This is a genomic window from Stenotrophomonas sp. a6 (assembly GCF_030913325.1).
Taxonomy (GTDB): Bacteria; Pseudomonadota; Gammaproteobacteria; order Xanthomonadales; family Xanthomonadaceae; genus Stenotrophomonas; species Stenotrophomonas maltophilia.
In genome coordinates this window covers 3,231,076-3,287,683 of record NZ_CP133161.1, presented here as the reverse complement: position 1 = coordinate 3,287,683, position 56,608 = coordinate 3,231,076, and the positions used below count along the sequence as shown (strand labels likewise).

Below are 56,608 nucleotides of genomic sequence, written 5' to 3'. Positions count from 1 at the left end.
CGGCGGCTGGGCCTGCGCGCCCGCAAGGACGTGATCGGGCGTACCGCGGCGGAGATCTACCCGACCGGGCTGAGCGCGGACTACGTGGACCAGGACGCCCGCGTGCTGGCCGGTGAGGTGATCGAGAACCTGATGGAGCTGCACCTGTTCGCCAACCGCGAACCGGGCTGGTGCCTGACCTGCAAGCGCCCGCTGGTGGTCGATGGGGCCATCGAGGGCCTGATCGGCATTTCCCGCGACCTTGGCCAGAAGGACAGCCTGGGTACCCAGTACGAGCAGCTGCGGCTGGCGCTGGCCCACCTCAACGCGCACTACGCCGAGAACGTGCGCATGCAGACCCTGCTGGACATCACCGGCTTCTCGCTGTCCAAGCTGGAGCGCAGCTTCCGCAAGGTGTTCCAGATGACCCCGCAGCAGGTGCTGACCCGGCTGCGGATCCAGATGGCCATGCACCTGCTGCACGGTGACGAGAGCATCGCCAGCATCGGCCAGGCCTGCGGTTTCAGCGACCAGAGCGCCTTTACCCGCAAGTTCAAGGCTGAAACCGGTTTCTCGCCGCGTGCCTACCGCGCCCGTATTGGTGGCAGTGTCGGAGAGCCGGCACTGGCCTGAGCCGCCTGCTGCGCTGTGCCTATCCCCGCGGGCATGGGACAGGGTAAGGTGTCGCCCCTGTAGCCCGCCGCCAGCCCTGCCGATGCCCAACTCGATTCCGACCGCTTCGCCGTCCCGCCTCGGACATTCGCTCAAGCCCCGACAGCTGATCATGATGGGCCTGGGCAGCGCCATCGGCGCCGGCCTGTTCCTCGGCTCGGGCGTGGGTGTGCAGGCGGCCGGTCCGGCGGTCCTGGTGTCGTATCTGGTCGCCGGCGCGCTGGTGATCATCGTGATGAACGCTCTGGGCGAAATGGCGGCGGCCAAACCGACCAGTGGCGCGTTCTCGGTCTATGCCGCCGATGCCATGGGCGCCACCGCCGGTGCCACCGTCGGCTGGTTGTGGTGGGTGCAGCTGGTGATCGTGATCGCCGCCGAGGCGGTGGGAGCGGCCGGGCTGCTGGCCACGGTCTGGCCAGCAGTACCTGTACCGATGGCGGCGCTGGCCTTCATGCTGTTCTTCACCGCGATCAACCTGCTCGGGGTGAAGAACTTCGGCGAGTTCGAATTCTGGTTCGCCATCCTCAAGGTGGCGGCGATCCTGGCCTTCATCGCCATCGGCGTGGCGCTGCTGATGGGCTGGCTGCCGCAGGTGACCTCGCCGGGCCTGAGCAACTTCACCGAGCATGGTGGCTTCGCGCCGAAGGGCCTGGCGGGTATTGGCGCTGCACTGCTGGTTGTCGTTTTTGCCTTCGGTGGCACCGAGATCGTGGCCGTTGCGGCGGCGGAGACCGAAGATCCGGAGCGCAGCATCGCCCGTGCCATCCGCACCGTGGCGTGGCGCATCCTGGTGTTCTACATCGGCTCGCTGAGCGTGATCATCGCCGTCGTGCCGTGGACCAGCGAAGCGTTGAAGTCGCCGTTCGCCGCCGTGCTGGACATTGCCCGTATTCCGGGCGCCGGCACCGCCATCACCCTGATCGCGGTGATCGCGCTGCTGTCGGCACTCAATGCCAACCTCTACGGCGCCTCGCGCATGATGTATTCACTGGCGCAGCGCCGCGAAGCCCCGGCCGTGCTGGGCTGGACCGATCCGCGCCAGGTGCCGGTGATTGCCGTGCTGGCCAGCGTGCTGTTCGGTTTCGCCGCCACGGTGATGGAACTGCTGTTCCCGGACCGGGTGCTGCCGGTGCTGCTGAACATCGTCGGTTCCACCTGCCTGCTGGTGTGGACGCTGTCGCTGGTCTCGCAACTGGTGTTGCGCCGCCGCGCAGATCGCCTGGGTACCCGGCTGCCGTTCCGCATGGCGGGCTTCCCGTGGCTGACCTGCTGCGCGCTGGCGATCCTGGCGCTGATCTTCGGCCTGCTGCTGAGCGAGTCGCACACCCGCCTGCAGTTCCTGTCGATGGTGGCGCTGACCGCCACGATCGCCGCCGGCAGCGCCATCGCACGGCGCATGCGCGAGGCGTGACTGGAGCTGCCGGCCAGCGGCCGGCACTACCACGGGGGCTGCACATCTGCCGTGCCATCCTGATCGTGTGGGCCGTCATCGGCCCGTCGACCGGGAGTACCGCATGCTGCGCAGTCGCCCCTTCCTGATGTTTACCGGCCAGGCCGAGGCCGCGCTGGCCCTGTACGCCGAGGCCTTCGCCGATTTCCGCCTGCTGGCAATGCAGCGCCATCCGGACGGCGCCGGTGCCGGCGTGCCCGGGCAGGTCCGACAGGCCATCTTCCTGCTCGGTGGCACCCACTACCTGTGCTTTGACAGCCTGGACGTGCACGATTTCACCTTCAGCCCGTCGATCTCGCTGTTCGTCGAGTGCTCCGGCGCCGAGCAGTTCGAGCGCGCCGCGCGCGTGCTGGGCGAGGGCGGCCACTGGCTGATGCCGGTGGGCGACTATGACTTCAGCAACCGCTACGGCTGGGTGCAGGATCGCTTCGGCGTGTCGTGGCAGTTGAGCCTGGGGCAGATGCCGGACCCGTGATCGGGATTACCGTGGGTGTGGACCCTGGTCCACCCGCCCTCATGAAAACGGCCCGCTTGCGCGGGCCGTTCTCTTTACCGATGCCGCGAGGAATCAAGCCTCGACTTCATCATCCTTGTAGGCATCGACCGGGATGCAGGCGCACATCACGTTCTTGTCGCCGTACACGTTGTCGACGCGCGCCACCGGCGGCCAGTACTTGCTCTGCTTCAGGCTGGCCAGCGGGAAGGCAGCCAGTTCGCGCGGGTAGGCGTGGGTCCACTCGCTGGCGGTCACCGCGGTGGCGGTGTGCGGCGCGTTCTTCAGCGGGTTGTCCTCGCGGTCCAGCCGGCCGTCTTCGATCGCGGTGATCTCCTCGCGGATCTGGATCATCGCGTCGATGAAGCGGTCCAGCTCGTGTAGCGATTCGCTCTCGGTCGGTTCGACCATCAGCGTGCCGGCCACCGGGAAGCTCAGGGTCGGGGCGTGGAAGCCGAAGTCGATCAGGCGCTTGGCGACGTCCTCGGCGCCGATGCCGCTGGTCTTCTCCAGCGGGCGTACGTCGAGGATGCACTCGTGTGCCACCAGGCCGTTGCGGCCGGTGTACAGGGTCTTGAAGTGCGGGGCCAGGCGCTTGGCGATGTAGTTGGCGTTGAGCTGCGCGACCTGGGTGGCCTTGCGCAGGCCTTCGCGGCCCATCATCGCGATGTACATCCAGCTGATCGGCAGGATCGAGGCGCTGCCGAAGCTGGCGGCGCTGACCATGCCGACCGGGCCGTTGTCACCCAGCTTGCCCGGCAGGAACGGGGCCAGGTGTTCCTTGACCGCGCACGGGCCGACGCCCGGGCCGCCGCCGCCGTGCGGGATGCAGAAGGTCTTGTGCAGGTTCAGGTGCGAAACGTCCGAACCCCATTTGCCGGGCTTGGCCACGCCGACCAGGGCGTTCATGTTGGCGCCGTCGGTGTACACCTGGCCGCCGTGCTGGTGGATGATCTCGCAGATCTCGACCACCTCTTCCTCGAACACGCCGTGCGTGGACGGGTAGGTCATCATGATCGCGGCCAGGCGGTCGCTGTACTTCTCGGCGTTGAGGCGGATGTCTTCCACATCGACGTTGCCGTTGGCATCGGTCTTGGTGACCACCACCTTCATGCCGCACATCTGCGCCGAGGCCGGGTTGGTGCCGTGCGCCGAATCCGGGATCAGGCAGATGTCGCGGTGGCCTTCGCCGCGCGAGCGGTGGTAGGCGCGGATCGCCAGCAGGCCGGCGTACTCGCCCTGTGCGCCGGAGTTCGGCTGCAGGCTGACCGCGTCGTAGCCGGTGCATTCGACCAGCATCGCTTCCAGCGTGTCGATCAGTTCCTTGTAGCCCAGCGCCTGGTCGGCCGGCACCAGCGGGTGGATCTGCGAGAACTCCGGCCAGGTCACCGGGATCATCTCGGCGGTGGCGTTGAGCTTCATGGTGCACGAACCCAGCGGGATCATCGTGCGGTCCATCGCCAGGTCCTTGTCGGCCAGCGAACGCAGGTAACGCAGCAGTTCGTGCTCGCTGTGGTGGGTGTTGAACACCGGGTGGGTCAGGAACGCGGACTGGCGCAGCAGGCCGGCCGGCAGCGCGTCGGCGGTGCTGGCATCCAGCGCGTCGACGTCCAGCGAGGCACCGAACACCGCAGCCACGGCGACGATGTCGGCGCGGGTGGTGGTCTCGTCCAGGCTGATGCCGACCGAGTCGCTGTCGATCGCGCGCAGGTTGTAACCGGCGGCGCGTGCCTTGGCATGGATTTCATCGGCATGCACGCCGGTGACGTGCAGGGTGTCGAAGAAGTCGCCACCGACCTGCACGCCGGCATTGCGCAGCGCTGCGGCCAGGATCGAGGCCAGGCGGTGCGTGCGGCGGGCAATGCGGGTCAGGCCTTCCGGGCCGTGGTAAACGGCGTACATCGAGGCCATCACCGCCAGCAGCACCTGCGCGGTACAGATGTTGGAGGTGGCCTTCTCGCGGCGGATGTGCTGTTCGCGGGTCTGCAGGGTCAGGCGGTAGGCCGGGTTGCCCTGGGCATCGATCGAAACGCCGATCAGGCGGCCCGGCATCGAGCGCTTGTAGGCGTCACGGCAGGCCATGAAGGCGGCGTGCGGGCCACCGAAGCCGAACGGCACGCCGAAACGCTGGCTGTTGCCGACCACGATGTCCGCGCCCCATTCGCCCGGGGCAGCCAGCAGGGTCAGGGCCAGCAGGTCGGTGGCCACGGCCACCAGGCCGCCGCGTGCGTGCACGGCATCGACCAGCGCCTTGTAGTCGCCGACCTGGCCGAAGGTGTCCGGATACTGCAGCAGCAGGCCGAACGCTTCCGCTTCCAGTGCTTCGGCCGGGGTGCCGACGCGCAGCACGATGCCCATGGGCTCGGCGCGGGTACGCAGCAGTTCCAGGGTCTGCGGGTGCACGGCGTCGTGCACGAAGAAGGTGTCCGACTTCGACTTGGCCGAACGCTTGGCCAGGGTCATCGCTTCGGCGGCGGCGGTGGCTTCGTCCAGCAGCGAGGCGTTGGCGATTTCCATGCCGGTCAGGTCGGCGCACAGGGTCTGGAAGTTGATCAGCGCTTCCATGCGGCCCTGCGAGATTTCCGCCTGGTACGGGGTGTAGGCGGTGTACCACGCCGGGTTTTCCAGGATGTTGCGCAGGATCACGTTCGGCGTGTGGGTACCGTAGTAACCCTGGCCGATGAAGCTGCGCAGCACGGTGTTCTTGTCGGCGATCGCACGGATCTTCGCCAGTGCCTGCACTTCGGTCATCGACTCCGGCAGTGCCAGCGGTGCCGGCGACTTGATCTTGGCCGGCACGATGGCGTCGGTCATCGCATCCAGCGACGCGTGGCCGACGACGTCGAGCATCTGCGCGATCTCGGCGTCGTTGGGGCCGATGTGGCGCTCGACGAACGCGTTGTGGTGCTCGAGCTCACGCAGGGAAGGGGTGTTCTGGGACATGGCGAAGGATCCGTCAGGAAAGGGCACACGCACGGGCACAAGCCGCCGGTCGGCGGTCTGCGGGGCGCCCCTCTGTCCTTTTGCCTGAGAGTTTAAAAGCGCGGCGGACCGCAGCTTCGTGCCCCTTCGGCGCCGGATCGAACCGGTCTCTCCAGAGTTGTGTTACGGGTGGTATCGGGCCTGAGCGATTACGGGCGTTGCGCCTTCGGCAGCGGTGTTCCGCTTCTCCCACCGTGTTGCCCGCCGATTATAGCCCGTTGCGGGCGCGGCGGCCGCCTTCGGACCTGGCGGCCGCGCCTGAATGGCCGATGGCCCGTCCGTGCGTTTTGTGCACTGCTGCATGGCATCAGGCGCATTCCCCACCTATGATGGGCGGATACCCGAATTCATCTGGCGCCGTCCCTGCTGCAGGGGACCGGCGCCCGCCGTGCGTGCCGCGCATGGCCCTGCCGGACGCCTTTCCCATGACCGCCGCTGTTGCTCCCTCCACCCGCCGCATGGCCCTGCTGCTCGCCGGCCTGGCCATGTTCGGTCCGTTCTCGATCGACACCATCTTCCCCGCGTTCCCGCAGCTGGCCCAGCGCCTGGCGGTGGACGAGGTGGCGGTGCAGCAGACCATCAGCGTGTACCTGCTGTTCTACGGCCTGATGAGCCTTGCGCACGGCCCGCTGTCCGATGCCTGGGGCCGCAAGCGGGTGATCCTCGGTGGCCTGGTGGTGTTCGTCGGCGCTTCGGTCGGCTGCGCGCTGTCCACCGACCTGACCACGCTGCTGGCGTTCCGCGCGCTGCAGGGCCTGTCAGCGGGCGTCGGCATGATCGTCGGCCGCGCGGTGATCCGCGACCTGTACCACGGCCACGACGCGCAGCGCCTGATGAGCCAGGTGTCGATGCTGTTCGGCATCGCTCCGGCCATCGCACCGATCATCGGCGGCTGGATCCTGCTCAGCGGCGCCGGCTGGCCACTGATTTTCTGGTTCCTGGTGGTGTTTGCGCTGCTCCTGCTGGCGGCCACTGCACGCTACCTGCCGGAAACCCATCCGGTGGAGGCACGGGTGCCGTTGTCGCCGCGCGTGCTGCTGCGTGATTACGTGCGCATCGGTTTCAACCCGCGGTTCCTGCGCCTGGCGCTGGCCGGCAGCATCGGTTTCGGCGGCATTTTCCTGTACATCTCCTCGGCGCCGGTGTTCGTGATGCAGCACCTGCATCTGGGCGAGGGTGGTTTTGCCTGGCTGTTCATCCCCACCATCGGCGGCATGACCACCGGCTCGTTCCTGTCCGGGCGCATGGCCGGGCACACCACGCCCACCCGCCAGGTGTCCATTGGTTTCGGCCTGTGTGCGCTGTCGGTGCTGCTGAATGTCGGCTACGTGGCGCTGTCGCCGCAGTTCGTGCTGCCGTGGGCGGTGCTGCCGATCTTCCTGGGCGGCATGGGCATGGCATTGATCTTCCCGATCCTGGCGCTGGCGGTGCTGGACATGTACCCGCACCAGCGCGGCCTGGCCTCGTCGCTGCAGGCCTTCGTGCAACTGATGATCAGCACGGTGGTGGCCGGCGTGGTGTCGCCGCTGCTCAGCGCCAGCCCGCTGCACCTGGCGCTGGGGCAGGCCGCGTTCTTCGCCGCCGGCTTCGTGTTCTGGTACTGGGAACACCAGCGTGAACGCGCGGCACAGGCGGCCTGCACGGGCCATTGAGCAGCGCGCAGGGGTAGGGCCGGCCGCTTTGCCCGCAACGCTTGCGAAGAGGAACGACCGGACTAGGCTGGGCACTCCAGCCAGCCGGTGCGTGGATGCACGACAGCCAGCCAATCCGATGTCGTTGCATGAGGTTCCCCATGGCTGCGCAGCAGACCTACCGCCTGTTCGAGGTGGCGCTGAAGGAGCGCCGCGTTCTTTCCCCTTCCCTGGACCGCATGGTGTTCACCGGTGCCGACGTGGCGCGGATGAAGACCGAAGGCCCTGACCAGCGCATCAAGGTGTTCTTCCCCTTGCCCGGCCAGGAGGTGCCGCAGGTCCCCAGCGGTGAAGACTGGTACCCACGCTACCGGGCCCTGCCGGATGACAAGCGCCCGCCGATGCGTACCTACACCATCCGCCAGTTGCGCGCCGAGCAGGGCGAGGTCGACGTCGATTTCGTCATCCATGGCGAAACCGGCCCCGCCTCGCGCTGGGCCATGCACGCCCGCCCTGGCGACCGCGTGGTGCTGCTGGCCCCGGACGCCGACTGTGCCGGGAGCAGCGAGGGCTGGGAGTGGAAGCCACCGGCCGGTGTCGGCCAGGTGCTGCTGGTGGCCGATGAAACCGCGTTGCCTGCGGTGGCCGGCATCCTCGAGGAACTGGCGGCCATGGTCGACCCACCGCGCACGCTGGCGCTGCTGGAGGTGGCGCAGGCCGGTGATGCGGTGCACCTGAAGGCGCCCTCCAGCGCCGAGCTGGTCTGGCTGCCGCGCGGGCAGGCCGCCTACGGACAGCGGTTGCTGCAGGCGGTCCAGGCGCGGTTGGCAGGGACCTCGGGCGTGGCTGCCGGCGATGCGCTGGAGGAGATCGACGTCGATACGCAGATCCTCTGGGAGCAGGCCGATACCCGGGTGGCCGGGCCGCTGTACGCCTGGGTGGCGGGCGAGGCGGGGGCCGTGATGGCGATCCGTCGCCATCTGGTGCGCGATTGCGGGCTGGACCGCCGCGCGATCACCTTCATGGGCTACTGGCGGCACGGCAAAGTGCTGGACTGAGGGGTGTGAAGCGGTGCTGCGGGCGGGGTGCGCTATCCTTGCGCCCCCCTTTTCGCAGCGGTACCGCACCATGTCCACCAGCTCCAAGACCCGCCGCGACCAGCGCCGTCGCCAGGAAAAGCAGGCCGCCAACAAGGCCGCCGCGCAGGCCTCGCCGGTGGAGCCGCATGCGGAACTGCGCGATGCACAGCGCACCCTGCTGGCCGGTGTCGTGCGCCGCGACGGCGAATGGGTGCTGGGCATGGATGGCCGCATCGCGGGCCACAGCGAGAGCGCTGCGCAGGTGCTGGCGCTGATCATGCAGGCCGGTGAACTGCACGAGCGCAACGGCACGCCGGTGCGCCTGATGTACTCCGATGCGCTGCGCGATGCCGCACAGGCCGAAGCCAGGGAGAAGGGCCAGACCTTCGAGGAATTCAAGGCCGAGCTGGCCGCAGCGATGGCCGCGAAGAAGAACAGCTGACCGCTGTTGCGGTAGAGCCGGCCGCTGGCCGGCTGCCAGACGGATTTCCACCGTGCAGTTGCCGGCCAGCGGCCGGCACTACCAAAAAGGGACGGATCCTTTCGGATCCGCCCCTTTTTTCATTTCGCCGCCGGGGCCGCGTTGGCCTGCCAGCCGCAGATCTGGCCTTTGACTGCTGTTTCGGTAGAGCCGGCCGCTGGCCGGCTGCCCGTTGGGTCTTCATCGCGTAGTTGCCGGCCAGCGGCCGGCACTACCGGAAAGGGGCGGATCCTTTCGGACCCGCCCCTTTTTTCATTTCGCCGCCGGGGCCGCGTTGGCCTGCCAGCCGCACATCTGGCCTTTGACTGCTGTTGCGGTAGAGCCGGCCGCTGGCCGACTGCCCGTTGGGTCTTCATCGCGTAGTTGCCGGCCAGCGGCCGGCACTACCAGAAAGGGACGGATTCTCGCGGACCCGCCCCTTTTTTCATTTTGCCGCCGGGGCCGCGTTGGCCTGCCAGCCGCACATCTGGCCTTTGACTGCTGTTTCGGTAGAGCCGGCCGCTGGCCGGCTGCCCGTTGGGTCTTCATCGCGTAGTTGCCGGCCAGCGGCCGGCACTACCGGAAAGGGGCGGATCCTCGCGGACCCGCCCCTTTTTCATTTTGCCGCCGGGGCCGCGTTGGCCTGCCAGCCGCACATCTGGCCTTCGTTCTGCTGCTTCAGCCACTCGTTGACCGGGGTGAAGTACTCGATCATCGGGCCGGCATCGAGCTTGTCGGTACCGGTCAGCTCCTTCAGCGTGGCCTGCCACGGCTGGCTGGCACCCTTGCTCAGCATCGCCCAGTACTTCTGGCCGGCTTCCTTGTTGCCGTAGAAGGTGCACTCATGCAGCGGGCCCTTGTAGCCGGACGCGTCGCACAGGCCCTTGTAGAACTGGAACTGCAGGATGCGCGCCAGGAAGTAGCGGGTGTACGGAGTGTTGCCCGGCACGTGGTACTTCGCGCCCGGATCGAAGAACTCTTCGCCACGGGTGCTGGCCGGCGCCACGCCCTGGTACTTGGCCTTCAGGTCCCACCACGCCTTGTTGTAGTTGTCGGCAGTAATCGAGCCATCGAACACGCCCCAGCGCCAGCGGTCGATCATCAGCCCGAACGGCAGGAACGACACGCCTGACAGCGCCATGCGCATCTGGTTGTTGATGACCGCCTCGCGGCTTTCGGTCGGCGCATCGACCAGGCCGATCGAGCTGAGGTACTTGGGCGTCATCGCCAGCACGATGGTGTCGCCGATCGCTTCATGGAAGCCATCGTTGGCACCGCCCTGGAACAGCGGTGGCAGCGGGTTGTAGGCCAGGTCGTAATAGATGTGGCCCAGCTCGTGGTAGATGGTGGTGAAGTTCTCTTCGTTCGGCTTGATGCACATCTTGGTGCGCACGTCGCCTTCCATGTTCATGTCCCAGGCGCTGGCGTGGCAGACCACGTCGCGGTCGTCAGGCTTGATGAACTGGGTTTTTTCCCAGTAGGACTGCGGCAGCGACGGCATGCCCAGCGACACGTAGAAGTCCTGCGCGCGCTCGGTCATCTGCTTGGCGGTACGCAGTTCGGCCTCGCGCTGCGCCTTGTACTGCGCGGCCACGTTCGCATCCTTGCCGGCCTTGGCCAGCGCCGCGCTCAGGTTGGTCTGGTACTGCTTTTCCAGCGCCGCGGTGATGTCCAGGCTGCCGGCGCCCGGGTACGGTTCCAGCTGGTCCCACAGGTTCGACCAGTCCTGCTGCCACATGTTGCCCAGCAGGTGCGCGGCGATCAGGCCATTCCCCACTTCGGCCTTGTCCTTGCCATAGGTCTTGTCCAGCTTGCCGCGCGCGTAGCAGTGCAGCTGCTCGTACATCGGCTTGACCTGTTCCCACAGGCGGTCGGTTTCCGGGCCGATCTGCTCCGGCGGCATGTCGTAGCCGCTGCGCCACATCTGGCCGGCATCGGTGAAACCCATGCCCTTGGCGCCTTCGTTCACCAGGCCGACGAACTTCTGGTAGTCGCCGCGCATGCTCTTGGTGGTGCTGTGCCAGCCCTGCCAGGCGTCAAGCTGATTGTCGTAGTCGCGGCTGCGCGCCAGTACCTGTTCCAGCTCGCCCAGCTGGCGGCAGGAGTTCGGATCGTTGGCGTCGGTGCAGTACTTGCCGGCGCCGTAGCTGCCTTCCATGCGGGTGGCGATCTGGGTCAGCTCGGCCAGCTTGGCCGGATCGCGCGGCGCCGGCATCGAGGACATCAGTTTCAGCAGGTGGATCGCACGCTTGCTGTCCTCGCTCATCGGCTTGCCATCGAATTTGGCGGCCTGTTCGATCCAGCTGTTGAGCTGGGTCAGCGAGCGCTCGTTGGCCTTGGCCGCGATGCGTTCGGAATCACTGTTGATGTAGGTGGAAGACAGCCACTGCGCCGAGGTCATCTCCGGGTAGGCGGCCTTGAATTCGGCATTGATGCGGGCCACGAACTGGTCGGCGGTTTCGCCGGCCGGGGCGCTGCTGCTGGCGGTATCGGTGCCTGGGGCAGCTTCCTTCTTGCAGGCGGCCAGGGCCAGCGTGGCGGCGGCGATTGCCGAGGCCAGCAGGAGATGACGGTGTTTCACGGGCGGTCCTTGGGTGGTGAACGACGGCCGAAGGCTAGTGGGCCGTCGCTGCCACCGCAAGTGGCGGAAGTCGGTAGGGTTCGGCAGGGCTGCGCCCTGCACCCGCAGAAGCAACGGCAACGGCCAAAGCAACAGCAGAAGCGGGCTATCCGTGGGATGGCGGGGCGGTGTGGGCTTGCAGGACACGCCGTAAACCCATCCATGGGGGCTCGATGGCGCCATCCATGGCGCCAACGGTCCTGCAAGCCCACACCGCCCCACCTCTGACAGATCGCGGCGGCCGTTGGTGGGTGTCGACCTTGGTCGACACATCTGTCAGATATCGACAATCAAAATGGGGTCGGATCCGTTTTCCGTAGGAAAACGGATCCGACCCCATCGGCATGTCCAACAGAGCGCGGAAAACTGTCGAAGGCGGGGTGGGTCCGGTGGCGGGGGCGTGAGCCGCATGGATGCGGCGACCGAGCTTACATGGACGTACTTGCAGCGTCCCCCGCCACCGGACCCACCCCGCCAATCCACGGAATGCCAGCATTTGCTGTTGCTGTTGCTGTCGAGGCTGCCGACCAGCGGCCGGCACTACCGCGGGTGCAGGGCTGAAAGCCCTGCCGAACAACCCTCAACCTTCGCAGTTGGCGAACAGGTCGCGATCGCGCTCGTACAGCGAGGTCTTGACCTGCATCAGGCCCAGCACCGACGGGAACAGGTTGTCGTGGTCGGTATACGCCGCCGAACGCTTGCGCACGCACTGCAGGTCCAACCCACGGCTGCTGGCGAAGCCCGGCGAGAACCACATCGTCATCGGTACGCGGGTCTGCTCGGCCGGAGCGATCGCATACGGCACGCCATGCAGGAACAGGCCCTTCTCGCCCAGCGATTCACCATGGTCGGACAGGTAGATCATCGCCGTGTCGTAATCCTGCATGCCCTGCAGGGTGCCGATGGTCTTGCTCAGGAAATGATCGGTGTACAACACCGCGTTGTCATAGCTGTTGGTGATCTCTTCGCGAGAGCAACGGCCGATGTCACGGGTGTCGCATGTTGGCTTGAAGCGCGCGAAGGCTGCCGGGTAACGCTCGAAGTAGGCCGGGCCGTGGTTGCCCAGCTGGTGCAGCACCACCACGCGGTCGCCTGGCTTGGCACGCACCTGGGTGGCCAGGTCCTGCAGCAGGATCTCGTCCATGCAGCGGCCATCGGCGCACAGCCCCGGGGTGGTCGCATCGGACAGCGACTGGAACTCCAGCCCTTCGCAGACGCCCTTGCAGCCGGACTGGTTGTCACGCCACAACGGTGCGATGCCGGCGCGGTTCAGTACGTGCAGCAGCGACTGGTGTGCACGGATCTTCTTTTCATCGTAGTCGTGGCGTCCCCACGGCGAGAACAGGCACGGCAGCGATACTTCGGTGCTGGTGCCGCAGGAGTGCATGTCGGGGAAGTTGATCACCGGTGCCTGGGCCAACTCCGGGGTGGTGCTGCGGCCACCGTTGAGCCCCCAGTTCTGCGCGCGCACGGTTTCGCCCATGACGATCACCAGCAGGCGCGGCTTGCTGACCGGGGCGCGTGGCGTGGCCTTGGCGTCGGTGCCGATCGGCAGCTTCGGCGCGCGCTGCACCGGGTTGTCGCCACGCAGCGCGCGCGGCATACCGAGCAGCACGTTGGCCGGGGTGGCGAGATAGCGTACTTCGCGCTGGTTGCGCATCAGCGCCGAGACATCCTGGAACGAGATCAGCGCACCGCCAACTGCGGTGGTCGCCGCCACGACCAGGAAGCCGAGTCGCCACAGCAGGCTGCGGCCCCAACTGCGTCGGCGCAGCTGCACGCGCCACAGCACCACCATCGGCAGCACGGCCAGCAGCAGCACCGGCCACAGCAGCGATACGGTCATCAGCTCGCGGCTCTCCTTCGGGTCGGTCGCCAGCACGTTGCGCAGCATGTCCGCATCCAGATAGATGTGGTAGCGGCTCATGTAGTGCGCAGCGAACGCCGTCACCAGCAGCAACAGGCTGATTACCACTTTGGCATTCCAGCGCCAGACCAGGATGCCCAGCAGCACGCCGTGCGCACCCAGCAGCAACAGCAGCAGCGAAAGCGCGTAACGCAGGCTGCCCGGATGGCTGGCCATCGCGCTGTGCCAGAACAGGCCGTTGCCGGCCACCGCGAAGAACAGGCTGGTCAGCGCGATCAGTGCTTCCGTGGAGAGCTGCGGCCGCCAGTTGCGAAGACCCGCAAGGGCGGGGAGGCGGGCGGAGCGTTGGACCGATGCACTCATGCGTTTGCCTCCTGGCGGTGGGGACGGTCCAGCTGACGGTGGATCAGAACATACAGGCCCAACGAAAGCAGCCAACATATCAACGCGGTGGCGATGTCATGCGAAAGGAAATGGGCGCCCCGCAACTGCTGGCTGATCCCGAACACCAGGCCGGTGCCGAGGCCGATCCAGAGCCCGGTCCAGCGCCAGGACGGCCGCCACAGCAACGCGAAGAAATACAGGCAGAGCCACGCATAGCCTGCGCTGGCGTGGCCTGCCGGGAAGCAGGCCTGTGCCGGCATGCCTTCCGGGCGCAGGGTGAACAGACCGATGAAAGGCTGGTGGCCACCGTAGCGCAGCAGGTCCCAGGGGCATTCCATCGGCACCAGCGACTTCAGCAGGGAGATCACGCCGGTGCCCAGTGCCATGGCAATCACGACATAAAGCAGCGCCCATTGCAGGGTGCGATCGCGACCCCTACGCCAGTGGTGGAAGCACAGCAGGGTCACGACCAGCGCTGCCGCCGTGCTCAACCATTTGCCGGCCTTGTGCACGACGCTGCGGGTGATCCAGGCGTCCTGCAGCGCCCAGTGGCTGCCTTCAAGACGGAACAGGTGATCGGCCACCCATTGATCACCGCCGAAGTCCATCAGCAGCGTAAACAATGGCAGACCGATTGCGACAGGCAGCCAGAGGTGAGTTACGGCAAATCGAGACGCCAGTGGTGATGTCGCAAGCGGCGCTACCGAATCAAGGGGACGGACGGGCATGCTGGGAAGGGGCGGTTCGGGAATCCGCAGTCATGCTCGTCACCTGGATGTCGGAGAAGGGTCGGATGCTCGTTCGTGCCGGGTTAATGTTCGTCCGGCACGTGTCAACGTTCAGTCTTCTTCGGCGGTCGATCCTGTCCGCTCGGCGTGGCACTCCGGGTTCCATGCGGTACCGGGAAGCAGTTGCCAACGATTCCTGTTGGCAACACCGATGTCGATCACTTTGGCCGGATCCACGCAGGGGCTCATCGCATCGTCCAGCACCAGCAGCCAGCGCTTGTCCGGCGCCTCAGCGAGCCAAGGGCCGGCGTCATGCCATTGCTCTGCCCAGGGCCGCTTGAAGCCGAATTCGCGTACCGGGCGGTCGGCCTGCAGCAGGTTCTGCTCGCGCCAGGCCACCAGCGCCAGTTCGGCATCCGGTCCGATCCGCGCGCCGACCCGGCGCATCAGCGCTGACGCCGATGCATAGGGATCCAGCGCCGGGATCAGTACCAGGCCGTAGAGCATCCACAGCATGCCGTGGGTCAGCAGCACCAGCGTCGCCGCGCGGCGCACCCGCAACCACACGATCAGCGTGGCCAGCGCGATGGCGAAGGTCAGCAGGCCATCGCCCAGCACCGGCAGCAGGGTATCGGGCATGGCGCGGCGTTCCAGCTGGGCCACCGCCCAAGCGTGTTCGGTCAGCAGCATCATGCCCAGCGTGCCAGTGGCCAGCATCAGCACCACGCTGTAGCCGAACAGGTAGCGGCGAACGCACAGGCGGCGCAGCAGGCCGGGCAGCAGCGGGGCTACGGCCAGCGCCATCGCCGGCAACATCGGCAGCAGGTATACCTCGCGCTTGCCCGGGCTGGCGCTGAAGAACACCAGTACCAGCACGGCCCAGCCCAGCAGCAGCCACTGGCGGCGGTCGCCACGGCGGATGCGGCGCCACCAGGGCTTGAACAGCATCGGCAGCAGCAGGCTGCCCGGCAGCCACAGGGTAAGGATCACCTGCAGGTAATACCAGGCGGGCTGCCGGTGGTGCCACGCATTGGCATAACGGGTGCCGGTCTGCTTGAACAGCAGCTCGTGCGCATAAGCCTGCAGTTCGGCACTGGGCGTGTGCAGCAGGGCCCAGCCCAGCGGCGCCAGCCACACCCCGACACCCAGCAGGAAGGCCGGGATCAGCCAGAGCAGGGTTGCCGGATGCGGACCCTCCACCGTGCGTCCGCGGCGGCGCTGGTACAGCCACCAGCCGAACCAGGGCAGCACCATCAGCAGCGGCAGGAAACCCACGCCCTTGGTCACCGTGCCGACGCCTGCGGCGAAGCCGGCCAGCCACAGGGCAGGCAGGTTGCGGCGTTCACACAGATGACGCATCAGGCCCGAGAGGGCCACGGTGGTCATGCCCACCAGCACCATGTCGATCTGCGCGCGCTTGGCCATCAGCCCGAACTGCAGGGTGCAGAACAGCGCAGCGAGGGCGTAGATGGAATGTCGTGGCGACCACAGCCGCCGCGCCAGGTCCGACACCAGCCACAGGCTGAGCAGGGCGCCCAGCAACGACGGCAGCAGGAAGGACCACTGCCAGCTGCCGACGATCTCGTAGGCGGCGGCCTGCAGCCACATGAAGACGGGTGGCTTCTCCGCATACAGTTCCACGCCACGGTGCGGCAGCAGCCATTGCCCGCTCTCGACCATGGTCCGGGCCGCCAGCACGAAGCGCGGCTCGTCCGGCGGCTGCGGCTGCCGAAGGCCGATCCCCGCTGCCAGCGCAGCAATGATCAGCAGCCACAACAGGGGCAGGCGCCAACGGCGGGGCAGGGCTACGGGCACGGCAGGCTCCGGGAGCAAAACGGCCATTCTGAGGTGGCAGGGGTGGGAAAAGCGTCAGAGCGGCGCCGGGGCGACCGCATTCCGACATGTGCGGCGCTACCATGGTACGAACTTCCGTGGGTGTTTCGTGCATGCGTCTGTTGGTGATCGAGGACAACCGCCAGCTGGTGGCCAACCTGTTCGACTATTTCGAGTCGCGCGGGCACGTGCTCGACGTGGCGCCGGATGGCATCACCGGACTGCACCTGGCCGGGAGCCATCCGTATGACGCCGTCATCCTGGACTGGATGCTGCCGCGCATGGAGGGCCCGGAGGTGCTGCGCCGGCTGCGCGCCGAGCATGCATCGGAAGTGCCGGTGATCATGCTGACCGCGCGTGACGAGCTGCCGGACAAGATTGCCGGCTTCCGCGCCGGTGCCGACGACTACCTGACCAAGCCGTTCGCACTCCCGGAGCTGGAGGTGCGGCTGGAAGCGCTGCTGCTGCGTGCGCAGGGCCGCAACCCGCGCAAGCGCCTGCAGGTGGGCGATCTGGTGCTGGATCTGGCCACCCTGGAAGCCCAGCGCGGCACCCAGGTGCTGCACCTGTACCCGGCCTGCCGCAAGCTGCTGGAAGTGCTCATGCGCGCCAGCCCCGGCGCGGTGACCCGCCAGCAGCTGGAATTCGCTCTGTGGGGCGACGAACCGCCGGATGGCGACCTGCTGCGTTCGCATGTCTACGAGCTGCGCCGCAGTGTGGACGGACCGTTCGCCGAGAAACTGATCCATACCCTGCCGCGGGTGGGTTACCGCTTGGCCGTGACCACGCCCAGCGATGCCGGCAAGGATGATGATGAAGGCGAGTAAGCCGGGGCCGTTGTACCGGCGCGTGGTGTGGTGGTTGCTGGGCTATCTGGCGCTGCTGTCGATCGCGGTGTTCAGCGTCGGCAATTACGTGCATGAACATGCGGAGCACGCTGCCTGGCGCGCGCTGCTCAATTCCGAACTGGACAGCATCGTCGAGCACACCGAGCACGAGCCGCACTATCGCTGGCAGGACTCGGACACGCTCAGCCTGTTCCGCTTCGATGAAGGCAACATGCCGGAAAGCGTGCGCATGCTGCACCCGGGGCTGCATGACGGGGTGCCGATCAACGGGCGGCAGACTGCGGTGATGGTGCGTGACACCGGCTCGATGGGGCGGGTGGCGCTGGCGCTGGACATTTCCGACTTCCATGACCTGGAACAGTTCGCCACGCGCTGGGTGATGCTGGCCGGGGTGATCATGATCTTCGTCACCGTGCTGATGGCGTCGTTCGGCATGGAACGCATGGTGCGCCCGTTGAGCCTGCTGGCGCAGCACATCGCGGCGCTGCGGCCGGGTGTCCAGGGCCAGCGCATCGAGGTCGACCCGCGTGGCAGCTCCGAGCTGCATACCATTGCCGATGCACTGAACGACTATCTGGACCGCAACGAGCAGTTTGTCGAACGCGAGCGGGTGTTCATCAGCACCGCCAGCCACGAGCTGCGTACGCCGATTGCGGTGATGACCGGTGCCGCAGAGCTGGCACTGGAACAGCCGGGCCTGCCCGAGCGCGCGCGCCAGCAGATGCAACGCGTGCTGCGCACCGCGCAGAGCGTGGAGCAGCTGATCGAACTGCTGCTGGTGCTGGCCCGTGACCCGGCGCGCCTGGCCGCACGCGCCGAGCGCATCGCCCTGGACCAGCTGCTGCCGGAAATCGTCGACGACCATCGTCACCTGCTCGGTGACAAGGACCTGAGCATCGGCATCCAGGCGGCCCCGGTGGATATTGTCGCGCCGCTGGCCGTCGTGCAGGCCGCGATCGGCAACCTGCTGCGCAATGCCATCGAGAACAGCGGGCGTGGCCACATTGAGTTGCGCCTGAGCTCGTCGGCGGTGCTGACCCTGCAGGATCCGGGACATGGCATGAGCCCGGAGGAGATTGCGGCGATCCACGCGCGGATGGCCCGTGGCGAGCGCGCCGACCGTGGCGGCGGCATCGGCCTGGACCTGATCGCCCGGCTCTGCGAGCACCTTGGCTGGACCCTGCAGCTGCAGCCCTGCGAGCCGCGTGGCACGCGCGCCACGCTCGATTTCAGCGCTTCACGTCCGGCCTGAACCGGCCGTCCTGGTAGATGCCAACCTTGGTTGGCATGCTGCCCGTCGACCAAGGTCGACGCCTGCCCACGCAATGTCCGTTCGCATTACCAGCCGTTCGGCCGCGCCACATGCTGGTCGATCAGGATCACATTGCCGTCGGGATCGGCCAACTGCAGGTAGCCGGTGCCCCGCCCATGAGGGTCGGTACGCACCGCCAGTTCAATGCCCTTCGCATCCAGTTCCGCCTGCAGTTCACGTACATCCTGGAAGTGGGGCAGTTCCTGCTTGTGCTGGTCCCAGCCCGGGTTGAAGGTGAGCAGGTTGCCCTCGAACATGCCCTGGAACAGGCCGATGACAATGCCGTTGTTGCGCATCACCAGCCAGTTCTGCGCCGGCTCGCCACCGGTCACCGAGAAGCCCAGTGCTTCGTAGAAGCTGCGGGAGGCCGCCAGGTCCCTGACCGAGAGGCTGACGGAGAAGGCGCCGAGCTGCATGGGAGTGGCTCCGGGAAAGGGCAGCCGGCACTGCAGCATGACCCGGCGTGAAGACAATGTTAATCTCGGGGTGCGCCGCTTCATGCGGCGCTTTTTTTTCCCGCTCTTTCGATCGACAGAGGATCCCATGCCGACCGAACCCGCTACTGCCCTGATCAGCAACGACATCGTTGGCCTGGGCCTGATTGCCGCCACCCTGGCCCTGATCTTCTGGGCTGCCAGTGGCCCGACCCCGTTATTGAAGAAGATCTTCGCCTGGGTGCCGGCGCTGCTGCTGTGCTACTTCGTCCCCGCCATCTACAACACCGCCGGTGTCATCGACGGCCACAACACCTCGCTGTACAACCCGGTCGCGCGTGACGTGCTGCTGCCGGCCGCGCTGGTCCTGCTGACCCTGTCGATCGACCTCAAGGGTATTGCCAAGCTCGGCCCGAAACTGCTGATCGTGTTCTGCGCCGGTACCGCCGGCATCATGCTCGGCGCCATCGTCTCGTTCCAGCTGATGAAGCTGATCCACCCCGAAACCGTGGCCGGTGATACCTGGGCCGGCATGGCGGCGCTGGCCGGCAGCTGGATCGGCGGCGGCGCCAACATGGTGGCCATGCGCGAAGTGTTCGGCACCGATGCCACCACCTTCGGCCAGTTCGCGGTGGTCGACGTGGCCTGCGCCAGCCTGTGGATGGCCATCCTGCTGTTCCTGGCCAACCGCGCGCAGCAGATCGATACCCGCAACGGTGCCGATACCCGTGCCATCGACGAGATGAAGGCGCGCATCAGTGCCTACGAGGCGCAGAACGCGCGCATTCCCAGCATGACCGACCTGATGGTGATCGTCGGCGTGGCACTGGGCGGCGTCGGCCTGGCCCATGCCATCGCCGCGCCGCTGGCGGGCTGGTTCAAGACCAATGTCAGCTGGGCCAGCCAGTTCAGCCTGGATAGCCAGTTCGTGTGGGTGATCCTGCTGTCGACAGCGATGGGCCTGGGCCTGAGCTTCACTCGTGCGCGCCGGCTGGAAGCCGCAGGCGCTTCGCGGCTGGGCACGGTGTTCCTGTACTTCCTGATCGCCTGCATCGGCATGCAGATGAACCTGCTGTCGCTGCTGGACCGGCCGTGGCTGTTCCTGCTCGGCGCGATCTGGATGGCCACGCATGTGCTGGTGCTGTGGGTGGTGGCCAAGCTGCTGCGCGCGCCGCTGTTCTTCTTCGCGATCGGTTCGCAGGGCAACATCGGCGCAGCCGCTTCGGCCCCCGTGGTGGCCGCGGCGTTCCATCCGACGCTGGCTCCGGTGGGCGTGCTGCTGGGCACGGTGGGCTACGCCACCGGCACCGGGCTGGCCTATGTCACTGGCCTGATCCTGAAGTGGATGGCCAACGGCTGAGTCCGGGCCGCCCCGGCGTCATGCTTGCGTAGATCCACGCCATGCGTGGATGCATTTCATGGGCCTCCATGAACATGGAAGGGGTCAGATCCGTTTCCCGGAGGAAACGGATCTGACCCCTGATGCATCTCGCCGTCACCGGAAATCTGTCGAAGGTGGGGTGGTGTCGGATGGCGGGGTGTCCGCGGCATGGATGCCGCGGCCAAGCCCCCAGGGATGGATTTACGGCGTCCCCGCCATCCGACACCACCCCGCCAACCACACAGAAACCCAGAGCCGACGCCTCAGCTGTTGCCGTTGCTCCGGCCTCTGCGGGCGCCGGGCTGCAAGCCCGGCACCCACCCTGGAACCTCAACAGCAGCGACCACCGTTGCGTCCGCCGTAGCGCGCTTCCTGGCGCTCGCGGAAGAACGTCTTGTAATCCATCGGCTCCTGGTCCGGATGCTTTTCCAGCATGTGCCGGACGTAGTTGTCGTAATCAGGAATGCCACAGCACAGTCGGGCGGTCTGCACCAGGCGCCGCCAGATGCGGCGGTGTGCCTGGTACTGGCCGGCGGGAACCAGTTGCGTGCTCATCACAGATCCACCATTTCATGCGGCTTCAGCGCCACGTACGGGGTCTCGCGGTCGCTGCGCTGCGGATTGCGGCGGGCCGCCAGGATGGTCTTGATCGAATACACCAGCACTGCGCCCACCACCAGCAGGAACAGCGCGGTCAGGCCGGTGTTGACGTAGGCGTTGACCACGATCTGCTTCATCTGCGCCACCGATTTGGCCGGTGCCGTGATGGTGTCGCTGGCGAGGGCGGCCTGGAACTTGTGTGCCTGGGCCAGGAAACCCTGCGCCGGATTGCTGTCGAAGATCTTGATGAAGCCGGCGTAGGTGGTGCAGATCAGCAGCCAGATGGCCGGCACGGCCGTCACCCACGCATAGCGGTCACGCTTCATCTTGAACAGCACCACCGTGCCCAGCATCAGCGCGATACCCGCCAGCATCTGGTTGGAGATGCCGAACAGCGGCCACAGCGTCTGGATGCCACCGAACGGATCGACCACGCCGGTGTAGAGCAGGTAGCCCCACAGCGCCACGCAGCCGGCGGTACCGATGATGTTGGCGGTCCACGATTCGGTCTTCTTCAGGGCCGGCACGAAGTTGCCCAGCAGGTCCTGCAGCATGAAGCGACCGGCACGGGTGCCAGCGTCGACTGCCGTGAGGATGAACAACGCTTCGAACAGGATCGCGAAGTGGTACCAGAACGCCATCATCGCGTCGCTGCCACTGGGAATCGCTTCGTGCAGGATCTGCGCGATGCCCACCGCCAGTGTCGGTGCGCCACCTGCGCGATGCAGGATGGTCGGTTCACCAATGGCCGCCGCGGTCGCGGTCAGCTGCTCGGGCGTGATGGTGAAGCCCCAGGTGTTGGTGATGTAGTGCGCCGCCGAGGCCGCATCGGCACCGATCACCGCCGCCGGGCTGTTCATCGCGAAGTAGATGCCCGGATCGATGATCGAGGCCGCCACCAGCGCCATCACCGCCACGAACGATTCCATCAGCATGCCGCCGTAGCCGATGTAGCGCATGTGCGCTTCATTGGCCAGCAGCTTCGGCGTGGTGCCGGAGGAAATCAACGCGTGGAAGCCGGAGACCGCACCGCAGGCGATGGTGATGAACAGGAACGGGAACATGCCGCCCTTCCACACCGGGCCATCACCACTGGCAGCGAACTGGGTCAGCGCCGGCATCTTCAGTTCCGGCATCACAATCAGGATGCCGACGGCCAGCGCGATGATGGTGCCGATCTTGAGGAAGGTCGACAGGTAATCGCGGGGGGCCAGCAGCAGCCACACCGGCAGCACCGAGGCAACGAAGCCGTAACCGATCAGCATCCAGGTGATCTGGGTGCCGGTGAAGGTGAAGGCCGGGCCCCAGACCGGATCGGCGGCGACCTTGCCGCCGTACCAGATCGCGGCCAGCAGCAGGATCAGGCCGACCACCGAAATCTCGCCGATCCTGCCGGGGCGGATGTAGCGCATGTACACGCCCATCAGGATCGCGATGGGCATCGTCGCGATCACCGTGAACATGCCCCACGGGCTTTCGGCCAGCGCCTTGACCACCACCATCGCCAGCACCGCCAGGATGATGATCATGATCAGGAACGCACCGAACAACGCGATGGTGCCGGGCACCTGGCCCATCTCTTCCCGCACCAGATCGCCCAGGGAGCGGCCGTTGCGGCGGCTGGACAGGAACAGGACCATGAAGTCCTGCACCGCGCCGGCCAGCACCACGCCCACCACCAGCCACAGCAGGCCGGGCAGGTAGCCCATCTGTGCGGCCAGCACCGGTCCCACCAGCGGGCCGGCACCGGCAATGGCGGCGAAATGGTGACCGAACAGCACGTGCTTGTTGGTCGGCACGTAGTCCAGGCCATCGTTGTTGATCACCGCCGGGGTGGCCCGGGTCGGATCCAGCTGCATCACCTTGTTGGCGATGAACAGGCTGTAGAAGCGGTAGGCCACCAGGTACAGCGAAACGGCGGCGACGACGATCCACAGGGCATTGATGTGTTCGCCGCGGCGCAGGGCCACGGTGCCCAGACAGAAGGCGCCGAGCAGGGCGAGTACCGCCCAGCCTATTTTGGAAAACCCTTTCATGAGGTGCTCTCTCCCGGAAAGACAGTCAAAGAGTCCCGCGTGCCCTCGGCAGGGTCAATTGGCACAGGACGAATCGGCGGTAGTACTTTGGTCGTACGCTTGTTGTGCTGACATGCAGCGAACATCAGGGATGGAACAATCGGTTGCGGCGCCGTCCATTGGCGTGCGGCCATGTGGCGTCCATCTTCAGTGGCATCCATCCAACAGGAGTCGCCATGAGCTTTCCCGAACCGGTCCGCGTACTGCGGACCATCCGTGGCATGCCCACCTCCGACGGTGCCGGCGTGCGCCTGACCCGCGTCATCGGCGGCCCGACGCTGCCTGACCTGGACCCGTTCCTGCTGCTCGATGAATTCGGCACCGACCGTGCCGAGGACTACATCGCCGGCTTCCCGGAGCATCCGCATCGCGGTTTCGAGACCGTCACCTACATGCTCGACGGGCGCATGCGGCATCGCGACAACCACGGCAACGAGGGCCTGCTTACCCCGGGCAGCGTGCAGTGGATGACCGCAGGCCGTGGCCTGGTGCATTCGGAAATGCCCGAGCAGGAAAGCGGTCAGATGCGCGGCTTCCAGCTGTGGGTGAACCTGCCGGCGAAAGAGAAGATGACCGAGCCGAAGTACCAGGAGTTCGCGCCCGAGCGCATTCCCGTGGTGCAGCCGGACGCCGGCGTGGAAGTGAAGGTGATCGCCGGCAACGTGGATGGCACGCAGGGCCCGATCGTGCAGCCGGCCACCGATCCGCTGTACCTGGACATCACGCTGGCCCCGGATCGCGCCTGGACCTATGCCTTGCCGGAAGGGCACAACGCCTTCGCGTATGTGTTCGAAGGTGCGGTGACGGTGGGTGAGCAGGACGCGGCGCGCGACGTCGCCCGCCAGGAACTGGCGGTGCTGGGCGGTGGCGAGCAGCTGCATCTGTCGGCCGGCAGCGAGGGTGCGCGGCTGATCCTTGTGGCTGGTCGTCCGTTGCGGGAACCGGTGATGCGCCATGGCCCGTTCGTGATGAACACGCGGCAGGAACTCATGCAGGCCTTCGTCGATTTCCAGGAAGGCAAGTTCTGAGGCGGTGCCGGCCGCTGGCCGGCAACTGCCTGCGGTCACGGCGGATCGAGGTGCCGGCCAGCGGCCGGCACTACCGTCAGGTCGGCTCGCATTGCGGGGATGCTGCAAGGCAGTCATCCCCGCCATCGTCAGTTCCCGGCAGCCACGGCCGACGGGGTCAGGCTCATCCCCTGCGCCAGCTGTTGCAGCGAACCCAGTTCCTGCGCGCTGTCCGGATACAGCGAAATCTGCGCGTAACGCCCTTTGTCGAGCTTGACCACGCTGATGCGGCGCTCGGCATAACCGGGCGGCTGCTGGCCTCCCAGATCGGGCTGGTACCAGTACAGTGATTCACCGCCGAAGCTGCCCTTTTCGTGGCGCAGCGAGCGGTTCAATGGAAGGTTGGGATCGCGTGCACTGAGCATCAGGCTCAGTACCTCGCGGCCATCGCTGGTGCTGGCGCGGCAGACCAGGAAATCGGCCTGTGCCTGCTGTTGCCACTGCAGGCCGCTGTTGGCCGGCAATGAAGGACATTCGGTGGGAGCCTGCGCGGCGGCCTGGGCCGCAGCGAACAGCAGGCTCGACAACACTACAGGCGCGAACTTCATGCATCCCCCAAGGTGGTGTGTCGTGGCTCCGTCGGATGGACCGGCGGCCTTGGCATCCCATCCCCGGATGCCCCGCCGGCCGGCATGTGCACGGACGGTCAACTCAACCTTAACGGAACGTGAGCGATCGCACAAATTGCGGTTACAAGCGTAACCATTGCGGCCGAAGGTCAGCCGCAATGGTCCGCACAGGCCTCAGCGGTCGTTGCCGAGCCACTTGTAGATGATGCCGCCGATCGCACCGCCCAGCAGCGGGGCGACCCAGAACAGCCACAGCTGGCTGACCGCCCCGCTGCCGGCGAAGAAGGCCACGGCGGTGGAGCGGGCCGGGTTCACCGAGGTGTTGGTGACCGGGATGCTGATCAGATGGATCAGGGTCAGCGACAGGCCGATCGCCAGCGGCGCGAAGCCAGCCGGTGCCTTGCCGTGGGTGGCGCCCATGATCACGATCAGGAACACGGCGGTCAGCACCACTTCGCACAGGAAGGCCGCCGCCACGCTGTAACCGCCGGGCGACAGCGCACCATAGCCATTGCTGGCGAACGCACCGGCCTGGCTGCCGTCGATGGCGAAGCCGCTGGCCCCCGAGGCGATCTGCAGCAGGATGAAGCCGGCCAACAGGCCACCAGCCACCTGGGCGATGATGTACGGCACCAGGTCCTTGGTCGGGAAGCGGCCACCGGCCCACAGGCCGACGCTGACCGCCGGATTGAAGTGCGCGCCGGAGATATGGCCGAACGCATAGGCGCCGGTCACCACGGTCAGGCCGAAGGCGAGCGCCACGCCGAGGAACCCGATGCCCAGCGGATTGCTGTCACCGCCGAACTTGGCGGCCAGCACCGCACTGCCGCAGCCACCCAGAACCAGCCAGAACGTGCCGAGGAATTCGGCGGACAAGCGTTTACCCATGCTCATGTGTTGCACTCCTTTGACGGTCGAAAGTGTGATTTATGTCACATTTCAATGATCAGCGGGTGACTGTAGCGTCAACGCCGGGTGCAGGCATACACCTTCGGATGTGTGCAACACGCGATGTTCAGTACTGCGGCAGCGGGATGAATTCCTTGTCGTCGCCCGGAATGGTCCCGAAGCGGCCGGCCTCCCAATCGTGCTTGGCCTGCTCGATGCGTTCCTTCGAGCTGGACACGAAGTTCCACCACAGGTGACGCGGGCCATCCAGCGGCTCGCCACCGAACAGCATCGCCTTCACCGGCGTCTTCGCGCGCAGGCGGCCACGTGCGCCGGCTTCGGGAATCACCAGATGCTGTGCAGGGATGTCCACGCCATCCAGCTGTGCGTCGCCTTCGAGGATGTACAGCGCGCGCTCGCGGTGGCCGTCGTCGATATCGATTTCCGCATCCGGGTCGAGATCGATTGCCACGTTGAGGGTGTCGGCGAACACCTTCACCGGCGATTCCTCGCCATAGGCGCGGCCGGCGATGACGCGCAGCCAGGCACCGTTGCGGCGCTGCTCGGGCAACGTAGCCGCGGCGTGGTGGTAGAACGCCGGTTCGATTTCCTCGTGCGATTTCGGCAGCGCTACCCAGGTCTGCATGCCATGGATCGGGTTGTCGTGATCGCGGTCCGGCTGCGGCGTGCGCTCGGAATGGGCGATGCCGCGGCCAGCGGTCATCCAGTTGACGTCTCCGGGTCGGATCACCTGGTCCGAACCGAGTGTGTCGCGATGGCCGATGGCGCCCGACCACAGATAGGTGACGGTGGCCAGGCCGATATGCGGATGCGGGCGCACGTCGATGGCCGTGCCGGGATGCATGAGCGCCGGGCCCATCTGGTCGACGAACACGAACGAGCCGATGCTGCGCGCCTGCAGGGTGGGGACGGCGCGACGGACTTCGAGTCCGCCGATGTCGTGCACGCGCGGGGCGATGATGGTGGTCATGCGGGCGTTCTCACTGCAGGGATCAGAGCGCCAGCATCGCATGCAGGTGTGACGGGCACATGCCCCGTATGGGTAACAGGTTGTTCCAGCCAACGGCGCAGCCCCTCGTGGCTGGTTGCTTGGTCGTGTAAAGCAAAAGCTGCGCTTGGCCGGGCGGGTGGGTTACGCAGGACACGCCGTAAACCCATCCATGGGGGCTCGATGGCGCCATCCATGGCGCCAACGGTCCTGCCTGCCCACACCGCCCCACCCCTGACAGATTTCCGGTGACGGTGAGTGAACTGCGATGACTGGTAGGTGTCGACCTTGGTCGACACCAGGAGCGAAGCGACCGGCGTTTGATTTTGATTTTCTTTTTTCTTCTACGTGGCTGGACAGCACACGGAAACTGTCAGAGGTCGGGCGGGTGGGTTGCGCAGGACCGTTGGCGCCATGGATGGCGCCATCGAGCCCCCATGGATGGGTTTACGGCGTGTCCTGCCTGCCCACACCGCCCCGCCCACCAAACAGAAAAGCCAGAGCCGGCTGTTGCTCCGGCTCTGGCTTTGGCTTTGGTTTGAAACGCGGGTGCCGGGCCGCAGGCCCGGCCGATAAACTCAAACCACCGGTTCGCGCAGGGTGGGGTTGTCCCAGCCCGGGCGCGGGGCGAAACGGTCGCCGTGACGCTGCTGCAGTGCCTTCAGCCGCTCGACGATCGCATCGGCACCGACCGCACGGATGTGCTGGATCGGACCGCCGCGGAACGGGGCAAAGCCGGTACCGAAGATCACGCCGGCATCCAGCAGGTCCGCATCGGCCACAACGCCTTCGTGCAGGCACGCCACCGCCTCGTTCAACAGCGGCAGGATCAGGCGGTCCTCAAGATCGGCCGGGGCCTGGTAATCGCTGGCCACGTCCGGCTTCTTCGGCTTGCCGTTTTCCCAGGTGTAGATGCCCTGGCCGTCCTTCTTGCCGCGCTTGTCCGGCTCCACCGTCTGCAAGGCTGCTGGAATCTGCAGGCCCAGGAACGGCGCCAGTTCGCGGCCGACGCCGGCGGCCACGTCCAGGCCGACGGTGTCGATCAGTTCGATCGGGCCCATCGGCATGCCGAACTTCACCGCGGCCCTGTCGATCACCGGGCCCGGAATGCCTTCGGCATACGCGGTGGCGGCTTCCAGCATGTACGGGAACAGCACGCGGTTGACCAGGAAGCCCGGGCTGCCGGCCACCGGTACCGGGAACTTGCCCAGCGCCTTGCAGAACGCGGCCAGGCGGCGCTCGGTCTCCGGCGCCATGCCGTCGTGGTGGATGATCTCCACCAGTGGCATCTGCGCCACCGGGTTGAAGTAGTGCAGGCCAGCGAACTGCGCCGGGCGCTGGATGTGGTCGCGCAGTTCCACCAGCGGAATCGACGAGGTGTTGGTGGTCAGCAGCGCGTCCAGCTTCATCTTCGGTTCCAGCGTCTGGTACAGCGCACGCTTGGCTTCCGGGTTCTCGATGATCGCTTCGATCACCAGGTCGGCCTCGGCCACGCCGTTGCCTTCCAGGTCGGCACGCAGGCGCGCGGCCACGGCGGGGCGCTTGCTCTCGTCGCGCACCTTCTTGGCGAACAGCGCCTGCGCGCGCTCCATGGCGGGGTCGATGAAGCGCTGCTCGCGGTCCTGGAGAGTCACTTCAAAGCCCTTGTAGGCGGCCCAGGCGGCGATGTCACCGCCCATCACGCCGGCGCCGACCACGTGCAGGTGGCGGATGCCGGAATCACCACCACCGAGGCCCTTCAGGCGTTCGGTGAGGAAGAAAATGCGGATCAGGTTGCGCGCGGTCGGGGTGCTGGCCAGCTTCACCACCGCGCGGCGCTCGGCGTCCAAACGCGCCTGGATCGGCTTGCCGCCACTGCGCTGCCAGGTGCTGATCAGCGTGTAGGGCGCCGGATACTGGTCCTTCTTGGCCTTGCGTGCGACCTGCTTGACCATCTGCGGTGCCAGCAGCGTGCGTGCCAGCCAGGTGTTGGTGGCCCAGGCCGTTGCGCGCTGCTTGAATGGGCGCGTGGTGCCGGACAGCGCCAGCGCCACGGCGGTGTCGAGCACCACGGCCGGTGCCACCACCTTGTCGACCAGCCCGATGCCACGCGCGGCCGAGGCCGACAGCGTACGGCCGGTCAGCATCATGTCCATTGCCGCGGGTGCGCCGACCAGCTGCGGCAGGCGCGCGCTGCCGCCCCAGCCCGGGAAGATGCCCAGCTGGGTTTCCGGCAGGCCGATGCGGGTGCTGCTGTCATTGGAGGCCACGCGATAGCGGCAGGCCAGCGCCAGCTCGGTGCCGCCGCCCAGGCAATGGCCGTGGATGGCCGCCACGGTGGGGCAGGGCAGCTCGGCCAGCTTCTGGTAGGTAGCCTGGCCGCGGCGGATGGCGTCGTTAACGGTGCCGCGACGGTCGAACTCCTGGAACTCCTTCAGGTCCGCCCCGGCAATGAAGCCGGCTTTCTTCAGCGACTGGATCACCACGCCCTTGGGCGGGTCCAATGCAATGCGCTCAAGCAGGTCACCCAGCTCCAGCAGCACATCCTGCGACATGGCATTGACGCTGCTGTCCTGGCGATCCAGGGAGAGGACCACCACGCCGTCGTCGCGGATCTCGGGGTGCCAGTGGCTGAAGCGGAGACCATCGAAGCCTGAGAGCATGGACGTTCCATCCGGTTGTGTATGGAGAAGCGGCTATGATCCAGAGGTTGTTTCCCCCGCGTCAAATCCCAATAGCAGGGGAGTGGCGACCCCGGATCCATGGCCGTGGACCGGAACGCTAACGGAACGGTGGTTAAAAGCTGGTGCGGCGCCGGGTGATCGGCGACTGAACTTTTCCCGGGATTGGCAGTCTCATTGCCCGACGTCGGTTGGGCTGACAGGAGTGCGGCCCCTCATGGCCGAGGTTGATACACCACAGGAGCTGGATCTGGAACTGGTCCGGCGCGTGCAGCACGGCGAGAGCGCCGCGTTCGATGTCCTGGTGCGCAAGTACCAGCATCGCGTGGTGGCCCTTGTCGGCCGCTACATCGCCGACTGGAGCGAATGTCAGGACGTTGCCCAGGACACTTTCATCCGCGCCTATCGCGCGATCGGAAGTTTCCGTGGCGACGCCCAGTTCTCAACCTGGTTGCATCGAATCGCCGTGAATACCGCCAAAAACTACCTGGCTTCACACAATCGACGGCCACCGACCGATGACATCGACATCGGCGATGCCGAACAGTTCGACAGTGGTACGCGCCTGCGCGACACCGACACGCCCGAACGCGAGTTGATGCGCCAGGAGCTGGAACAGACGGTGATGAAGGCCGTCAACGCGCTGCCGGAAGAGCTCCGGTCGGCGATCACCCTGCGCGAGGTGGAAGGCCTGAGCTACGAGGAAATCGCGCAGAAAATGGGGTGCCCGATCGGCACCGTGCGTTCACGGATCTTCCGGGCGCGCGAGGCGATCGACACCGAACTCCGGCCGCTGTTGGACATCGGCAGCGCCACCCGTGAGAAGAGCCGCGTATGACCAGTAACCCGTTCAACGAATCGCAGAACCATCAATCGCCCGCCGGGCAGCGCCTGGACCAGCGCCATCGCGAGCAGCTGTCGGCCCTGGTCGATGGCGAGCTGGGCGCCGATGAAGCGCGCTTCCTGCTGCGGCGGATGGAGCATGACCCCGAACTGGCCGGCTGCCAGGAGCGCTGGCAGCTGCTGGGCGACGTGATGCGTGGGCAGGCGTCGGCACTGGCCCCGGCCGGGTTCAGTTCCGCCGTGGCTGCTGCCATCGCCGCCGAGCCTGCGCCGCAGGCCGAGCCGCGCCGTCAGGTGCGTCGCAGTGGCTGGCGGGCCTGGGGCGGTGGTGCCGCACTGGCCGCTTCAGTGGCAGCGGTGGCGCTGTTCATGGGCGGTGAGAAGCTGAAGGAAGCCACCCCGGGCGAGCCGTTGGCACCTCAGGTGATCGCCAGCCAGGCGGAGCTGCCGACCGTGCCGACCGATCCTGCCCCGGTTACCGAAGCCTCTGCAGACACGGCCGCGATGGCTGTGACGGCGGCTCCCGCCCTGGCGATGGCCACTGCCGGTCGCCGCCAGGACACCCGCCGCGCCAGTGCCACCCGCAGCCAGCAGGCCGCGCGTGCCGCCCAGCGTGAGGACGTGCCGCAACGCGCGGTGGCTGCTGCGCAGGCGCCGCTGACCCCGACCGTACCCGCCAATGGCAGCCGCAACATGCCGTTTGGCGAGGTCGGTGGGCTGCAGGCGCGGCCGTGGCCGCGTTCCAGCTTGGCGCCTGCCGCCGGCGGCGCGCTCAATGCCAGCTTCCCGGCCCATACCGGTGGCGCCGCCTTCTACCCGTTCGAGCCGCGCCTGCAGGACGACCTGCCGGTGCCGCCGCGCCCGCGCGACTGAGCCGGGCGCTTTCACGCCCCGCCGTCAGCGGGGCCCGTATTCCTCTTTCCATCCGATCCGGAGGTTGCCGTCCGATGACTCCCCGACTCCGCACGCAGGCCATGGGCCTGTTGGCCCTGACCCTGCCGCTGGTGGCCTGCGCGCAGGCACCGGCTCCGGCCGCCCCGACCCAGGCTGCTCCAGCCACCGCGCCAAGGGCACCGGCACAGCCGCTGGTTACCGGCCTGCCCGATTTCACCAACCTTGTTGAACAGGTCGGGCCGGGTGTGGTCAACGTCGACACCACCATCGTCCGCACCAACCGCCAGGCTTCGCGGGGCCCGATGGGCGGTGACGACGACATGCCGGAATTCTTCCGTCGCTTCTTCGGCCCGGACTTCCCGATGCCGGGGCAGGGCCCGGGCGGCCCGGACGGTGGCCCCAGCATCAAGGGCCGCGGCATGGGCTCGGGCTTCATCATTTCGCCCGATGGCTATGTGCTGACCAACTACCACGTGGTGGCCGATGCCAGCGACGTGAAGGTCAAGCTGGGCGACAGCCGTGAGTTCAACGCCAAGGTGGTGGGCAGCGACCAGCAGTACGACGTGGCGCTGCTGAAGATCGATGGCAAGAACCTGCCGACCGTGCGCGTGGGTGATTCCAATACGCTGAAGCCCGGCCAGTGGGTTGTCGCGATCGGCTCGCCGTTCGGGCTCGACCATTCGGTCACCGCCGGTATCGTCAGTGCACTGGGGCGTAGCACGGGTGGCGCCGACCAGCGCTACGTGCCGTTCATCCAGACCGACGTGGCGATCAACCAGGGCAACTCCGGCGGTCCGTTGTTGAACACCCGCGGCGAAGTGGTCGGCATCAACTCGCAGATCTTCTCCGCCTCCGGCGGCTACATGGGCATCAGCTTCGCGATCCCGATCGACCTGGCGATGAGCGCGGTCGAGCAGATCAAAAAGAGTGGCAAGGTCACCCGTGGCCAGCTGGGTGCGGTGGTCGAGCCGATCGATGCGCTGAAGGCGCAGGGCCTGGGCCTGCCCGACAGCCGTGGCGCGCTGGTCAACCAGATCGTCGCCGGCAGTGCCGCAGAGAAGGCCGGTGTGCAGATCGGCGACGTGGTGCGTTCGGTCAACGGCAGCCCGGTCAACAGCTGGTCCGACCTGCCGCCGCTGATCGGTGCGATGGCACCGGGCAGCCGGGTCACGCTGGGGGTGATCCGCGACGGCAAGCCGCGCGACCTCAGCGCCACGCTCACGGCGCTGAGCGAAGACGGTCAGGGCAATGCCCGTGCGGCGTCTGCCGCCAGGCCCGATGCGGCACCGCAGGCCGGCGCCAATGCCCTGCTGGGCCTGGACGTGAGCGACCTGACCGCACCGCAGCGCAAGCAGTTCGGCCTGGATGGCAACGAAGGCGTGCGTATCACCGGAGTCAAGGGCCAGGCGGCGCGTGATGCCGGCCTGTCTCCGGGCATGGTGATCCTGCAGGTCGGCCGTACCCCGGTCGGCAGCGTGGAGAGCCTGAACCGGGCGCTGTCCAGCTACAAGAAGGACGACGTGGTGATGCTGCTGGTGCGCACCGGCAACGGCAACAGCGCCTTCGTGGCGGTCAAGGCCGGCCAGTAAGGCTTGCCGGGGCCGCTTCGGCGGCCCCTGTGTCTCCCCTGAAGCCCCGCCCTGGCGGGGCTTCGGCCTTTCCGGGCGGGGCCCGAGCAGTCCGCTTTCGCGGTGGGGCGCCGGGCATGCGATAATCGACCGTTACCCTGACGACGCCGCGCGCCGCCGCCACCTATGTCTTCTGATTCGATGCGGAACATCCGCAACTTCTCCATCATCGCCCATGTCGACCACGGCAAGTCCACGCTGGCCGACCGCATCATCCAGCTCTGTGGTGGCCTGCAGGCCCGCGAGATGGAAGCGCAGGTGCTCGACTCCAACCCGATCGAGCGCGAGCGCGGCATCACGATCAAGGCGCAGTCGGTGTCGTTGCCGTACCTGGCCAAGGACGGGCAGACCTACCATCTGAACTTCATCGACACCCCCGGCCACGTCGACTTCTCCTATGAAGTCAGCCGCTCGCTGGCCGCCTGCGAAGGCGCGCTGCTGGTGGTCGATGCGGCCCAGGGCGTGGAAGCGCAGTCGGTGGCCAACTGCTACACCGCGGTGGAGCAGGGCCTGGAAGTGGTGCCCGTGATCAACAAGATCGACCTGCCGACCGCCGACATCGAGCGCGCCAAGGCCGAGATCGAGGCCGTGATCGGCATCGACGCCTCCGACGCCGTGCCGGTCAGTGCCAAGACCGGCCTGAACGTGCAGGACGTGCTGGAAGCGATCGTGCATCGCATCCCGCCGCCGACACCGCGCGACACCGAGAAGCTGCAGGCGCTGATCATCGACTCCTGGTTCGACAACTACCTGGGCGTGGTCTCGCTGGTACGCGTGATGCAGGGCGAGATCAAGGCCGGTGACAAGCTGCAGGTGATGTCCACCGGCCGCAACCACCAGGTCGACAACGTCGGCGTGTTCACGCCGAAGCGGAAAGTGCTGCCTGCGCTGCGTGCCGGTGAAGTGGGCTGGGTCACCGCCAGCATCAAGGACGTGCACGGTGCGCCGGTCGGCGACACCCTGACCCTGGCCGGCGACCCGGCACCGAAGCCGCTGCCGGGCTTCCAGGAAATGCAGCCGCGCGTGTTCGCCGGTCTGTTCCCGGTCGATGCCGAAGATTACCCGGACCTGCGCGAAGCGCTGGACAAGCTGCGCCTGAACGATGCCGCGCTGCGTTTCGAGCCGGAAAGCTCCGAGGCGATGGGCTTCGGCTTCCGCTGCGGCTTCCTGGGCATGCTGCACATGGAAATCGTGCAGGAACGCCTGGAGCGCGAGTACAACCTGGACCTGATCAGCACCGCGCCGACGGTGGTGTATGAAGTCCTGAAGACCGATGGCTCGATCATCAACATGGACAACCCGGCCAAGCTGCCGCCGGTGAACCAGGTCGAGGAGATCCGCGAGCCGATCATCCGTGCCAACGTGCTCACTCCCGAGGAGTACATCGGCAACATCATCAAGCTGTGCGAAGAAAAGCGGGGCAGCCAGATCGGCATCAACTACCTGGGCAGCCAGGTGCAGATCAGCTATGAGCTGCCGATGGCCGAGGTCGTGCTGGACTTCTTCGACAAGCTGAAGTCGGTCAGCCGTGGCTACGCCTCGCTGGACTACCACTTCGTCCGCTTCGACGCCGGCCCGTTCGTGCGCGTGGACGTGCTGATCAACGGCGACAAGGTCGACGCACTGTCGCTGATCGTGCACCGCAGCCATGCCGACCGTCGTGGCCGTGAGCTGTGCGAGAAGATGAAGGACCTGATTCCGCGCCAGATGTTCGACGTCGCCATCCAGGCTGCGGTCGGCTCGCAGATCATCGCCCGTACCACGGTCAAGGCCATGCGCAAGAACGTGCTGGCCAAGTGCTATGGTGGCGACGTTTCGCGCAAGAAGAAGCTTCTGGAAAAGCAGAAGGAAGGCAAGAAGCGCATGAAGCAGGTCGGCCGCGTGGAGATCCCGCAGGAAGCGTTCCTGGCCGTGCTGCAGATGGACAACAAGTAATCCCGCACCGGCCCTGCGGGGCCGGTCGTCCGGTGACGTTGCAAAGGACCCTGAATGAAACTGTTTGAGATCCTCCTGGTCGTGCTGACCCTGGCCTCGGGCCTGATCCTGCTTGCGGACAAGCTGTACCTCGCCAAGCGTCGCGCCCAGCGCGCCGGCCTGCTCGATTCCGAGCCGGTGCTGGTGGATTACTCGCGTGCGTTCTTCCCGGTGCTGGCGATTGTGCTGATCGTGCGCAGCTTCATTGCCGAACCGTACAAGATCCCGTCCAGCTCGATGATGCCGAACCTGCTGATCGGCGATTTCATCCTGGTCAACAAATTCTCCTACGGCCTGCGCCTGCCGATCAGCAACACCAGGATCGTGCCGTTCGGCGAGCCCTCGCGTGGCGACGTGGTGGTATTCCACTTCCCCGGCCACAGCGACAACGACCCGGCCAAGGGCGAGAACTTCATCAAGCGCGTGATCGGCGTGCCGGGTGACACCGTGGTCTTCGAAGGCGACGGCGTGATCCTCAATGGCGAGCCGCTGAAGTACGACAACAAGGGCATCTACGCCGGCCACAAGGGTCAGGGCGAAGGCGCCAACCTGCTGGTCGAGCACCTGCCGGGCCGCACCCACACCGTGCTGGAGACCGACTACCCGCGCGGCCAGGGCCAGTGGACGGTGCCGGCCGGCAAGTACCTGGTGATGGGCGACAACCGCGACAACAGCGACGACGGCCGTTTCTGGGGCCTGCTGCCGGAGGAGAACCTGCGCGGCAAGGCCTTCCTGATCTGGCTGAACTGCCAGGGCTGGTTCTGCAAGGATGGCTTCGAGCCGTCGCGGATCGGCTCGAGCATCAACTGATCGGGCATCAACTGAGTACCTTCACATCCAACGCGTATCTGGGGAGAACGCAATGAAGACGATGAACACGCAGCGCGGCATGACCCTGACCTCGTTCCTGACGGTCCTGATCGTGGTCGGTTTCTTCCTCTACATCGGCATGAAGCTGTTCCCGATGTACCAGGAGTACTACGCCGTGCGCTCGGCGATGAAGAGCCTGGCCAACGAGCCGGGCGTGGGCAGCATGGAGCCGTCGCGGATCCAGGACCTGTTCTTCAAGCGCCTGTACATCAACTACTCGGACAATGTGAAGCCGGCCAACGTGAAGTTCGACCGTCGCGACAATGGCTGGACCCTCAAGGTCAACTACGAAGTGCGTCGCCAGCTGATCGGCAACCTCGATGTGGTTGGCAAATTCGATTCTTCCCAGGACCTGACACGAAGCGGTGCCCAGTAAATTCATCCAACGTGGCGACCTGATCGGTCATGCCTTCAGCGACCCGGCCCTGCTCAAGCAGGCGCTGACGCATCGCAGTGCCGGTGCGCCGCACAACGAGCGCCTGGAGTTCCTCGGCGACAGCATCGTCAACATGATGGCGGCCGAGGCGTTGTACCGACGCTGGCCCAAGGCTGACGAAGGGGCGATGACCCGTGCCCGTGCCGAGCTGGTGCGCGAAGGCGCGTTGGCGGTGATCGCGCGCACCCTGCAGTTGGGCGAGCGGCTGACCCTGGGCCCGGGCGAAATGAAGTCCGGCGGTCATCGCCGCGACTCGATCCTGGCCGACGCAGTGGAAGCCGTGGTGGCGGCGATCTACCTGGATGCCGGCTTCGAGGCCTGCCGGGCGGTGGTACTGCCCTGGTTCAGCGCTTCGATCGAGGCGCTGCCGGCCTCCGGCCGTCCCGAGAAGGACCCCAAGACCCGCCTGCAGGAATGGTTGCAGGCCCGACAGAAGGCGTTGCCGCAGTATGAACTGGTGTCAGAATCCGGTGACGACCATGCCAAGCACTTCCGGGTACGCTGCAACGTAGCCGACCCGGCCGCCAGCACCGAGGGCGAAGGCGCCTCGCGGCGGCTTGCCGAACAACAGGCGGCTGCGGCCGTCCTAGAACAACTGGATTCCAAGTGAGCGAACAAACTCCTCATCATTGCGGCAGCGTGGCCGTCATCGGCCGCCCGAACGTGGGCAAGTCGACCCTGACCAATGCCCTGGTCGGTGCGAAGGTCAGCATCGTTTCCAACCGTCCGCAGACCACGCGCCATCGCCTGCTGGGCATCGCCACCTACCCGGAAGGCCAGCTGGTGCTGGTTGATACCCCCGGCCTGCACAAGGTGCAGAAGCGGGCGATGAACCGGGTGATGAACCGTGCCGCGCGCGGCTCGCTGGAGGGCGTCGATGCCGGCCTGCTGGTGATCGAGGCCGGTCGCTGGGATGAAGAAGACAGCCTGGCCTTCAATGTGCTGCGCGATGCCGGCATTCCGGTGGTGCTGGTGGTCAACAAGATCGATCGCCTGAAGGAAAAGGGCGCGCTGCTGCCGTTCCTGCAGCAGGTGACCGAAGGCCGTGATTTCGCTGCCGTGCATCCGATCTCGGCGCAGAAGCGCAATGGCCTGGAAGCGTTGGTGCGCGACGTGCTGAAGCTGCTTCCGGAAGCGCCGCCGATGTTCGGCGAGGACGAGATCACCGACCGCAGCCAGCGTTTCCTGGCCGGCGAGCTGGTACGCGAGCAGCTGATGCGCCAGCTCGGCGAAGAGCTGCCGTACGCCACCACCGTTGAGATCGAGCGCTTCACCGAGGACGGCAACCTGCTGCGCATCGGCGCGGTGATCTGGGTCGAGCGCGAAGGCCAGAAGGCCATCGTGATCGGCAAGGGCGGCGCCCGCCTCAAGGAGATCGGCGCCAAGTCCCGCCTGCAGATGGAGCGTCTGTTCGGGGCCAAGGTGTTCCTTGAGACCTGGGTGCGCGTGCGTGAAGGCTGGTCCGATGACGAGGCCGCGCTGAAGGCCTTCGGTTACGAGTAAGCCGTTGCGGTCGCTTCGATGATGATCGAGGACGACACCGGCTTCGTGCTGCATGCGCGGGCCTACCGCGAGACCAGCCTGCTGGTCGAGGTGTTGAGCGCGCAGCATGGCCGCGTTGGCCTGCTCGCGCGTGGTGTGTCAACCGCGAAGGGCCAGGTGCTGCGCGCTGCCCTGCAGCCATTGCAGTGGATCCGCTTCAGCGCCCAGCAGCGCGGTGAACTGGCCCAGTTGCGCGGCGCTGAAGCGCTGGATGCGGCCCCGCGCCTGGTCGGCCAGGCGATGCTGGCCGGCTTCTATCTGAGTGAACTGACCCTGCGCCTGGCACCTCGCCAGGATCCGTTGCCTGAGTTGTATCTGGCCTATGGCGAAGCGCGCGCACGGCTGGCGGTCGGTGCCGGCCTGGCCTGGACGCTGCGTCGTTTCGAGCGCGAGCTGCTGACCGCGCTGGGCCTGGGTTTCGAACTGGACAGTGCCAGCGACGGCCAGCCGATCGACCCGGCCGCGCGCTACGAGCTGGACCCACAGGAAGGCGCGCAGCGCCTGCTCAGTGAGCGCGGTGGGGAACGCCGGGCGGCGGCCACTGGCTCGGCGCTGCTGGCGTTGGCGGCCGACGAAGAGCCCGCTGCCGCCGACCTGGCCAGCCTGCGCCTGCCGATGCGGCGGGTGCTGGCCCATCACCTCGGGCCACGCGGCCTGAAGTCCTGGGAAATGCTCGAGCAGCTCGCGCCCCGCAGGTAGGGGGGTGTTCGGCAGGGCTTGCAGCCCTGCACCTGCCGAGGCCAAAGCAACAGCAACAACAACAGCATGCATTCCGTGGGATGGCGGGGTGGGTCCGGTTGCGGGAGACGCCGTAAACCCGTCCCTGGGGGCTTGGCCGCGGCATCCATGCCGCGGACACTCCCGCAACCGGACCCACCCCGCCTTCGACAGATTCCTGCGAGCTGTCGGAACGGCACTCTGCTCTGGTGGGTGTCGACCTTGGTCGACACAGTAGAGCCACGCCATGCGTGGATGCGTTTCGATTTCAATTCGAAATATTTGATTCTGATTGAGATTCATCCACGCATGGCGTGGATCTACCCGCCGTCACCGGGAATCTGTCGGGGGTGGGGCGGTGTGGGTTGGCAGGACCGTTGGCGCCATGGATGGCGCCATCGAGCCCCCAGGGATGGGTTTACGGCGTGTCCTGCCAACCCACACCGCCCCGCCCAACAAGCAGAAAGCCAGAGCCGCTCTGGCTCTGGCCTTTGGTGTTGCCCTGGCTTGAAGCTTCGGCAGGTGCAGGGCGCAGCCCTGCCGAAAAACCCTCAATGCAGCAGGGCAGCCACCGCGGCGCGGAACCCATCCTGGGCCTGCCCGGACTCGGGCGCATGATGCAGCTGCCGCACCGCCCGTCCCAGCCGTGCCGCGCCGACAAACCCACAGCTCGCCTGCAACCGGTGCAGCTGGCTGCGCAGCTGGCGCTCGTCGTGCTGGTCCACCGCCTGCTCGACCGCGTCGCGTACGCCCGGCAACTCGGCCAGGAACAGCTCGCGCAGCGCGATCAAGTGGTTGCGCTGGCCATTGAGCGCGGCCAGTGCCGCGGTCTCGTCCCAGTCCTGCACCTGCAGCTCGACCGCTGCCGGAGCCGGGGCAACGGAGATCCCCGCCGGGCTGTTCACCAGTGCCCGGCGCACGGCCTTCAGCAACTGGTCGCGGCCCAGCGGCTTGACCAGCGTGTCGCTGAAGCCAGCTTCGCGCAGGCGGGCATGGATGGAGGTGTCGCCATCGGCGGTATGCGCCAACGCCGGGGTATCGGGGTGCGAACGGCGCAGTTCACGCAGCAGCTGCGCGCCGTTGCCGTCCGGCAGGTTGACGTCGATCAGCCACAGGTCATGCGCGCCGGGCTCGGCGCTGGCCAGCGCACTGGCCAATGAATCTGCGGTGTCCACGTCCGCCGGTAACGTTTCCAACGCCGCTTTGAAAAAACCGCGGCTGATGATGTCGTCCTCGACAAGCAGGAAGCGGGGCCGGCTGGCCCGCGGGGTCATCTGCATCAGGGCTGCCTCCATGTCAGCTGCTGCAATCATCAAGCACGGCGGCGGCGGGCGCAAGCGGGTCCGGACCCTGCCAGTCAGGATCTGCGACAATGTGCCCCCATTTTTGCCCGCAGCCTGTTGCCACGTGGCCCGATCCCGCTCCCGCATCGACCGTACCCCGTTCCAGACCGAGATCCTCGACCTCAGCCATGATGGTCGCGGCGTCGCCCGCCGTGAAGGCGAGGGCGGCAAGGTCACCTTCGTCAGCGGCGCCCTGCCGGGCGAGGTGGTCATGGCCGAACAGACCGCCCGCAGCCGCCATTTCGACGAGGCGCGCACGGTGGAAGTGCTGCAGGCCTCGCCCCAGCGCGTGACCCCGAAGTGCCCGCATTTCGGTACCTGCGCCGGCTGCGTGCTGCAGCATCTGGACGAAGACCAGCAGATCGTCGCCAAGCAGCGCGTGCTGATGGACAACCTGGAGCGGATCGGCCATGTGAAGCCGGGCAAGGTGCTGGCGCCGCTGGTCGGCGAGAGCTGGGGTTATCGCCGCAAGGGCCGCTTCTCGGTGCGCCGGGTCGAGAAGAAGGACAAGACCCTGGTCGGTTTCCGTGAACAGGACCCGCGTTTCGTCGCCGATCTCAGCCAGTGCCTGACCGTGATCCCGGAGATCGGTACCAAGGTCGAGGCCTTGTCGACCTTCATCGAATCGCTCGATGGCAAGCGCGACATCCCGCAGATCGAGTTCATCGCCGGTGACCAGGCGGTGGTGCTGACCGTACGCCACCTGCAGCCGCTCAGCGATGCCGACCGCGCCGCCTGGGCCGCCTTTGGCCAGCAGCATGGTTTCGTGATCTACCTGCAATCCGGCGGCGTGGACACCGTGCAGCCGCTGGACGGGCAGGGCGTGCCGCTGTCGTTCCGGTTGGCGCCTTGGGACGTGGAACTGGCGTTCCGCCCGCTGGACTTCATCCAGGTCAACGCCAAGCTCAACGAAAAGATGATCGCCCACGCCCTGGACCTGCTTGAGCCGGGCGAGGACGAACGCGTGCTTGACCTGTTCTGCGGCCTGGGCAACTTCACCCTGCCGCTGGCCCGCCGAGTGCGCGAAGTGGTGGGTGTGGAAGGCGATGCCGGCCTGGTCGCGCGTGCCCGTGAGAATGCCGTGCGCAACGGGCTGGCCAACGCCCAGTTCTTCAGCGCCGACCTGACCCAGGACCAGCGCAGCACGCCGTGGATGCGCCAGGGCTTCGACAAGCTGCTGCTGGACCCGCCGCGCTCGGGCGCCATCGAAGTGCTGCAGCAGCTGCCGCTGAAGCAGTTCAAGCGCATCGTCTACGTCAGCTGCCACCCGGGTTCGCTGGCGCGCGATGCCGGCTATCTGGTCAACGAACAGGGCTTCACCCTGGTCAGTGCCGGTGCGATGGACATGTTCCCGCACACCGCGCACGTGGAAAGCATCGCGGTGTTCGAGAAGCGCTGAGCGGCTGTCATCACCCATGGCGCATAATCGCGCCATGGGCATTGAAATCGAACGCAAATTCCTGGTCATCAACGATGGCTGGCGATCCGCTGCGCACCGGGTGATCCCGATGGCGCAGGGCTACATCAACGACATGGGCGCGCTGGATCGCGGAACCCAGAACGCCTCGGTGCGCGTGCGTATCGAGGGCGACCATGCTGCGCTGAACCTGAAGTCGCGCACCATCGGCCACACCCGGCAGGAATTCGATTACCCGATTCCGGTGGAGGACGCGCGCGCGCTGCTGGCGCTGTGCGTGGGTGGCCTGATCGACAAGCGCCGCCATCTGGTCGAGCACGCCGGCCTGACCTGGGAAGTGGACGAGTTCCTCGGCGACAACGCCGGTCTGGTGGTGGCCGAGGTGGAACTGGACAGCGCCGACCGGGCCATCGAGCTGCCGGACTGGGCCGGCGCGGAAGTCACCGACGACGCCCGCTACTACAACGTCGCGCTCGCCAGTCATCCCTATTCACAGTGGTGAAACCCTGAAAAGGGGACGGAGGGGATTAAGTCGTCTTTACCCCGCCTGTGCGGAAAGCGACTTAATCCCCTCCGTCCCCTTTTTTCGGCGGGGGCGGGCCCCATGTCGGTGGGATGAGAATCGACATCTACTCCGACGTGGTCTGTCCCTGGTGCTGGATCGGCAAGCATCGTTTCCAGCAGGGCGTGCAGTTGCTGGGCGCCGATGCGCCTGAACTCGATATCCACTGGCAGCCGTTCCAGCTGGACCCGGACGCGGACGACACCCCGGTGCCGCTGCGCGAGGCCTATGTGCGCAAGTTCGGTGGCGTCGAGCGCACCGAGCAGATCCTCGGCCAGACCCAGACCACGGCGCGTGCGGAAGGCCTGCCGATGGACTTCAGCCGGGGCCAGGTGCGGGTGACCACGCTGCCGGCACATCGGGTGCTGTGGCTGGCCGGCCAGCACGGCGTGCAGGACGCGGTCGGGGAGGCGCTGTTCCGCGCCCACTTCGAGCTTGGCCAGAACCTGGCGGACAGCGCGGTGCTGATCAAGGCCGGTGTGGCGGGCGGCCTGGACGGCGGCGAAATCGCGCAGATGCTGGCCTCCGACCGCGGCCTGGCCGAGGTCGAAGCCAAGCTGGCGGAGGCGCATGCGCTGGGCATCTCCTCGGTGCCGACCTTCGTCATCGATGGAAAGTGGGCCATTTCCGGGGCGCAGCCCCCCGAGGCCTTCGCCAACGCCCTGCGCCAGATTGCCGCCGAACAGGGCGCCCCGGCCACCCCGGCTGGCGACGACGAGGCCTGCGGCCCGGACGGCTGCAAGGTCTGAGCAGATCGGGGTCAGAGCCCCTGCGGGGATCCGGCCCCGGGGTCAGATCCCCGCAGGGGCTCTGACCGCACACTCCCCTTTTTCTGACCACTGCGCCTGTCGGCCGGTTCTGCGACAATGCGGCACTGCGCCATGCGGGCGCGCGTTGTGGAGATCGACCATGCTGCTGATCGGCGTTGCCGGCACCGAACTGACCGCCCAGGAACGTGACTGGCTGCAGCACGATGCCGTGGCCGGGGTGGTGCTGTTCAAGCGCAACTTCGCCTCCCGCCAGCAGGTGACCGATCTTAGCGCGGCGATCCGCGCCGCCGCGCCGCGCCCGCAGCTGATCTGCGTGGACCAGGAAGGCGGTCGTGTACAGCGTTTCCGCGAGGGTTACAGCGATCTGCCGCCACTGCAGGACATTGGTGCCCTGTATGCCACCGACCCGCAGCAGGCCTTGGCATTGGCCGAACGGCACGCCTGGCTGATGGCCAGCGAAGTACGCGCCAGCGGCCTGGACCTGAGCTTCGCGCCGGTGGTCGACCTTGGCCGTGGCAACCGTGCCATCGGCAACCGCGCCTTCAGTGAAGACCCGCAGGTGGTGGCCGCGTTCACCGCCGCCTACGTGCGTGGCATGCACTCGGTCGGCATGGCCGCCACGCTCAAGCATTTCCCCGGCCACGGCACCGTGCTGGAAGACACCCACGTCGATACTGCGATCGATCCGCGCGCGCTGGACGAGCTGCGTGCGCAGGACCTGGTGCCGTTCCAGGCCGGCATCGCCGCCGGTGCCGATGCGGTGATGATGGCGCACGTGATCTACCCGCAGATTGCGCCTGAACCGGCAGGTTACTCGCCGCGCTGGATCCAGGACATCCTGCGCGGCGAGCTCGGCTTCCGTGGCGTGGTGTTCTCCGACGACATCGGCATGGCCGCCTCGCACAGCGCCGGCGGCGTGCCGGCGCGCGTGCACGCCCATCTGGACGCCGGCTGCGACGTGGTGCTCGTCTGCCACCCGGAGCTGGTCGATGAAGCCCTGCACGCGGTGCAGGGGCGCTCCCTCAATACCGCTGCGCTGCTGGGCCTGATCGGCCGCGGCGCGCTTGGCTGGGATGGCCTGCTGGCCGATGCCCGCCATGGCGACACCCAAACCCGTCTGCTTGAAACCCTTGGAAGAACCGTCTGATGCCCAACCTCACCATTTCCCAGGCCCTGGCCCGGGCTGACCTGCTGGTCGACCGCCCCACCATCGACAAGGCCATCGCTGGTATCGCCGACGCCATCGCGCGCGACTACAAGGGCGAGGTGCCGCTGTTCCTGTCCATCATGCACGGTGCGCTGCCGTTCGCCGGCCAGCTGGCGCTGGAACTGGGCGCGCGCGGCCAGGACGTGCAGTTTGATTACCTGCACGCCACCCGCTACCGCGGTGAAACCACCGGCGGCGACCTGGTCTGGAAGCACAAGCCGGCCACCTCGCTGTTCGGCCGCCGCGTGCTGCTGGTCGACGACATCCTTGACGAGGGCTACACCCTGCAGGGCGTTCGCACCTGGTGCCTGGAACAGGGCGCAACCGACGTGCGCATCGCCGCGATGACGGTGAAGAAGCACGACCGCGCGCTGCCGGACGTGACCGCCGACTACGCCGGCATCGAACTGCCGGACCGCTACGTGTTCGGCTTCGGCATGGACGTCAACGAAACCCTGCGCTGCGTGCCGGCCATCTACGCGATGAAGGAATAACGGCGCAGCCGCCCGCGGCGCGTCTTCTTCTGCCGCCGGCATCCTCGGGTGCCGGCGTTCGTCTTTTCATGGAGTGCTTCGAATGCAACAGATCGCCCTGGCCGTGATCGGCGGTACCGGTGTCTACAACCTGGCCAAGCTTGACGACGTGCAGACCCACGAGGTCGACACCCGCTTCGGCCGCCCGTCGGGCCCGGTGCGCGTCGGTACGCTGCTCGGCCATCGCGTGGCGTTCCTGGCGCGCCATGGTGAAGGCCACTCGCTGCCGCCGCACAAGATCAACTACCGCGCCAACCTGGCCGCGCTGCAGCAGCTGGGCGCGCAGCGCGTGTTGGCGTTGAACACGGTCGGTGGCATCACCGAGGATTTCGGCCCGCGCGTGCTGGCCTGCCCGGACCAGATCATCGACTACACCTGGGGCCGCATCAGCACCATCTGTGAAGAAGAGGGCACCGATGTGGTCCACGTCGATTTCGGCCACCCGTACACGCCGATGCTGCGCAGCAAGATCCTGGCGGCGGCCAAAGTGACCGGCGTCACGGTCCATGACGGTGGCTGCTACGGCGCAACGCAGGGCCCGCGCCTGGAAACCATCGCTGAAATCGCCCGCATGCGCCGCGACGGCTGCGACCTGGTGGGCATGACCGGCATGCCGGAAGCCGCGCTGGCACGCGAACTGGGGCTGGATTACGCCTGCCTGGCGATCATCGCCAACTGGGCTGCCGGCTGTGGTGATGGCGAGGAGATTACGATGGCCGAAGTGCTGGCCAACGTACAGGCGGCCAGCAACGGACTTCCGGAACTGGTGGGCGAATTGGCGCGGGGGTGATTGTCTTCCCCGAGCAAGCTTTGCATACTCAGCTTGTGCGCGGGTTCAGCGTACACCACCCATTCATTGCATAAGGTCTCGCATCACCATGCCGAACGGTACCGTCAAGTGGTTCAACGACGCCAAGGGATTTGGCTTCATCTCGCCGGAGGATGGCAGCGCCGACGTGTTCGCGCACTTCTCCGCCATCAACTCCAAGGGCTTCCGCAGCCTGCAGGAAGGCCAGCGTGTCACCTATGACGTGACCCAGGGCCCGAAGGGTGCCCAGGCTTCGAACATCACGCCGGCCGAGTGATCCACTCGACAGTGCGTTGAAAACCCCGCTTCGGCGGGGTTTTTTTTTTGCGCGGCGTGCCCGCGGCCGGTTCGCGATCCACCCGCCTCGGGCACAATGTGGCCATGACGGAACGACTGCGTATCGCCGTGATCGGCTACGGCACCGCTGGACAGGCGGTGTCCATCCTCCTCACCCGTGACGGCCACGAAGTGGAGATATTCGAACGCGTGCCGACGCCGGGACCGGTGGGTGCCGGTTTCCTGCTGCAGCCCAGCGGCCTGCAGGTGCTGTGGCAGATGGGCCTGCTGGATGCGGTGCGCGCGCATGCCGCGCCGGTGCACCGCCTGTATGGCGACACGCCATGCGAGCGCGCGGTGATGGACATGCGCTACGACGGTCTGGATGCGCGCCTGCATGGCCTGGGCATGCAGCGTGGGGCGTTGTTCTCGCTGTTGGACCAGGCGCGCGCAGGGGCAGGCAATCTGCATGCGGGCGTCACCATCGCTGCCGTGGATGCCGAGCAGGGCCGCCTGCGCGACAGCGAAGGGCGCCTGCATGGCCCGTTCGACCTGGTGGTGGCCGCCGATGGCGCGGCCTCTACGCTGCGCAGCACCATTGCCGGCGGTGCCGGGCTGGACCGCGTGTATCCGTGGGGAGCGCTGTGGTGCCTGTTGCCGGCTGAAGACTGGCCGCATGTGCAGGAGCTGCGGCAGCGCTACGTGGCCGCGCGCAAGATGATCGGCCTGTTGCCGGTCGGCACGCGCCCCGGCGATGACACGCCGCGCCTGAGTTTCTTCTGGAGCCTGCCACGCACCGACTTCGAGCGCTGGCAGGCCGATGGCATGACGCCCTGGCTGGACGAGCTGCATGCGCTGTGGCCGCAGGCCAGTGCGCGCTTCGCCCACCTGCGCGATGCCGGCCAGCTGGCGCGCGCGGTCTATCGCGATGCAGTGATGACGCGCTGGCACCAGGGCCGCATGGTGCTGGCAGGTGATGCGGCGCACGCGATGAGCCCGCAGCTGGGGCAGGGGGTGAACATGGCGCTGCTCGATGCGCTGGCGCTGCGCGATGCGGTGCGCACGCATGGCGGTGGTGCCGCTGCATTGCAGGCCTACCAGGCGCAACGCAGGGCGCACGTGGCGGTCTACCAGCGCTGGAGTCGCTGGCTGACGCCGCTGTTCCAGTCCGATCGCGATGCCTGGGCGAAGACGCGCGACGTGCTGCTGGGCCCGATGGGGCGCCTGCCCGGAGGCCGTGGCCACATGCTGCGCGTGCTCAGCGGCACGCAGCAGGGGTGGTTCGGTTCGCTTACGCTGGATCCGGCCTTCATCGACGCATTGGCGACGACGATGGAAATACCTCGCAGCAACGCGATCACGGCCACCGCGTGAAGCGTGCCGTCACGTGAATTAACGGTTGCCTCACCGCGGATGTGCGAGAAGTAGCTTGCACGCGACTGCGCGTCGCCCGTTTTCCTTTCCGTGATCAACATCGCGCGTGGCCCGGGCAGCGCTGCTGTTGCGGCCTGTTGCGGCCCAGACGTGCCGCTTGATGAAGAGGAGGACGCCATGTTGTTCGCGGTCGAAGAGCTGGAATCGGAAATCTGCAAGCTGCGTGGACTGCTGCAGATGCTGCACGAGGACCAGCCCGACGTACTGGAGGATGTATTCGAGTTCCATGTCGGCAGCCTGGTCAGCCATGCGTCGCCGGAACACCACGCACGCATCCGGACCTGCGCGCAGGAGATGCTGGCGGCAATCCAGGCCTTGCCGCGGCGGCGTGAGAATGACACCCCTGATTTCCAGTTGATGCCGCAGCTGGGCATTGGCCCGGCCTGAGTCAGGCGACCGGCAGTTCCACCAGGCCGCTTTCCACGCAGGCGATCATCTGTTCGCCGCGGGCGGGGGCAGGCACGATGCCTGCAGTGAATGCGGAGAAGGCCGGCAGGACCGTCATCCGGTCACGCAGCCAGAACGCGGGGAAGCGCCGTCGCAGTGGCTTCAAGGCAACCTGCGGGTGCAGATGCCCGGCGATCACATGCAGCGCCGCATCGGGCATCGGCTCATGCCGAAGCAGGAACGGCCGCAGTCGTACTTCATCGTGGATCTGGACCTGCAACTGCGCATGCGGCAGCTGGCGGTCGTGATTACCGCGCAGGACATGCACGTCCAGAGAAGCATTGCGTTCACGCCATCCCAGCCATTGCTGGTACCACCCAGCGCGATGCGCCGGCCCATGCAGGATGTCGCCCAGGATCCACAGCTCGCGGCAGGCATGCAGGTCCAGAAGCCGCTGCAAGCGTTGCAGGTCTTCGCCGGTGCCGCCGCTGGGCAACGCGATGCCGGCGCGACGGAACACATCGGCCTTGCCCAGATGGAGGTCTGCGATCAGCAGTGCCTGCCGCGCGGGCCAGTACAGCGCACGCGCGCCCACCAGGACCACGGACTCACCAGCAAGCAGCAGCGGCAATTCATCGGTCATGGCGGCGCTCCAGTTGCTGGGCCGCGCGCTGCACGCGCATACGCCAGTCTTCATTGCTGAACTGACCGCGCAGGCGTTCGGCCCACAATGGAAAGCCCAGCGGCGTGAGTGATGACGGTCGCTGCAGCGACAGCTGCTGCGTGCCGATCCGCTCCAGTACCTGCTGCACCCCCGGCAGGTCGAGGCTGTCGTACAGCACTTCATGTTCCGCCAGCGCCAGCAGCAGGTGTTCCGGATCGTGCTCGCGCAGCACGTCGTACAGCAGGCCCGCGGACGCCTGCAGCTGGCGCAGCGACCGTGGCATGCCACCGGGCAGGCTGGGCACCAGCAGGCCTGCTACGCGTGCGATGCCCCGGAACTGACGTCGCGCCAGCTCGCCCAGGTTCACTGCCTCGCGCAGATCGGCCAGCAACCGGTCATTGCCGAACAACGCACGCCATTGCGCCTCATCCAGATCGATCGGCCGCGCCGGCGCCAGCACCAGGCCATGATCGTTCACCGCATAGCCAATGCTGTTGCGTTGCTGGCGGGTGCAGCGCAGCGCCAACAGCGCGGCCAGTGCCTCGTGTACGTGGCGGCCGGCAAAGGGGTAGACGAACATGAACTGGCCTTCGCGGCGCCGCACCTCTTCCACCAGCAGGTGCTCTGGGCCGGGAAGCGCCGACAGCTGTTGCTGCAGTGCCAGCAACGGTGACAACCAGCGGGATTCGGCACTGTCGTCGGCGCCGGACAGCACCCACTCCAGCTCACGGCCGAGTGGCATCGACAGTGGCAACTGGCCTCCCTGCCAGCGCGGCACCACACCATCGCCGCGCCCTCGTGCCAGCCGCACGAAAGCGGTCATGTCGCGCAGCTGCACCAGTTCCAGCAGGCGCCCGGCGAACTGGAAACGGTCGCCGCGACGCAGGCGGCTGGCGAACTGCTCCTCCACTGCACCAAGCCCGCCACCGCGCAGGAACTGCACGCGCACGCTGCCATCGCTGCTGATGGTGCCGATCGACAGGCGGTGCCGCAGCGCCTGGCGGCGATCGTGCATGCGGTAGCTGCCATCGGCATCGCGCACGACCTTGTGGAAATCGGGGTACTGCGCCAGCGCCTGCCCACCCTGCACGATGAAGTCCAGCACGGCCCGCCATTGTTCATCGCCCAGCGTGGCGAAGGCATGGGTGCGACGCACCTGCGCCAGCAGCGCATCACTGTCAAAGCCGCCAGCGAGGGCGCGGCTGACCGCATGCTGTGCCAGCACGTCCAGTGACAACGTCGGCGGTCGACGCGCTTCGACCACGCCTTCCTGCAGTGCGCGGCGCACCGCTGCATATTCGGCCAGTTCCAGTGCGTGACTGGGTATGCAGACGATGGCCCCCTTGGCGCCGGGACGATGGCGTGCGCGCCCGGCGCGCTGGCGCAGCCGCGCCACGCCCTTGGGGCTGCCCAGCTGCAGTACCTGTTCAACCTCCGGGAAATCCACGCCGAGGTCGAGGCTGGAGGTCGCCACCACGCAGCGCAACGCGCCTGCGCGCAGGCCGTCTTCCACCTGCTGCCGCAGTGCTGGATCCAGCGAGCCATGATGCAGTGCCAGCGTGTCCGCGTCTTCCGGCCATACCGCCGCCAGCGCCTGGTGCCACAGCTCGGCCTGCGCGCGGGTGTTGGTGAACAGCAGGCTGCTGCGTACGGCCATCAGTGCGTCCAGCACGCGCGGTAGCTGCGCCAGGCCGAGATGCCCCGCCCAAGGGAAACGTTCACCCGGTTCCGGCAGCAGGCTGCGCACGCTGATCGCGCGCGGACGAACGCCCTGTACGATCGGTGCATCCTGTTGGCCAGGCAACAGCACGTCGCGGGCCTGCGGCAGGTTGCCCAGCGTGGCCGACAGTCCCCAAAGCTGCAGGGAAGGAGCGGCGTCGCGCAGCACCGCCAGGTTCAGCTGCAGCAGGACGCCGCGCTTGTTGCCCAGCAGTTCATGCCATTCGTCCACCACCACGCAGCGCAGCTGGCGCATGCGTGGCAGTGTGTCTGGATAGCTCAGCAGCAGTGCCAGCGATTCCGGCGTGGTCACCAGCACGTCGACGCGGCCTTCGCGGGCCTGCCGGCGCTCGCGGTTGCTGGCATCGCCGCTGCGCAGGCCGACCCGCCAGCCCAAGCCCAGCCCGTCGACCACTGCCTGCAGCGCACGTGCGGTATCACTGGCCAATGCCCGCAGCGGCGTCACCCACAGCACCTGCAGCGGCCGCACCGCGCTGGCCCGGCGCGGTGCCGACGGTGGATCGAGCATCGCCTGCAGCAGCGGGCCGCCGAACATGGCCAGCGTCTTGCCGCTGCCGGTGGGGGTGTGCAGCAGCCCGGAGTCGCCCGCCAGATAGTGCCGCCACATCGCGCGCTGGAACGGCAGTGAGCGCCAGCCGCGCGCAGCGAACCAGTCTTCCAGCCGGCGCAACGCCTCGCGGCGGTTCATCGCGCCAGCGCCTGCAGCGTGGCCAGCTGGTCGGCTTCGGTGGCGGGCTTGTCGTGGCGCCAGCGCAGGATGCGGGGAAAGCGCACGGCGATGCCGGATTTGTGCCGGCTGCTGCGGTTGACTGCCTCGAAGCCCAGTTCAAACACCTGTTCGGCACGCACGCTGCGCACCGGGCCAAACCGTTCACGGGTGTTGGCGCGGATCCAGCGATCGAGGGCCAGGATTTCCCTGTCATCCAGGCCCGAATAGGCCTTGGCCACCGGCACCAGCGTATCGCCGTCCCAGACGCCGAAGGTGTAATCGGTGTACAGCGTGCTGCGCCGTCCATGGCCGGCCTGCGCATACAGCAGCACGGCATCGATGGTCAGGGGGTCGACCTTCCATTTCCACCAGTCGCCGCGCCGTCGCCCTGACTGGTAGGCGGACGTCCGGCGTTTCAGCATCAACCCTTCCACGCCCCGCTCACGGGCGGCCTCCCGCAACGTGGCCGCCTGCAGCCAGTCTCCAGCGGGTACGTCGGGCGACAGCTGGATGCGTGTATCGCCCAGGGCACCGATGACCTCGGCCAACTGTGCACGCCGTTGCTGCAGTGGCAGCCCGCGCAGATCCTCGCCATCGCGTTCAAGCAGGTCGTAGGCAAGCACGCGTACCGGGGTGTTGCGCAAGGTCGCTGCACCGGGCTTGCGACGCTGGATGCGGGTCTGCAGCGCGGTGAAGGCGCGCGGCAGGTCGTCGCTCTCGTCCCAGGCCAGCAGTTCTCCGTCCAGCACGCAGCCGTCGGGCAGCGCCATCGCGGCCTGTTCAATTTCCGGGAAGCGGCCATCCAGCCGTTCCTCGCCACGTGACCACAGCGCCACTTCACCGCGTCGGCGCAGCAGCTGCAGACGGATTCCATCCCACTTCCACTCCAGCAGCCAGTCTTCGACCGGACCCAGCCGTTCGCCGGGTTCGCCCTCCAGCGGTGAGGCCAGGAAGAACGGGTACGGCTGCTGCCGGTCCAGTGGCAGTTCATCCGGCGACAGCAGCTGCCCCAGCAACGCGGGAGAGGGCACCCACTCGCCGAGCATGCGCTGGGCGATGCGCGCGATGTCCAGGCCGGACCATTCTGCCAGCGCCTGCTGCACCAGCCGTTGCGAGACACCCACGCGCAGCGCGCCGGTGAGCAGCTTGTTGAACACCAGGCGCTCGCCGCTACGCAGCTGCTGCCAGCCGGCGACGACCGCCGCACGGCGCACCACTTCGGGCTGGTTGGCCACCGCCAGCAGATGCTGTTCGATCCAGTCCGACAACGGCCGGTCGGCGGCGGGATGCAAGGGGTCATCCAGCAGCAGTGTCAGTGTTTCGGCCAGATCGCCGACCTGAGCGTAGCTGTCTTCCACCAGCCAGGCGGGCAGTCCGGATTCCTCGGCAATCCAGCTGCGCAGCTCACCACTGGCGGCGATCCTGCGGCGTGCGCCGCCGACCTTGCCGCCGCTGAGCAGGTACAGCGCCCACGCCGCATCGTGCGCCGCTGCGTGGCGGAAGTAGTCGACCAGTGCGGCGCGCTTGTCCAGCGTCGCAGTACTGCGGTCCAGGCGCTGGTAGAGCGCGGCGAAGGCCTTCATTCCTCGCTCCCGAAGTCGGTGCGAAAGGCTTCAGCCGCCACGCCGCGCTCGCGCAGGAACGGAATCAATGCATCGGTATTGCCATGGGTGGCGATGACCCGCTGCGCGCCGGTCTGTTCGATGGTCTGCAGCAGCGCGGGCCAATCAGCGTGATCGGAAATGACGAAGCCCCGGTCGACGTTGCGGCGTCGCCGGTTGCCGCGCAGCTGCATCCACCCCGAGGCGAACCCCAGTTGATGCGGCCCGAAGCGGCGCATCCACGGCGTGCCTGCGGCCGAGGGTGGGGCCAGGATCAACTGGCCGGCGGCATCGGGTTGACGCCCCTGTTCGGCGACGGTGAGCGTCTCCAGCATCGGGATGTTGGCCTGCCGGTAGACCGACACGCCATTGGCGATGGCGCCGTGCAGCCACGCGGGGCGGTCGTCCAGTGGCAACAACTCGGCCAGCACCCGCTGCGCCTTGCCGAGTGCATAGCACAGCAGGATCGCCGCTTCGCCACGTTGTTCGCATTCGCGGCGCCACGCCACGATCTCTGCGGCGACCGCCGGGGTGTCCGGCCAGCGATAGATCGGCAGCGCGAACGTCGCTTCGGTGATGAACGTATCGCAGGGCACCACTTCGAAGGGCGTGCAGGTCGGGTCGGGTTGGCGCTTGTAGTCGCCGGACGCCACCCACACCCGTTCACCATCGTCGATGCGCACCTGCGACGAACCGAGCACATGACCGGCCGGATGCAGCGATACCTGCACCCGGCCCAAGCGGAACGGCACCCCCTCGGCGTGCGCCTGCACGCCAACATCGCCCAGCCGCCAGCGCAGGATCGGCAGGCTTCCTTCGCTGCAGTGGTATTCGCCCATGCCCGGGCGCGCGTGGTCGCCGTGGCCATGGGTGATGACCGCGCGCGGCACCGGGCGCCAGGGATCGATGTGGAAATCTCCCGCGGCGCAGTACAGCCCCTCCGGACGCAGCACCACCAGATCGTCATTGCCTTCCATGCGGCCACTGTGGCCTGCGCTTCGTGCAGGCGGTGAGAACCGGCCTGAACACGGGCTTGGCGGGGCATGCGGCACAATCGGACCGCATACCTCTTGCCGCCAGGATGGACCGGATGAGTGGACCCAGCTTCAGCAGCAACGCGCCGTTTGAAACCCATGTGGTGCTGAACCAGCCGCCACCGTTCGCGGGCCGCCAGCTGTGGACCGACGATGTGGCGTTGGCGGAGGCGGTGCATCGCGAGGGTGCCGGTGCCTTAGCGCCACGCCTGGCCGTGTACGGGGCCCTGGCCGGCGACGAGTTGTACCGGCTTGGCTTCGATGCCAACCGTGATCGCCCGCGGCTGCGTACGCACGATGCGCAGGGCCACCGCATTGATACGGTCGAGTTCCACCCTGCGTACCACCAGCTGATGTCCGCAGCGAAGCAGCATGGCGTGGCGGGTTTGTCCTGGCACGAGCCGCAGCCCGGCGCACACGTCGCGCGTGCGGCGCTGAGCTACCTGCACCACCAGGCCGAAGCCGGCACCAGTTGCCCCTTGACCATGACCCATGCGGCGGTGGCAGTGTTGCAGTCGCAGCCGCACCTGGCCGACTGGGCGCGCGAGGCCGCCGCGCCGGTCTATGACCCGCGCGACGTTCCGGTGGCGGACAAGACCGGCATCACGCTGGGCATGGGCATGACCGAGAAGCAGGGCGGCTCGGATGTACGTGCGAACAGCACGCGCGCCGAGCCGATCGATGGCGAACGTTACCGCCTGGTCGGCCACAAGTGGTTCTTTTCCGCGCCGATGTGCGATGGTTTCCTGGTGCTGGCGCAGGCGCCGGGCGGGCTGACCTGCCTGCTGATGCCGCGCCGGCTGGCCGATGGCGACCGCAATGCATTCAGGCTGATGCGGCTGAAGGACAAGCTGGGTGACTGGTCCAATGCGTCCAGCGAGGTCGAGTTCTGTGGCGCGCAGGCATGGCGCGTGGGCGAAGAAGGGCGTGGCGTGGCGACCATCATCGGGATGGTGATGATGACCCGCCTGGACTGCATGCTGGGTGCGGCCGCGGAGATGCGCATGGCGCTGGCGCAGGCGCTGCATCATGCACGCCATCGGCGCACCTTCGGCAAGCTGCTGGTGGAGCACTCGCTGATGACCAACGTGCTGGCTGATCTGGCGCTGGAGTCGGAAGCGGCCACGGTGTTGGCGATGCGCATCGCACGCGCGGTGGATCGTGCCGGTGTGGATGCCAATGAAGCGGCGATGGCGCGGTTGGGGACGGCGCTGGGCAAGTACTGGCTGTGCAAGCGTGCGCCGGCCTTCGTCAATGAAGCGCAGGAATGCCTGGGCGGTGCCGGCTACGTGGAGGAGTCGATGCTGCCCCGCCTGTACCGGCAGGCACCGTTGAATTCGATCTGGGAGGGCAGCGGCAACATCCAGTGCCTGGATGTGCTGCGTGCGCTGGCGCGTGAACCGGAGGCGATGGCGGCGTTGCGCGGTGAGCTGGCGTCGGTGGCTGACCGTGATGCGCGCTATGCAGCAGCATTGCAGCGTTGGGCAGCGGCGCCGCCACCGGAGGAAGCGCAGGCGCGGCTGTTCTGCGAGCGCACTGCGCTGCTGCTGCAGGCGGCGCTGCTGCTGCGTGCGCGCAGTCCGATGGCGGAGGCGTTCGTGCGTAGCCGGCTGGAAGGGGAGCATGGGCTGGCGTTCGGGACGCTGCCGGCGGGGCTGGAGCTGACGGCGATGCTGGCGCGCGCGCTGCCGTAGCGGCGGCCCACGCCGGCTCTCGACACCTACGCTGACAGATTTTCATCAGATAAGGCTCGGGCGCGCCATCCATGGCGCTTACGCCCCTGCGCAACCTGCCCGCGCGTCCTTGGACACTTTCCGTGGGCGCACACCACGGAATCAACAGAAGAAGCAGGGAGCGAAAAGCAGAAAAGCCGCGGCAGTGCCGCGGCTTTTCCTGTGGAGCCGAGCCGGTGCTCGGCTGCCGGTAAGGCTTAGTGCTTGGCTTCTTCCTTGGCGGCGTTGGCCTTGGCGTCATTGGCGACATCGCGGGCCTTGTCGGCGACCTTCTGCGCGGCGTCGGCGGTGGCGTCGCTGGCGTGCGCGGCGGCGTCGGTTGCGGCGTCCTTGGCCTTGTCGGCGGCGTTGGCAGTGGCGTCTGCGGCCTTGTCCAGCGCCTGCTGGGTATCGGCGGCGGCCTGCTCGGAAGCGGCGGCGGTCTTGTCGGCGGCTTCGCGGGTGGCGGCAGCAGCCTTGTCGACGGCGTCGCGGGCGGCAGCGCCGGCGCTGTCGGCCGCCTGCTGCGCGTCCTGCTTGGCCTGTTCGGCTTCCGGGCCCTTGCAGGCGGCCAGGGCCAGCAGCAGGGAGGCGGCCAGCAGGGTGGTGGTGATCGGACGAATCTTCATGGCGGTCTCCGGCACTGCAATGGATGGGGACGCCAGCCTATTCATGCCGTTGTGAAGACCGGGTCGCGATGCAGGGGCTTGATCGCCGGCATCCACGCAAAGAAAAAGCCGCTGGCGAACCAGCGGCTTTTCCAGAACAGCGTGAAGAAAGAAGTTATTACTTCTTGGCTTCTTCAGCAGCGTCCTTGGCCTTCTCAGCGGTGCCTTCAGCAGCCTTGGCAGCGTCAGCAGCAGCGCCGGCAGCAGCGTCGGTGGCAGCACCGGCGGTCTGGGCAGCGGCGTCGGTGGCGGCGTCAGCAGCGGTGGCGGCGGTGTCAGCGGCCTGCTGGGCAGCGTCGGCGGTCTGGGCGCCAGCAGCGGCGGCCTGGTCGGCAGCAGCCTGGGCTTCGGTGGCGGCTTCGTTGGCCGAAGCAGCGGCGTCCTGGGCAGCTTCCTGCTTCGAGCAGGCGGCCAGGGCCAGAGCCAGGGACATCGCGACCAGCAGCTTGTTGATGCTCATTGTGTGAATCCTCGTCGTTAGAATTAGGCAACGCGCATGCTGCGCGCCGACAACATGATGACAAGCCAAGATTGGGTGTCAAGCGATCCCGCATTCATTTTTGCGAAATCATCGTTAAATCTTTTTAAATCAATTCGATGGCGATTGCCGTTGCTTCGCCGCCGCCGATGCAGAGGGTGGCAATGCCGCGCTTCCCACCACGCGTGCGCAGAGCGTTGACCAGCGTCACCACAAGACGTGCGCCGGAGGCACCGATGGGGTGACCCAGTGCGCAGGCGCCGCCATTCACGTTGAGCTTGTCGTGAGGGATGCCCAGTTCGCGCATCGGGGCCATCGCCACCACGGCAAAGGCTTCGTTGATTTCGAACAGATCGACCTGGTCCAGCGACCAGCCGGTCTTGCCCAGCAGCTTGTGCAGCGCGCCGATCGGCGCGGTGGTGAACCACTCCGGTTCCTGCGAGTGGGTGGCGTGGCCGACGATGCGGGCCAGTGGCGTGATGCCTCGCGCGGCGGCATCCTCTTCGGTCAGCAGCACCACCGCGGCGGCACCGTCGGAGATGCTGGAGGAACTGGCGGCGGTCACGCTGCCGTCCTTCTTGAAGGCCGGACGCAGGGTCGGGATCTTGGCGATGTCCGAGCGCCCCGGCTGCTCGTCGGTGGCGACCTCGACCTCACCCTTGCGGGTGGCGACCTTCACCGCGACGATCTCGTCGGCGAACGCACCATTGGCCTGGGCAGCCTGCGCGCGCTTGACCGACTCGATCGCATAGGCGTCCTGCTCTTCGCGGCTGAACTGGTACTTGTCCACCGCGCACTCGGCGAATTCGCCCATGGCCTTGCCGTCATAGGCGTTGACCAGGCCATCGTGGGCCATGTGGTCGACCGCCTGGAAGTTGCCGAAACGGTTGCCGGTACGGGAGTTCGGCAGCATGTGCGGGGCGTTGGACATCGATTCCATGCCGCCGGCGACCACGATGCTGGCCGAGCCGGCCTTGATCAGGTCATGGCCGAGCATGATGGTCTTCATGCCCGAGCCGCACACCTTGTTCAGCGTGGTGGCACCGGCCGACAGCGGAATGCCGGCGGCGATCGCCGCCTGGCGGGCGGGCGCCTGGCCGAGGTTGGCCGGCAGCACGCAGCCCATCAGGACTTCGGAAACGTCGCTGGCCGGGACACCCGATTGTTCCAGCGCGGCGGCGATGGCTGCGGCGCCGAGGGTCGGGGTCGGCACGCCGTTGAACTGGCCGAGGAAGGAGCCGATGGCGGTACGCTTGGCGGCGGCGATGACGATGTTGGACATGGCAATCTCGTTGATGCGTAAGCAATGTTCGGAAAGGAGACCGGAGGCCGTTGGATGC

General features: G+C 67.0%; 49 protein-coding genes and 1 riboswitch (1 of these 50 cut by a window edge). Of the genes, 29 read left to right on the top strand and 20 right to left on the bottom strand.

What is annotated here, in order from left to right:
* The 3 genes from Q9Q79_RS15205 to Q9Q79_RS15195 form a co-directional block, all read left to right on the top strand.
* Positions 1–612, top strand: the 3' portion of a protein-coding gene (locus Q9Q79_RS15205; RefSeq protein WP_005410629.1) for an AraC family transcriptional regulator. Its footprint begins 111 nt before the window's first position; 612 of the gene's 723 nt are visible here — the last part of the coding sequence; its start codon lies off the left edge, out of view; its stop codon occupies positions 610–612.
* A gap of 82 nt (positions 613–694) precedes the next feature.
* Positions 695–2,062: an amino acid permease gene (locus Q9Q79_RS15200; protein ID WP_005410628.1), complete on the top strand. Its 1,368-nt coding sequence runs from the start codon at positions 695–697 to the stop codon at positions 2,060–2,062.
* Between the two features lie 103 nt (positions 2,063–2,165).
* On the top strand, positions 2,166–2,576 hold the full coding sequence (locus tag Q9Q79_RS15195) for a VOC family protein (RefSeq protein ID WP_005410627.1): 411 nt from the start codon (positions 2,166–2,168) through the stop codon (positions 2,574–2,576).
* Positions 2,577–2,669: 93 nt separating this feature from the next.
* Here Q9Q79_RS15195 and gcvP read toward each other — a convergent pair whose 3' ends face one another.
* Complete coding sequence (gene gcvP / locus Q9Q79_RS15190; RefSeq protein WP_024956945.1) at positions 2,670–5,537, bottom strand: aminomethyl-transferring glycine dehydrogenase; 2,868 nt, start codon at positions 5,535–5,537, stop codon at positions 2,670–2,672.
* A 62-nt stretch (positions 5,538–5,599) separates the two neighbouring features.
* Positions 5,600–5,702: riboswitch (glycine riboswitch) on the bottom strand.
* A gap of 299 nt (positions 5,703–6,001) precedes the next feature.
* Here gcvP and Q9Q79_RS15185 point away from each other — a divergent pair.
* The 3 genes from Q9Q79_RS15185 to Q9Q79_RS15175 all read left to right on the top strand — a co-directional run bounded on the left by Q9Q79_RS15185 (position 6,002) and on the right by Q9Q79_RS15175 (position 8,728).
* Complete coding sequence (locus Q9Q79_RS15185) at positions 6,002–7,228, top strand: multidrug effflux MFS transporter (RefSeq protein WP_032966071.1); 1,227 nt, start codon at positions 6,002–6,004, stop codon at positions 7,226–7,228.
* A 140-nt stretch (positions 7,229–7,368) separates the two neighbouring features.
* Positions 7,369–8,265, top strand: a complete 897-nt coding sequence (locus tag Q9Q79_RS15180) for a siderophore-interacting protein (RefSeq protein WP_099497724.1) — start codon at positions 7,369–7,371, stop codon at positions 8,263–8,265.
* Between the two features lie 70 nt (positions 8,266–8,335).
* Positions 8,336–8,728 carry a hypothetical protein gene (locus Q9Q79_RS15175; protein ID WP_005410623.1) on the top strand — a complete coding sequence of 131 codons (393 nt, stop codon included), beginning with the start codon at positions 8,336–8,338 and terminating at the stop codon, positions 8,726–8,728.
* A gap of 634 nt (positions 8,729–9,362) precedes the next feature.
* Here Q9Q79_RS15175 and Q9Q79_RS15170 read toward each other — a convergent pair.
* From Q9Q79_RS15170 to Q9Q79_RS15155, 4 genes are all read right to left on the bottom strand, one after another.
* On the bottom strand, positions 9,363–11,327 hold the full coding sequence (locus Q9Q79_RS15170; protein ID WP_111189069.1) for a M2 family metallopeptidase: 1,965 nt from the start codon (positions 11,325–11,327) through the stop codon (positions 9,363–9,365).
* A gap of 619 nt (positions 11,328–11,946) precedes the next feature.
* The gene (locus Q9Q79_RS15165) at positions 11,947–13,596 is read right to left on the bottom strand and encodes a phosphoethanolamine--lipid A transferase (RefSeq protein WP_099497603.1); all 1,650 of its coding nucleotides are present in this window, start codon (positions 13,594–13,596) and stop codon (positions 11,947–11,949) included.
* Positions 13,593–14,345 (bottom strand): phosphatase PAP2 family protein, encoded by a 753-nt coding sequence (locus Q9Q79_RS15160; protein ID WP_005410619.1) that lies wholly within the window; start codon positions 14,343–14,345, stop codon positions 13,593–13,595. The genes Q9Q79_RS15165 and Q9Q79_RS15160 overlap by 4 nt, the downstream gene beginning before the upstream one ends.
* A gap of 111 nt (positions 14,346–14,456) precedes the next feature.
* Positions 14,457–16,160, bottom strand: coding sequence for a glycosyltransferase family 39 protein (locus tag Q9Q79_RS15155; RefSeq protein WP_201862599.1), 1,704 nt, complete (start codon positions 16,158–16,160; stop codon positions 14,457–14,459).
* 131 nt (positions 16,161–16,291) lie between these two features.
* Between Q9Q79_RS15155 and Q9Q79_RS15150 the strand changes: the two genes are divergently transcribed.
* Positions 16,292–17,005, top strand: coding sequence for a response regulator transcription factor (locus Q9Q79_RS15150; RefSeq protein ID WP_005410617.1), 714 nt, complete (start codon positions 16,292–16,294; stop codon positions 17,003–17,005).
* On the top strand, positions 16,992–18,278 hold the full coding sequence (locus Q9Q79_RS15145) for a HAMP domain-containing sensor histidine kinase (RefSeq protein ID WP_005410616.1): 1,287 nt from the start codon (positions 16,992–16,994) through the stop codon (positions 18,276–18,278). Before Q9Q79_RS15150 ends, Q9Q79_RS15145 begins: the two co-directional genes overlap by 14 nt.
* Positions 18,279–18,364: 86 nt before the next feature.
* Here the strand turns inward: Q9Q79_RS15145 and Q9Q79_RS15140 are convergent, their stop codons facing one another.
* The gene (locus tag Q9Q79_RS15140; protein WP_012480982.1) at positions 18,365–18,754 is read right to left on the bottom strand and encodes a VOC family protein; all 390 of its coding nucleotides are present in this window, start codon (positions 18,752–18,754) and stop codon (positions 18,365–18,367) included.
* Positions 18,755–18,881: 127 nt separating this feature from the next.
* Between Q9Q79_RS15140 and Q9Q79_RS15135 the strand changes: the two genes are divergently transcribed.
* Positions 18,882–20,132, top strand: a complete 1,251-nt coding sequence (locus tag Q9Q79_RS15135) for a DUF819 family protein (RefSeq protein ID WP_012480981.1) — start codon at positions 18,882–18,884, stop codon at positions 20,130–20,132.
* A gap of 351 nt (positions 20,133–20,483) precedes the next feature.
* Here Q9Q79_RS15135 and Q9Q79_RS15130 read toward each other — a convergent pair whose 3' ends face one another.
* Entirely contained in the window at positions 20,484–20,708 is a 225-nt protein-coding gene (locus tag Q9Q79_RS15130) for a CstA-like transporter-associated (seleno)protein (protein ID WP_005410613.1), read from the bottom strand.
* On the bottom strand, positions 20,708–22,789 hold the full coding sequence (locus Q9Q79_RS15125) for a carbon starvation CstA family protein (RefSeq protein WP_005410612.1): 2,082 nt from the start codon (positions 22,787–22,789) through the stop codon (positions 20,708–20,710). Before Q9Q79_RS15125 ends, Q9Q79_RS15130 begins: the two co-directional genes overlap by 1 nt.
* A gap of 215 nt (positions 22,790–23,004) precedes the next feature.
* Here Q9Q79_RS15125 and Q9Q79_RS15120 point away from each other — a divergent pair, with 215 nt between their 5' ends.
* On the top strand, positions 23,005–23,856 hold the full coding sequence (locus Q9Q79_RS15120; protein WP_005410611.1) for a pirin family protein: 852 nt from the start codon (positions 23,005–23,007) through the stop codon (positions 23,854–23,856).
* A 128-nt stretch (positions 23,857–23,984) separates the two neighbouring features.
* Here Q9Q79_RS15120 and Q9Q79_RS15115 read toward each other — a convergent pair whose 3' ends face one another.
* From Q9Q79_RS15115 to Q9Q79_RS15100, 4 genes are all read right to left on the bottom strand, one after another.
* The gene (locus Q9Q79_RS15115) at positions 23,985–24,443 is read right to left on the bottom strand and encodes a hypothetical protein (protein ID WP_005410610.1); all 459 of its coding nucleotides are present in this window, start codon (positions 24,441–24,443) and stop codon (positions 23,985–23,987) included.
* Positions 24,444–24,638: 195 nt separating this feature from the next.
* On the bottom strand, positions 24,639–25,358 hold the full coding sequence (gene aqpZ, locus Q9Q79_RS15110; RefSeq protein ID WP_005414195.1) for an aquaporin Z: 720 nt from the start codon (positions 25,356–25,358) through the stop codon (positions 24,639–24,641).
* Positions 25,359–25,479: 121 nt separating this feature from the next.
* Positions 25,480–26,343 carry a pirin family protein gene (locus tag Q9Q79_RS15105; protein WP_005410608.1) on the bottom strand — a complete coding sequence of 288 codons (864 nt, stop codon included), beginning with the start codon at positions 26,341–26,343 and terminating at the stop codon, positions 25,480–25,482.
* A 596-nt stretch (positions 26,344–26,939) separates the two neighbouring features.
* Positions 26,940–29,003 carry a 3-hydroxyacyl-CoA dehydrogenase NAD-binding domain-containing protein gene (locus Q9Q79_RS15100; protein ID WP_201864138.1) on the bottom strand — a complete coding sequence of 688 codons (2,064 nt, stop codon included), beginning with the start codon at positions 29,001–29,003 and terminating at the stop codon, positions 26,940–26,942.
* Between the two features lie 235 nt (positions 29,004–29,238).
* Here Q9Q79_RS15100 and rpoE point away from each other — a divergent pair, with 235 nt between their 5' ends.
* The 9 genes from rpoE to recO all read left to right on the top strand — a co-directional run bounded on the left by rpoE (position 29,239) and on the right by recO (position 37,907).
* A complete protein-coding gene (gene rpoE / locus Q9Q79_RS15095; protein WP_005414197.1) occupies positions 29,239–29,859 on the top strand; it encodes an RNA polymerase sigma factor RpoE in 621 nt (206 codons plus the stop codon).
* A complete protein-coding gene (locus Q9Q79_RS15090) occupies positions 29,856–30,737 on the top strand; it encodes a sigma-E factor negative regulatory protein (RefSeq protein ID WP_065183431.1) in 882 nt (293 codons plus the stop codon). Before rpoE ends, Q9Q79_RS15090 begins: the two co-directional genes overlap by 4 nt.
* Positions 30,738–30,811: 74 nt before the next feature.
* Positions 30,812–32,347 carry a DegQ family serine endoprotease gene (locus tag Q9Q79_RS15085; RefSeq protein ID WP_005410604.1) on the top strand — a complete coding sequence of 512 codons (1,536 nt, stop codon included), beginning with the start codon at positions 30,812–30,814 and terminating at the stop codon, positions 32,345–32,347.
* Between the two features lie 180 nt (positions 32,348–32,527).
* Positions 32,528–34,321, top strand: coding sequence for a translation elongation factor 4 (lepA, locus tag Q9Q79_RS15080; RefSeq protein WP_005410603.1), 1,794 nt, complete (start codon positions 32,528–32,530; stop codon positions 34,319–34,321).
* A gap of 54 nt (positions 34,322–34,375) precedes the next feature.
* The gene (lepB, locus tag Q9Q79_RS15075; protein WP_005410602.1) at positions 34,376–35,170 is read left to right on the top strand and encodes a signal peptidase I; all 795 of its coding nucleotides are present in this window, start codon (positions 34,376–34,378) and stop codon (positions 35,168–35,170) included.
* Between the two features lie 52 nt (positions 35,171–35,222).
* Positions 35,223–35,606 carry a DUF4845 domain-containing protein gene (locus tag Q9Q79_RS15070; protein WP_005410601.1) on the top strand — a complete coding sequence of 128 codons (384 nt, stop codon included), beginning with the start codon at positions 35,223–35,225 and terminating at the stop codon, positions 35,604–35,606.
* Positions 35,596–36,276 (top strand): ribonuclease III, encoded by a 681-nt coding sequence (gene rnc, locus Q9Q79_RS15065; RefSeq protein ID WP_005410600.1) that lies wholly within the window; start codon positions 35,596–35,598, stop codon positions 36,274–36,276. The genes Q9Q79_RS15070 and rnc overlap by 11 nt, the downstream gene beginning before the upstream one ends.
* Positions 36,273–37,169, top strand: coding sequence for a GTPase Era (gene era / locus Q9Q79_RS15060; protein WP_005410599.1), 897 nt, complete (start codon positions 36,273–36,275; stop codon positions 37,167–37,169). The genes rnc and era overlap by 4 nt, the downstream gene beginning before the upstream one ends.
* Before the next feature lie 18 nt (positions 37,170–37,187).
* Positions 37,188–37,907: a DNA repair protein RecO gene (recO, locus tag Q9Q79_RS15055; protein WP_005410598.1), complete on the top strand. Its 720-nt coding sequence runs from the start codon at positions 37,188–37,190 to the stop codon at positions 37,905–37,907.
* 569 nt (positions 37,908–38,476) lie between these two features.
* On the opposite strand, the gene Q9Q79_RS15050 is transcribed toward recO, so the two are convergent.
* Entirely contained in the window at positions 38,477–39,205 is a 729-nt protein-coding gene (locus Q9Q79_RS15050) for a response regulator (protein WP_012480972.1), read from the bottom strand.
* Positions 39,206–39,332: 127 nt separating this feature from the next.
* Here Q9Q79_RS15050 and rlmD point away from each other — a divergent pair, with 127 nt between their 5' ends.
* From rlmD to Q9Q79_RS15005, 9 genes are all read left to right on the top strand, one after another.
* Positions 39,333–40,667, top strand: a complete 1,335-nt coding sequence (rlmD, locus tag Q9Q79_RS15045; protein ID WP_005414201.1) for a 23S rRNA (uracil(1939)-C(5))-methyltransferase RlmD — start codon at positions 39,333–39,335, stop codon at positions 40,665–40,667.
* A 34-nt stretch (positions 40,668–40,701) separates the two neighbouring features.
* On the top strand, positions 40,702–41,187 hold the full coding sequence (locus Q9Q79_RS15040; RefSeq protein WP_049461630.1) for a CYTH domain-containing protein: 486 nt from the start codon (positions 40,702–40,704) through the stop codon (positions 41,185–41,187).
* Between the two features lie 113 nt (positions 41,188–41,300).
* Entirely contained in the window at positions 41,301–41,996 is a 696-nt protein-coding gene (locus tag Q9Q79_RS15035; RefSeq protein ID WP_005414203.1) for a DsbA family oxidoreductase, read from the top strand.
* Between the two features lie 160 nt (positions 41,997–42,156).
* Entirely contained in the window at positions 42,157–43,164 is a 1,008-nt protein-coding gene (gene nagZ, locus Q9Q79_RS15030) for a beta-N-acetylhexosaminidase (RefSeq protein WP_005414204.1), read from the top strand.
* Entirely contained in the window at positions 43,164–43,718 is a 555-nt protein-coding gene (locus tag Q9Q79_RS15025) for a hypoxanthine-guanine phosphoribosyltransferase (RefSeq protein ID WP_012480969.1), read from the top strand. The genes nagZ and Q9Q79_RS15025 overlap by 1 nt, the downstream gene beginning before the upstream one ends.
* Positions 43,719–43,800: 82 nt before the next feature.
* On the top strand, positions 43,801–44,547 hold the full coding sequence (locus Q9Q79_RS15020; protein ID WP_006461208.1) for an S-methyl-5'-thioinosine phosphorylase: 747 nt from the start codon (positions 43,801–43,803) through the stop codon (positions 44,545–44,547).
* An 88-nt stretch (positions 44,548–44,635) separates the two neighbouring features.
* Positions 44,636–44,842, top strand: coding sequence for a cold-shock protein (locus Q9Q79_RS15015; RefSeq protein ID WP_005410590.1), 207 nt, complete (start codon positions 44,636–44,638; stop codon positions 44,840–44,842).
* Positions 44,843–44,946: 104 nt separating this feature from the next.
* The gene (locus tag Q9Q79_RS15010; protein WP_012480967.1) at positions 44,947–46,215 is read left to right on the top strand and encodes an NAD(P)/FAD-dependent oxidoreductase; all 1,269 of its coding nucleotides are present in this window, start codon (positions 44,947–44,949) and stop codon (positions 46,213–46,215) included.
* A gap of 177 nt (positions 46,216–46,392) precedes the next feature.
* Entirely contained in the window at positions 46,393–46,662 is a 270-nt protein-coding gene (locus Q9Q79_RS15005) for a hypothetical protein (protein WP_024958257.1), read from the top strand.
* A 1-nt stretch (position 46,663) separates the two neighbouring features.
* Here Q9Q79_RS15005 and pdeM read toward each other — a convergent pair whose 3' ends face one another.
* Genes pdeM through Q9Q79_RS14985 form a run of 4 tightly spaced genes read right to left on the bottom strand, consistent with a single transcriptional unit; the run spans position 46,664 to position 52,353 of the window.
* On the bottom strand, positions 46,664–47,305 hold the full coding sequence (pdeM, locus tag Q9Q79_RS15000) for a ligase-associated DNA damage response endonuclease PdeM (protein ID WP_049402339.1): 642 nt from the start codon (positions 47,303–47,305) through the stop codon (positions 46,664–46,666).
* Complete coding sequence (locus tag Q9Q79_RS14995; RefSeq protein WP_201864140.1) at positions 47,295–49,754, bottom strand: ligase-associated DNA damage response DEXH box helicase; 2,460 nt, start codon at positions 49,752–49,754, stop codon at positions 47,295–47,297. Before Q9Q79_RS14995 ends, pdeM begins: the two co-directional genes overlap by 11 nt.
* Positions 49,751–51,358, bottom strand: a complete 1,608-nt coding sequence (locus tag Q9Q79_RS14990; protein ID WP_201864142.1) for an ATP-dependent DNA ligase — start codon at positions 51,356–51,358, stop codon at positions 49,751–49,753. Before Q9Q79_RS14990 ends, Q9Q79_RS14995 begins: the two co-directional genes overlap by 4 nt.
* Positions 51,355–52,353 (bottom strand): ligase-associated DNA damage response exonuclease, encoded by a 999-nt coding sequence (locus Q9Q79_RS14985; RefSeq protein ID WP_005414211.1) that lies wholly within the window; start codon positions 52,351–52,353, stop codon positions 51,355–51,357. Before Q9Q79_RS14985 ends, Q9Q79_RS14990 begins: the two co-directional genes overlap by 4 nt.
* Before the next feature lie 113 nt (positions 52,354–52,466).
* Between Q9Q79_RS14985 and Q9Q79_RS14980 the strand changes: the two genes are divergently transcribed.
* Positions 52,467–54,104 (top strand): acyl-CoA dehydrogenase family protein, encoded by a 1,638-nt coding sequence (locus Q9Q79_RS14980; RefSeq protein ID WP_201864148.1) that lies wholly within the window; start codon positions 52,467–52,469, stop codon positions 54,102–54,104.
* Positions 54,105–54,340: 236 nt separating this feature from the next.
* Here the strand turns inward: Q9Q79_RS14980 and Q9Q79_RS14975 are convergent, their stop codons facing one another.
* The 3 genes from Q9Q79_RS14975 to Q9Q79_RS14965 form a co-directional block, all read right to left on the bottom strand.
* Positions 54,341–54,751 (bottom strand): hypothetical protein, encoded by a 411-nt coding sequence (locus Q9Q79_RS14975; RefSeq protein WP_005410582.1) that lies wholly within the window; start codon positions 54,749–54,751, stop codon positions 54,341–54,343.
* Positions 54,752–54,908: 157 nt separating this feature from the next.
* Positions 54,909–55,250: a hypothetical protein gene (locus tag Q9Q79_RS14970; protein ID WP_005410581.1), complete on the bottom strand. Its 342-nt coding sequence runs from the start codon at positions 55,248–55,250 to the stop codon at positions 54,909–54,911.
* Positions 55,251–55,374: 124 nt separating this feature from the next.
* A complete protein-coding gene (locus Q9Q79_RS14965; RefSeq protein WP_005414213.1) occupies positions 55,375–56,550 on the bottom strand; it encodes a thiolase family protein in 1,176 nt (391 codons plus the stop codon).
* Positions 56,551–56,608 lie beyond the last annotated feature (58 nt).

What these genes read in the sequence shown, in the direction of transcription:
- Q9Q79_RS15050 (WP_012480972.1), bottom strand. Translation starts at nt 39,205, where the DNA reads ATGCAGATGACCCCGCGGGCCAGCCGGCCCCGCTTCCTGCTTGTCGAG.
- Q9Q79_RS15130 (WP_005410613.1), bottom strand. Translation starts at nt 20,708, where the DNA reads ATGAGCACGCAACTGGTTCCCGCCGGCCAGTACCAGGCACACCGCCGC.
- Q9Q79_RS15115 (WP_005410610.1), bottom strand. Translation starts at nt 24,443, where the DNA reads ATGAAGTTCGCGCCTGTAGTGTTGTCGAGCCTGCTGTTCGCTGCGGCC.
- Q9Q79_RS15085 (WP_005410604.1), top strand. Translation starts at nt 30,812, where the DNA reads ATGACTCCCCGACTCCGCACGCAGGCCATGGGCCTGTTGGCCCTGACC.
- Q9Q79_RS14985 (WP_005414211.1), bottom strand. Translation starts at nt 52,353, where the DNA reads ATGGAAGGCAATGACGATCTGGTGGTGCTGCGTCCGGAGGGGCTGTAC.
- Q9Q79_RS15160 (WP_005410619.1), bottom strand. Translation starts at nt 14,345, where the DNA reads ATGCCCGTCCGTCCCCTTGATTCGGTAGCGCCGCTTGCGACATCACCA.
- Q9Q79_RS15145 (WP_005410616.1), top strand. Translation starts at nt 16,992, where the DNA reads ATGAAGGCGAGTAAGCCGGGGCCGTTGTACCGGCGCGTGGTGTGGTGG.
- Q9Q79_RS14975 (WP_005410582.1), bottom strand. Translation starts at nt 54,751, where the DNA reads ATGAAGATTCGTCCGATCACCACCACCCTGCTGGCCGCCTCCCTGCTG.
- Q9Q79_RS14980 (WP_201864148.1), top strand. Translation starts at nt 52,467, where the DNA reads ATGAGTGGACCCAGCTTCAGCAGCAACGCGCCGTTTGAAACCCATGTG.
- Q9Q79_RS15175 (WP_005410623.1), top strand. Translation starts at nt 8,336, where the DNA reads ATGTCCACCAGCTCCAAGACCCGCCGCGACCAGCGCCGTCGCCAGGAA.
- Q9Q79_RS15180 (WP_099497724.1), top strand. Translation starts at nt 7,369, where the DNA reads ATGGCTGCGCAGCAGACCTACCGCCTGTTCGAGGTGGCGCTGAAGGAG.
- Q9Q79_RS15120 (WP_005410611.1), top strand. Translation starts at nt 23,005, where the DNA reads ATGAGCTTTCCCGAACCGGTCCGCGTACTGCGGACCATCCGTGGCATG.
- Q9Q79_RS15005 (WP_024958257.1), top strand. Translation starts at nt 46,393, where the DNA reads ATGTTGTTCGCGGTCGAAGAGCTGGAATCGGAAATCTGCAAGCTGCGT.
- Q9Q79_RS15020 (WP_006461208.1), top strand. Translation starts at nt 43,801, where the DNA reads ATGCAACAGATCGCCCTGGCCGTGATCGGCGGTACCGGTGTCTACAAC.
- pdeM (WP_049402339.1), bottom strand. Translation starts at nt 47,305, where the DNA reads ATGACCGATGAATTGCCGCTGCTGCTTGCTGGTGAGTCCGTGGTCCTG.
- lepA (WP_005410603.1), top strand. Translation starts at nt 32,528, where the DNA reads ATGCGGAACATCCGCAACTTCTCCATCATCGCCCATGTCGACCACGGC.
- nagZ (WP_005414204.1), top strand. Translation starts at nt 42,157, where the DNA reads ATGCTGCTGATCGGCGTTGCCGGCACCGAACTGACCGCCCAGGAACGT.
- Q9Q79_RS14990 (WP_201864142.1), bottom strand. Translation starts at nt 51,358, where the DNA reads ATGAAGGCCTTCGCCGCGCTCTACCAGCGCCTGGACCGCAGTACTGCG.
- Q9Q79_RS15040 (WP_049461630.1), top strand. Translation starts at nt 40,702, where the DNA reads ATGGGCATTGAAATCGAACGCAAATTCCTGGTCATCAACGATGGCTGG.
- Q9Q79_RS15025 (WP_012480969.1), top strand. Translation starts at nt 43,164, where the DNA reads ATGCCCAACCTCACCATTTCCCAGGCCCTGGCCCGGGCTGACCTGCTG.
- Q9Q79_RS15125 (WP_005410612.1), bottom strand. Translation starts at nt 22,789, where the DNA reads ATGAAAGGGTTTTCCAAAATAGGCTGGGCGGTACTCGCCCTGCTCGGC.
- lepB (WP_005410602.1), top strand. Translation starts at nt 34,376, where the DNA reads ATGAAACTGTTTGAGATCCTCCTGGTCGTGCTGACCCTGGCCTCGGGC.
- gcvP (WP_024956945.1), bottom strand. Translation starts at nt 5,537, where the DNA reads ATGTCCCAGAACACCCCTTCCCTGCGTGAGCTCGAGCACCACAACGCG.
- Q9Q79_RS15070 (WP_005410601.1), top strand. Translation starts at nt 35,223, where the DNA reads ATGAAGACGATGAACACGCAGCGCGGCATGACCCTGACCTCGTTCCTG.
- Q9Q79_RS15035 (WP_005414203.1), top strand. Translation starts at nt 41,301, where the DNA reads ATGAGAATCGACATCTACTCCGACGTGGTCTGTCCCTGGTGCTGGATC.
- recO (WP_005410598.1), top strand. Translation starts at nt 37,188, where the DNA reads ATGATGATCGAGGACGACACCGGCTTCGTGCTGCATGCGCGGGCCTAC.
- Q9Q79_RS14995 (WP_201864140.1), bottom strand. Translation starts at nt 49,754, where the DNA reads ATGAACCGCCGCGAGGCGTTGCGCCGGCTGGAAGACTGGTTCGCTGCG.
- Q9Q79_RS15015 (WP_005410590.1), top strand. Translation starts at nt 44,636, where the DNA reads ATGCCGAACGGTACCGTCAAGTGGTTCAACGACGCCAAGGGATTTGGC.
- Q9Q79_RS15185 (WP_032966071.1), top strand. Translation starts at nt 6,002, where the DNA reads ATGACCGCCGCTGTTGCTCCCTCCACCCGCCGCATGGCCCTGCTGCTC.
- Q9Q79_RS15010 (WP_012480967.1), top strand. Translation starts at nt 44,947, where the DNA reads ATGACGGAACGACTGCGTATCGCCGTGATCGGCTACGGCACCGCTGGA.
- Q9Q79_RS15140 (WP_012480982.1), bottom strand. Translation starts at nt 18,754, where the DNA reads ATGCAGCTCGGCGCCTTCTCCGTCAGCCTCTCGGTCAGGGACCTGGCG.
- Q9Q79_RS15135 (WP_012480981.1), top strand. Translation starts at nt 18,882, where the DNA reads ATGCCGACCGAACCCGCTACTGCCCTGATCAGCAACGACATCGTTGGC.
- Q9Q79_RS14970 (WP_005410581.1), bottom strand. Translation starts at nt 55,250, where the DNA reads ATGAGCATCAACAAGCTGCTGGTCGCGATGTCCCTGGCTCTGGCCCTG.
- rpoE (WP_005414197.1), top strand. Translation starts at nt 29,239, where the DNA reads ATGGCCGAGGTTGATACACCACAGGAGCTGGATCTGGAACTGGTCCGG.
- Q9Q79_RS15165 (WP_099497603.1), bottom strand. Translation starts at nt 13,596, where the DNA reads ATGAGTGCATCGGTCCAACGCTCCGCCCGCCTCCCCGCCCTTGCGGGT.
- Q9Q79_RS15100 (WP_201864138.1), bottom strand. Translation starts at nt 29,003, where the DNA reads ATGCTCTCAGGCTTCGATGGTCTCCGCTTCAGCCACTGGCACCCCGAG.
- Q9Q79_RS15090 (WP_065183431.1), top strand. Translation starts at nt 29,856, where the DNA reads ATGACCAGTAACCCGTTCAACGAATCGCAGAACCATCAATCGCCCGCC.
- Q9Q79_RS15150 (WP_005410617.1), top strand. Translation starts at nt 16,292, where the DNA reads ATGCGTCTGTTGGTGATCGAGGACAACCGCCAGCTGGTGGCCAACCTG.
- Q9Q79_RS15105 (WP_005410608.1), bottom strand. Translation starts at nt 26,343, where the DNA reads ATGACCACCATCATCGCCCCGCGCGTGCACGACATCGGCGGACTCGAA.
- aqpZ (WP_005414195.1), bottom strand. Translation starts at nt 25,358, where the DNA reads ATGAGCATGGGTAAACGCTTGTCCGCCGAATTCCTCGGCACGTTCTGG.
- Q9Q79_RS14965 (WP_005414213.1), bottom strand. Translation starts at nt 56,550, where the DNA reads ATGTCCAACATCGTCATCGCCGCCGCCAAGCGTACCGCCATCGGCTCC.
- Q9Q79_RS15195 (WP_005410627.1), top strand. Translation starts at nt 2,166, where the DNA reads ATGCTGCGCAGTCGCCCCTTCCTGATGTTTACCGGCCAGGCCGAGGCC.
- Q9Q79_RS15200 (WP_005410628.1), top strand. Translation starts at nt 695, where the DNA reads ATGCCCAACTCGATTCCGACCGCTTCGCCGTCCCGCCTCGGACATTCG.